This window comes from Pseudarthrobacter sp. CC4 (assembly GCF_048957775.1).
Classification (GTDB): Bacteria; Actinomycetota; Actinomycetes; order Actinomycetales; family Micrococcaceae; genus Arthrobacter.
This window is the reverse complement of the sequence record NZ_JARCCZ010000021.1, coordinates 57,672-101,818: the sequence shown is the minus strand read 5'-3', so window position 1 is coordinate 101,818 and position 44,147 is coordinate 57,672. Positions and strand designations below refer to the sequence as shown.

Annotated in this window: 41 protein-coding genes, 6 tRNA genes and 1 riboswitch (1 of these 48 only partly in view); of the genes, 19 read left to right on the top strand and 28 right to left on the bottom strand. The window is 67.3% G+C overall.

Features of this window, described 5'->3' with window-relative positions; translation table 11 throughout:
* Positions 1-129 precede the first annotated feature (129 nt).
* The 10 genes from PV768_RS15405 to hisI all read right to left on the bottom strand — a co-directional run bounded on the left by PV768_RS15405 (position 130) and on the right by hisI (position 13,873).
* Complete coding sequence (locus PV768_RS15405) at positions 130-1,587, bottom strand: glutamate synthase subunit beta (RefSeq protein WP_321215990.1); 1,458 nt, start codon at positions 1,585-1,587, stop codon at positions 130-132.
* Entirely contained in the window at positions 1,580-6,193 is a 4,614-nt protein-coding gene (gene gltB, locus PV768_RS15400; RefSeq protein ID WP_157238434.1) for a glutamate synthase large subunit, read from the bottom strand. Before gltB ends, PV768_RS15405 begins: the two co-directional genes overlap by 8 nt.
* Positions 6,194-6,457: 264 nt before the next feature.
* Complete coding sequence (lgt, locus tag PV768_RS15395; protein ID WP_421093451.1) at positions 6,458-7,612, bottom strand: prolipoprotein diacylglyceryl transferase; 1,155 nt, start codon at positions 7,610-7,612, stop codon at positions 6,458-6,460.
* A 3-nt stretch (positions 7,613-7,615) separates the two neighbouring features.
* Positions 7,616-8,440 (bottom strand): tryptophan synthase subunit alpha, encoded by an 825-nt coding sequence (trpA, locus tag PV768_RS15390; RefSeq protein WP_321215987.1) that lies wholly within the window; start codon positions 8,438-8,440, stop codon positions 7,616-7,618.
* Positions 8,437-9,765 (bottom strand): tryptophan synthase subunit beta, encoded by a 1,329-nt coding sequence (gene trpB / locus PV768_RS15385; RefSeq protein ID WP_321215986.1) that lies wholly within the window; start codon positions 9,763-9,765, stop codon positions 8,437-8,439. The genes trpA and trpB overlap by 4 nt, the downstream gene beginning before the upstream one ends.
* 118 nt (positions 9,766-9,883) lie before the next feature.
* Complete coding sequence (trpC, locus tag PV768_RS15380; protein ID WP_321215985.1) at positions 9,884-10,705, bottom strand: indole-3-glycerol phosphate synthase TrpC; 822 nt, start codon at positions 10,703-10,705, stop codon at positions 9,884-9,886.
* Positions 10,705-10,992: an HGxxPAAW family protein gene (locus PV768_RS15375; protein ID WP_157238438.1), complete on the bottom strand. Its 288-nt coding sequence runs from the start codon at positions 10,990-10,992 to the stop codon at positions 10,705-10,707. Before PV768_RS15375 ends, trpC begins: the two co-directional genes overlap by 1 nt.
* 104 nt (positions 10,993-11,096) lie before the next feature.
* Positions 11,097-11,732, bottom strand: coding sequence for a Trp biosynthesis-associated membrane protein (locus PV768_RS15370; RefSeq protein ID WP_323057345.1), 636 nt, complete (start codon positions 11,730-11,732; stop codon positions 11,097-11,099).
* On the bottom strand, positions 11,729-13,291 hold the full coding sequence (locus PV768_RS15365; RefSeq protein WP_321215983.1) for an anthranilate synthase component I: 1,563 nt from the start codon (positions 13,289-13,291) through the stop codon (positions 11,729-11,731). Before PV768_RS15365 ends, PV768_RS15370 begins: the two co-directional genes overlap by 4 nt.
* Positions 13,292-13,429: 138 nt before the next feature.
* On the bottom strand, positions 13,430-13,873 hold the full coding sequence (hisI, locus tag PV768_RS15360; protein WP_157238440.1) for a phosphoribosyl-AMP cyclohydrolase: 444 nt from the start codon (positions 13,871-13,873) through the stop codon (positions 13,430-13,432).
* 112 nt (positions 13,874-13,985) lie between these two features.
* On the opposite strand from hisI, the gene PV768_RS15355 reads away from it, so the two are divergent.
* Entirely contained in the window at positions 13,986-14,630 is a 645-nt protein-coding gene (locus PV768_RS15355) for a TIGR03085 family metal-binding protein (RefSeq protein ID WP_421093450.1), read from the top strand.
* A 73-nt stretch (positions 14,631-14,703) separates the two neighbouring features.
* Here PV768_RS15355 and hisF read toward each other — a convergent pair whose 3' ends face one another.
* From hisF to PV768_RS15285, 14 genes are all read right to left on the bottom strand, one after another.
* Entirely contained in the window at positions 14,704-15,480 is a 777-nt protein-coding gene (gene hisF / locus PV768_RS15350; protein ID WP_157238442.1) for an imidazole glycerol phosphate synthase subunit HisF, read from the bottom strand.
* Between the two features lie 16 nt (positions 15,481-15,496).
* Positions 15,497-16,357: an ATP phosphoribosyltransferase gene (gene hisG, locus PV768_RS15345; protein ID WP_157238443.1), complete on the bottom strand. Its 861-nt coding sequence runs from the start codon at positions 16,355-16,357 to the stop codon at positions 15,497-15,499.
* Positions 16,358-16,448: 91 nt separating this feature from the next.
* Complete coding sequence (locus PV768_RS15340; RefSeq protein WP_009358176.1) at positions 16,449-16,712, bottom strand: phosphoribosyl-ATP diphosphatase; 264 nt, start codon at positions 16,710-16,712, stop codon at positions 16,449-16,451.
* Between the two features lie 101 nt (positions 16,713-16,813).
* Complete coding sequence (ribH, locus tag PV768_RS15335; protein WP_157238444.1) at positions 16,814-17,302, bottom strand: 6,7-dimethyl-8-ribityllumazine synthase; 489 nt, start codon at positions 17,300-17,302, stop codon at positions 16,814-16,816.
* Positions 17,303-17,354: 52 nt separating this feature from the next.
* The gene (gene ribA, locus PV768_RS15330; protein ID WP_321215981.1) at positions 17,355-18,095 is read right to left on the bottom strand and encodes a GTP cyclohydrolase II; all 741 of its coding nucleotides are present in this window, start codon (positions 18,093-18,095) and stop codon (positions 17,355-17,357) included.
* Positions 18,092-18,844, bottom strand: coding sequence for a 3,4-dihydroxy-2-butanone-4-phosphate synthase (ribB, locus tag PV768_RS15325; protein ID WP_421093449.1), 753 nt, complete (start codon positions 18,842-18,844; stop codon positions 18,092-18,094). Before ribB ends, ribA begins: the two co-directional genes overlap by 4 nt.
* Positions 18,841-19,485, bottom strand: a complete 645-nt coding sequence (locus tag PV768_RS15320) for a riboflavin synthase (RefSeq protein WP_157238447.1) — start codon at positions 19,483-19,485, stop codon at positions 18,841-18,843. The genes ribB and PV768_RS15320 overlap by 4 nt, the downstream gene beginning before the upstream one ends.
* Positions 19,485-20,552, bottom strand: a complete 1,068-nt coding sequence (gene ribD / locus PV768_RS15315) for a bifunctional diaminohydroxyphosphoribosylaminopyrimidine deaminase/5-amino-6-(5-phosphoribosylamino)uracil reductase RibD (protein WP_323057415.1) — start codon at positions 20,550-20,552, stop codon at positions 19,485-19,487. Before ribD ends, PV768_RS15320 begins: the two co-directional genes overlap by 1 nt.
* 290 nt (positions 20,553-20,842) lie before the next feature.
* Positions 20,843-20,992: riboswitch (FMN riboswitch) on the bottom strand.
* A 39-nt stretch (positions 20,993-21,031) separates the two neighbouring features.
* Entirely contained in the window at positions 21,032-21,712 is a 681-nt protein-coding gene (gene rpe, locus PV768_RS15310) for a ribulose-phosphate 3-epimerase (protein WP_323057416.1), read from the bottom strand.
* An 18-nt stretch (positions 21,713-21,730) separates the two neighbouring features.
* Complete coding sequence (locus PV768_RS15305; RefSeq protein ID WP_421093448.1) at positions 21,731-23,305, bottom strand: RsmB/NOP family class I SAM-dependent RNA methyltransferase; 1,575 nt, start codon at positions 23,303-23,305, stop codon at positions 21,731-21,733.
* Positions 23,302-24,222 (bottom strand): methionyl-tRNA formyltransferase, encoded by a 921-nt coding sequence (fmt, locus tag PV768_RS15300; RefSeq protein WP_421093447.1) that lies wholly within the window; start codon positions 24,220-24,222, stop codon positions 23,302-23,304. Before fmt ends, PV768_RS15305 begins: the two co-directional genes overlap by 4 nt.
* Positions 24,219-24,830, bottom strand: coding sequence for a peptide deformylase (def, locus tag PV768_RS15295; protein WP_421093446.1), 612 nt, complete (start codon positions 24,828-24,830; stop codon positions 24,219-24,221). The genes fmt and def overlap by 4 nt, the downstream gene beginning before the upstream one ends.
* A 63-nt stretch (positions 24,831-24,893) precedes the next feature.
* Positions 24,894-25,754 (bottom strand): cytochrome, encoded by an 861-nt coding sequence (locus PV768_RS15290; protein ID WP_321215976.1) that lies wholly within the window; start codon positions 25,752-25,754, stop codon positions 24,894-24,896.
* A gap of 102 nt (positions 25,755-25,856) precedes the next feature.
* Positions 25,857-25,928: transfer RNA gene (locus PV768_RS15285), tRNA-Val, on the bottom strand.
* Between the two features lie 297 nt (positions 25,929-26,225).
* Here PV768_RS15285 and PV768_RS15280 point away from each other — a divergent pair.
* The 6 genes from PV768_RS15280 (at position 26,226) to PV768_RS15255 (ending at position 27,196) form a co-directional block, all read left to right on the top strand.
* Positions 26,226-26,298, top strand: a tRNA-Gly gene (locus tag PV768_RS15280).
* 47 nt (positions 26,299-26,345) lie between these two features.
* Positions 26,346-26,416, top strand: a tRNA-Cys gene (locus tag PV768_RS15275).
* Positions 26,417-26,455: 39 nt separating this feature from the next.
* Positions 26,456-26,530, top strand: a tRNA-Val gene (locus PV768_RS15270).
* Positions 26,531-26,588: 58 nt separating this feature from the next.
* Positions 26,589-26,661 (top strand) — tRNA-Gly (locus PV768_RS15265).
* Between the two features lie 40 nt (positions 26,662-26,701).
* Positions 26,702-26,773 (top strand) — tRNA-Val (locus PV768_RS15260).
* A gap of 159 nt (positions 26,774-26,932) precedes the next feature.
* Positions 26,933-27,196 carry an antitoxin gene (locus PV768_RS15255; RefSeq protein ID WP_321215975.1) on the top strand — a complete coding sequence of 88 codons (264 nt, stop codon included), beginning with the start codon at positions 26,933-26,935 and terminating at the stop codon, positions 27,194-27,196.
* Between the two features lie 136 nt (positions 27,197-27,332).
* Here the strand turns inward: PV768_RS15255 and zapE are convergent, their stop codons facing one another.
* The gene (gene zapE, locus PV768_RS15250; protein WP_157238452.1) at positions 27,333-28,370 is read right to left on the bottom strand and encodes a cell division protein ZapE; all 1,038 of its coding nucleotides are present in this window, start codon (positions 28,368-28,370) and stop codon (positions 27,333-27,335) included.
* A gap of 216 nt (positions 28,371-28,586) precedes the next feature.
* Between zapE and PV768_RS15245 the strand changes: the two genes are divergently transcribed.
* From PV768_RS15245 to ybaK, 3 genes are read left to right on the top strand one after another with little or no spacing between them, the layout of a single operon-like run.
* Positions 28,587-29,510: a sulfurtransferase gene (locus PV768_RS15245; protein ID WP_157238453.1), complete on the top strand. Its 924-nt coding sequence runs from the start codon at positions 28,587-28,589 to the stop codon at positions 29,508-29,510.
* Positions 29,511-29,548: 38 nt separating this feature from the next.
* Complete coding sequence (locus tag PV768_RS15240; RefSeq protein WP_421093445.1) at positions 29,549-30,007, top strand: SufE family protein; 459 nt, start codon at positions 29,549-29,551, stop codon at positions 30,005-30,007.
* 21 nt (positions 30,008-30,028) lie between these two features.
* Entirely contained in the window at positions 30,029-30,535 is a 507-nt protein-coding gene (ybaK, locus tag PV768_RS15235) for a Cys-tRNA(Pro) deacylase (RefSeq protein WP_157238455.1), read from the top strand.
* Here the strand turns inward: ybaK and PV768_RS15230 are convergent.
* Positions 30,512-31,792, bottom strand: coding sequence for an alpha/beta hydrolase family protein (locus tag PV768_RS15230; RefSeq protein ID WP_157238456.1), 1,281 nt, complete (start codon positions 31,790-31,792; stop codon positions 30,512-30,514). The genes ybaK and PV768_RS15230 overlap by 24 nt on opposite strands.
* Positions 31,793-31,916: 124 nt before the next feature.
* Between PV768_RS15230 and PV768_RS15225 the strand changes: the two genes are divergently transcribed.
* The 9 genes from PV768_RS15225 (at position 31,917) to PV768_RS15185 (ending at position 42,217) form a co-directional block, all read left to right on the top strand.
* The gene (locus PV768_RS15225) at positions 31,917-32,408 is read left to right on the top strand and encodes a hypothetical protein (protein ID WP_157238457.1); all 492 of its coding nucleotides are present in this window, start codon (positions 31,917-31,919) and stop codon (positions 32,406-32,408) included.
* A gap of 14 nt (positions 32,409-32,422) precedes the next feature.
* A complete protein-coding gene (gene msrB, locus PV768_RS15220) occupies positions 32,423-32,944 on the top strand; it encodes a peptide-methionine (R)-S-oxide reductase MsrB (RefSeq protein ID WP_421093444.1) in 522 nt (173 codons plus the stop codon).
* Between the two features lie 143 nt (positions 32,945-33,087).
* Positions 33,088-34,455 carry a DUF6421 family protein gene (locus PV768_RS15215; protein WP_321215973.1) on the top strand — a complete coding sequence of 456 codons (1,368 nt, stop codon included), beginning with the start codon at positions 33,088-33,090 and terminating at the stop codon, positions 34,453-34,455.
* Between the two features lie 8 nt (positions 34,456-34,463).
* Positions 34,464-35,228 (top strand): SDR family NAD(P)-dependent oxidoreductase, encoded by a 765-nt coding sequence (locus tag PV768_RS15210; RefSeq protein ID WP_421093453.1) that lies wholly within the window; start codon positions 34,464-34,466, stop codon positions 35,226-35,228.
* Positions 35,229-35,236: 8 nt separating this feature from the next.
* Positions 35,237-36,322, top strand: coding sequence for a threonine aldolase family protein (locus PV768_RS15205; protein WP_421093452.1), 1,086 nt, complete (start codon positions 35,237-35,239; stop codon positions 36,320-36,322).
* A 67-nt stretch (positions 36,323-36,389) separates the two neighbouring features.
* Positions 36,390-37,040, top strand: coding sequence for a DUF3000 domain-containing protein (locus tag PV768_RS15200; protein WP_323057353.1), 651 nt, complete (start codon positions 36,390-36,392; stop codon positions 37,038-37,040).
* Positions 37,041-37,162: 122 nt separating this feature from the next.
* Positions 37,163-38,506: an HRDC domain-containing protein gene (locus PV768_RS15195; protein WP_421093443.1), complete on the top strand. Its 1,344-nt coding sequence runs from the start codon at positions 37,163-37,165 to the stop codon at positions 38,504-38,506.
* A 265-nt stretch (positions 38,507-38,771) separates the two neighbouring features.
* On the top strand, positions 38,772-40,061 hold the full coding sequence (locus PV768_RS15190; protein WP_421093442.1) for a thiolase family protein: 1,290 nt from the start codon (positions 38,772-38,774) through the stop codon (positions 40,059-40,061).
* Positions 40,058-42,217 (top strand): 3-hydroxyacyl-CoA dehydrogenase NAD-binding domain-containing protein, encoded by a 2,160-nt coding sequence (locus tag PV768_RS15185; RefSeq protein ID WP_421093441.1) that lies wholly within the window; start codon positions 40,058-40,060, stop codon positions 42,215-42,217. Before PV768_RS15190 ends, PV768_RS15185 begins: the two co-directional genes overlap by 4 nt.
* A 13-nt stretch (positions 42,218-42,230) precedes the next feature.
* Here PV768_RS15185 and PV768_RS15180 read toward each other — a convergent pair whose 3' ends face one another.
* Positions 42,231-43,823, bottom strand: coding sequence for an ABC transporter ATP-binding protein (locus tag PV768_RS15180; protein WP_421093440.1), 1,593 nt, complete (start codon positions 43,821-43,823; stop codon positions 42,231-42,233).
* Between the two features lie 3 nt (positions 43,824-43,826).
* Positions 43,827-44,147 carry the 3' end of an energy-coupling factor transporter transmembrane component T gene (locus PV768_RS15175; protein WP_421093439.1) on the bottom strand. 423 nt of this gene lie beyond the right edge of the window, so only the last 321 of its 744 coding nucleotides appear in the window; the start codon falls outside the window, past its right edge; its stop codon occupies positions 43,827-43,829.

Below are 44,147 nucleotides of genomic sequence, written 5' to 3'. Positions count from 1 at the left end.
CGCGAGGGTGTTCTCGTAGCTGGCGATTGCCGGGCCGAACGTAGCCACAATTTTTGCGCGTCTCATATACCTACCCTATTGGTCTCTTGCATTGGTTAGTTGTCGTGGAGGTGAACCCCCGATGCATGCCTAGAGCACGGCGATGGCGCGGTCCGTGGGGGCCACGGGGGCGGGAAGGATGGTGCTCCCCATCAGGAACTTGTCCACTGCTGCAGCCGCGGCGCGGCCTTCGGCGATGGCCCACACAATGAGGGACTGTCCGCGGCCCGCGTCGCCGGCCACGAAGACGCCCTCGGTGTTGGTCATGTAGTAGCCGTCGCGGGACACATTGCCGCGGCCGTCGAACTCAGCCTTGACCTGTTCGGTGATCCCGGCGGGCTCGGCGCCGGTGAATCCCAGCGACAGGAACACCAGGTCCGCGGGGATGATCCGCTCGGTGCCGGCCTTGGGCAGGCGCTTGCCGTCCACGAATTCAGTCTCGGCAACCTTGACGCCGGTCAGCTTGCCGTTCTCGCCCACGAACTCGACGGTAGAGGCAAGGTACGTGCGCTCACCGCCTTCCTCGTGGGCGCTGGCTACCTCGAAGAGGTTGGGGAACGTGGGCCACGGCTGGTGGCTGGCACGCTCGGCCGGCGGCTGCTTGCCGATGGCGAGGGTGGTCACCGATGCCGCACCGTGGCGGTGCGCGGTGCCCAGGCAGTCCGCCCCGGTGTCACCGCCGCCGAGGATCACAACATGCTTGCCCTGGGCGTGGATCTGGTTTTCGATGTGCTCCCCCGCGACTGCGCGGTTTGCCGGGACCAGGTAGTCCATGGCGAAGTGCACGCCGTCAAGGTCCCGGCCCGGGATGGGCAGGTCGCGCGGCACGGTGGCGCCCGTGCAGACCACGACGGCGTCATAGCGCCGGCGCAGCTGCTCCCACGTCACGTCGGTGCCCACGGCGACGCCGGTCCGGAAGCGGGTGCCTTCCGCCTTCATCTGCTCGACGCGGCGGTCCACCTGCTCCTTTTCCATCTTGAAGTCGGGGATCCCGTAGCGCAGCAGGCCGCCGATCTTGTCGTCGCGTTCGTACACCGCGACGGTGTGGCCCACGCGCGTCAGCTGCTGGGCCACCGCCAGGCCGGCGGGTCCGGAGCCAACGACGGCCACCGTCTTGCCGGTCAACCGGGCGGGAGGCAGCGGCTCCACCCAGCCGTTGTCCCAGGCCTCGTCGATGATGGAGACTTCCACCTGCTTGATGGTGACGGCAGGCTGGTTGATCCCCAGGACGCAGGACGCCTCGCACGGAGCGGGGCACAGGCGACCGGTGAATTCCGGGAAGTTGTTCGTGGCGTGCAGGCGCTCGATAGCTTCCTCGCCCTTGTCCCGCCACATGAGGTCGTTCCACTCGGGAATCAGGTTGCCCAGCGGGCAGCCCTGGTGGCAGAACGGGACGCCGCAGTCCATGCAGCGGCCGGCCTGCGCCTTCAGCGTGCCCTTTTCCTGCGCCTCGTACACTTCCTTCCAGTCCATGATGCGGACGGAAACGGGACGGCGCGGCTGGGTTTCCCGCTGGCGTACTTTCAGAAATCCGCGTGGATCAGCCACCGGTCACCTCCAGGATTCGAGACCATACTTCTTCGCCGTCGGGGTCCAGGCCCTCTTCGATGGCGTCGAGACGGGTTTGCAGCACGGCCGCGTAGTCGCGCGGCAGCACCTTGGTAATGCGGGCTGCGGTGTCATCGAAATTCTCGAGGAGCCGCGCAGCCAGCTGGGAATCAGTTTCTTCAACGTGCTTGACCAGCAGGCCGTGCACGATGTCGCGGTCCTCGGCATCCAGCTCGCGGAGCTGGAGTTCGCCGGACTGCAGGGCTTCCTTGTTGACCCGGGCGGTGTCCAGGTCCAGGACGTAGGCGGTTCCACCGGACATGCCGGCGCCGAAGTTCCGGCCTGTGCGGCCGATGATCAGCGTCTGGCCGCCGGTCATGTACTCGCAGCCGTGGTCACCGATGCCTTCGACGACGGCGGTGGCACCCGAGTTGCGGACCAGGAAGCGTTCGCCCACCTGGCCGCGGAGGAACATCTCGCCGCTGGTGGCGCCGTAGCCAATCACGTTGCCCGCGATGACATTCGTCTCCGCCTTGAACACGTTGGTCCGGTCCGGGCGGACGATAATGCGGCCGCCGGAGAGGCCCTTGCCCACATAGTCGTTCGAGTCGCCGTACAGCCGCAGCGTGATGCCTGCGGGCAGGAAGGCGCCCAGCGACTGGCCGGCGGTGCCGCTGAGGGTGATGTCGATGGTGTCCGTCGCCAGGACATCCGTGCCGAACGTCTTGGTCACGACGTGGCCCAGCATGGTGCCCACCGAGCGGTCGGTGTTGATGACGTCGACGGCGATCTTCACCGGGCTGCGGTCGGTCAGCGCCTCCGTGGCCATGGTGATCAGGCGCTGGTCGAAGTGCTTGTCCAGCTCGTGGTTCTGGCCGGTCAGGTTCCGCAGCGGAGCGTCGTCGTCGAACTCCAGCCCGTGCAGGATGGGGTCCAGGTCCAGGCCGTCGGCCTTCCAGTGGTTGACGGCGTCCCGGGCGTCCAGCACCTCGGCGTGGCCGATTGCCTCCTCCAGGCTGCGGAAGCCCAGCTCCGCCAGGATCTCGCGGACTTCCTCGGCCAGGAACTCGAAGAAGTTGACCACGAACTCCGGCTTGCCGGTGAAGCGGGCTCGCAGCTCAGGATTCTGCGTCGCGACGCCCACCGGGCAGGTGTCCAGGTGGCAGACGCGCATCATGATGCAGCCTTCAACCACCAGCGGGGCGGTGGCGAAGCCGAACTCCTCGCCGCCCAGCAGCGCGGCGATCACAACGTCGCGTCCGGTCTTGAGCTGGCCGTCCACCTGCACCACCACGCGGTCGCGCAGGCCGTTGAGCATCAGGGTCTGCTGGGTCTCGGCCAGGCCGAGCTCCCACGGGACACCGGCATGCTTGAGCGAGTTCAGCGGCGAGGCGCCGGTTCCGCCGTCGTGGCCGGAGACCAGGACGACGTCGGCCTTCGCCTTGGTGACACCGGCGGCAACTGTGCCGATGCCCACCTCGGAGACGAGCTTGACGTGCACCCGGGCCGAGGGGTTGGCGCGCTTAGCGTCATAAATCAGCTGCGCGAGGTCCTCGATCGAGTAGATGTCGTGGTGCGGGGGCGGGGAAATGAGCCCGACGCCGGGGGTCGAGTGGCGGGTGCGGGCCACCCACGGGTAGACCTTCTGCGCCATCAGCTGGCCGCCCTCGCCGGGCTTGGCGCCCTGGGCCATCTTGATCTGGATGTCGTCGGCGTTGGTCAGGTACAGGCTGGTCACGCCGAAACGGCCGGACGCGATCTGCTTGACCGCGGAACGGCGCTTCGGGTCAAGCAGGCGGTCCACGTCCTCGCCGCCTTCGCCGGTGTTGGACTTGCCGCCCAGCTGGTTCATGGCGATGGCCAGCGTTTCGTGGGCCTCCTGGGAGATGGAGCCGTAGCTCATGGCACCCGTGGAGAACCGCTTGACGATGCTGGACACCGGCTCAACTTCCTCAAGCGGAACAGCGGGGCGCTCGTTCTTGAACTTGAGGAGGCCGCGGAGGGTCATCAGGTTCTGCGACTGGTCGTCCACGCCGCGGGTGTAGGCCTTGAAGATGTCGTAGCGGCGCTCACGGGTTGCGTGCTGCAGCCGGAAGACGGTCTCCGGGTTGAACAGGTGGGGCTCGCCGTCGCGGCGCCACTGGTATTCGCCGCCGCCCAGCAGCGGGCGGTGGGGCTGCTCGATGCCGCCCTCGGGGTAGGCCATCTGGTGGCGGGCCGAAACCTCCGCGGCGATGACGTCCAGGCCCACGCCGCCCAGCTGCGAGTGGGTGCCGGCGAAGAATTCGTCCACGAGGTCCTGTCCCAGGCCAAGCGCTTCGAATGTCTGGGCGCCGGTGTAGGAGGCCACCGTGGAGATGCCCATCTTGGACATGATCTTCAGGACGCCCTTGCCGAGGCCCTTGATCAGGTTATAGACGCCGTCCTGCGGGGTGACACCGGTGACGTCGCCGGCAGCAATGAGCTGCTCCACGGATTCCATCGCCAGGTACGGGTTGACGGCGGAGGCGCCGTAACCGATCAGGACAGCCACATGGTGCGTCTCGCGGACGTCGCCGGCCTCGACCACTAGTGCGGTCTTGGTGCGGTTGGCGCTGCGGAGCAGGTGGTGGTGCACGGCGCTGACAAGCAGCAGCGACGGGATGGGCGCCCACTGCGCGTTGGAGTCGCGGTCGGACAGCACCACGTACTGGACTCCGCGGTTGATGGCGCCGGAGACCTGCTCGCAGATCTCGGTGAGCCGGGCACGGAGCGCGTTCTCGCCGCCCTCCGGGCGGTAAAGCCCGCGGACCTTCATGGCCACCTTGTCGCCGTCGGCGTTCTCGATGTTGGCGATCTTGGCGAGCTGGTCGTTGTTGATGACCGGGAACGGAAGCTGGACCTGCGGCTGGCGCACCTGCTTGGTGTCCAGGAGGTTGCCGTTGGGGCCGATGGCACAGGTCAGCGATGTGACGAGTTCTTCGCGGATGGCATCCAGCGGCGGGTTGGTCACCTGCGCGAAGGACTGCACGAAGTAGTCGAAAAGCAGGCGCGGGCGCTTGGACAGCACGGCCACCGGGGTGTCCGAGCCCATGGCGCCCAGCGGCTCTGCGCCGGTGCGGGCCATCGGGCCGAGCAGGATCTTCAGTTCCTCGGTGGTGTAGCCGAAGGTGCGCTGGCGAATGTTCACCGACGCGGCGGTGTGGACCACGTGCTCGCGCTCGGGAAGATCGTTGAGGTCGATCAGGTTGTCCTTGACCCACTCCGCCCACGGGTTGGCGGCGGCGACTTCGGCCTTGACCTCTTCGTCGTCGATGATGCGGCCGGCGTCGGTGTCCACCAGGAACATCTTGCCCGGGGAGACGCGGCCCTTCTTGACCACCTTGGAGGGTTCGACGTCGATGACGCCCACTTCGGACGCGAAGACGATCAGGCCGTCCTCGGTGATCCAGAAGCGGCCAGGGCGCAGGCCGTTGCGGTCCAGGGTGGCGCCCACGAGGTTGCCGTCGGTGAAGGAGACGGCCGCCGGGCCGTCCCACGGTTCCATCAGGAGGGAGTGGTACTCGTAGAACGCGCGGCGGGCCGGATCCATGGTGGCGTGGTTTTCCCAGGCCTCGGGGATCATCATCATGATGGAGTGCGTGATGGGGCGGCCGGAGAGCCACAGCAGCTCGGCCACCTCGTCGAAGGACGCGGAGTCCGAGGCACCCGGGGTGCAGATCGGGTACAGCTCTTCCGGCGTATCGCCCAGCAGCGGGTTGGCGAGCTGGGACTGCCGGGCGCGCATCCAGTTCCGGTTGCCCTTGACGGTGTTGATTTCACCGTTGTGGGCGATGGTGCGGAACGGCTGGGCCAGGGGCCAGGAGGGGAACGTGTTGGTGGAGAAGCGCGAGTGGACGATCGCCAGCTTGGTCTTGAAGCGCTTGTCCGAAAGGTCCGGGTAGAACGGCTCAAGCTGTGCAGTGGTGAGCATGCCCTTGTAGACAATGGTGCGCGAGGACAGCGACGGGAAGTACACGCCGAACTTGTTCTGGGCGCGCTTGCGGATCCGCCAGGCGCGGGAGTCCAGTTCGTTGCGGTCAAGTTCCTCGCCGGTGGCGGAGGCCAGGAACGGCTGGGAGAAGTAGGGCATGCAGGCGCGTGCCATGGCACCCACCAGGTCGGCGACGATAGGCACTTCGCGCCAGCCGAGGACCTTCAGGCCCTCATCGGCGGCCAGGCCCTCGATACCTGCCTTGGCGGCGTCGGCCTCGCGCTGCTCGGCGGGAAGGAAAGCGGTGCCGGCCACGTACTGGCCGGGGGCGGGAAGTTCGAAGTCCGTAACTGCACGGAAGAATTCGTCCGGGATCTGCATGAGGAGGCCGGCGCCGTCACCGGTGCCCTCGTCCGCACCCACCGCACCGCGGTGCTCAAGGTTGCGCAGGGCGGTGAGGGCGGCGTCCACGATGTCATAGCCGGGCTCTCCGCGGAGGGTGGCGATGATCGCAAGACCGCAGGCGTCCTTCTCCTGCTCCGGGTTGTAGAGCCCGTGTGCCTCCGGAAGGGCCGCGAAGCGCTTGAACGGCGACATGGCAGTCTCAGGCTGATCTGGTTCAGACCAGCTGGGAGTGTGAAGAGTTTGGGTCATGGGAGACGTCCTTCCTCCTGATCGTGCGTATGGAAGGGACACCGTTGGCCCCACTCGTCGGGCGCCGCTCACATGGGCACAACAAAGTGTTATTTACTGGAAATTGTAGGTCAGCATGGCCTGCTGAACTAACAGTTACGCAGGCCCCTGCCCCGGGCAACACCTGACAGCATTTCCATGCTGTCCGGGGCGGCCCCGCTGCCACGACGCTGTGGTGATTGGGCGCTTCGAGCGGTGGCTCTGCTGCCCTGCCTGGCCCGCGCGCTACTTGGTAGTGCCGGCTTCCGGCGCGCTTCCTGTGGCTGTGCTGCCGGACTTTCCGGCAACTGTTGCGTCCGGTCCGGGCGTGGGGCCCGCCGGCGCAGCCGCGGCCTCTTCCGTTGGGACGGAAGCATGCCGGGAACCGCTTTGGTTATCAGGGAGATTATCACGCGATTCACTATCTGAGACAACAGGGTCCGGATCCCGGACCTCGTCGCCGCCCTCCACGGCCGCCGTCCGATCATCATCCCCGGCGGGCTCCCGGCCCGGAAGATAGGGGCTGTCCGGCTCTGTCCGCTTCTTCATGCCCAGCAGGATGAACGCCACGAGCGCGGCCAGGAACACGAAAATGCTGGTCCACACGTTCAGGCGGGTGGTGATGCCGAACAGGGAGATCTGCTCGGCGTCGTCGATGCGCATCGCCTCGATCCACACCCGGCCCAGGGTGTAGTACATGGCATAAAGCCAGAACAGCCGGCTGCGGCGGACGTTGAACTTCCGGTCCAGCGCGAGCAGGATGACGACGCCGGCCACGTTCCACAGTGATTCGTACAGGAACGTGGGGTGGAACAGGGTGTCCGCCGGGGTTCCGGCCGGAAAGTTCGGGTTGTCGGCGTCAATCTGCAGGCCCCACGGCAGGGTGGTGGGCCCGCCGAAGAGTTCCTGGTTGAAGTAGTTGCCCCAGCGGCCCACGGCCTGGGCCAGCAGCAGTCCGGGCGCCGCCGCGTCCAGGAAGGCGCTGAGCTTGACGCCGCTGCGGCGGCAGCCGATCCACGCGCCCACGACGCCGAGGACCACGGCACCCCAGATGCCGAGGCCGCCGCGCTGGATCTGCGGGATCAGGGTAAGGTCGCCTGTGCCGTCAAAACCGGGGCCGAAGTAGGCGTCCGGCGACGAGACCACATGGTACAGGCGGCCGCCGATGATGCCGAAGGGAATGGCCCAGACCACGATGTCCCAGACGCTTCCTTCAGGTGCTCCGCGCTTGGCCCAGCGGACGGAGGTGAGCCACAGGCCCGCCACAATGCCTGCCAGGATGCACAGGGCGTAGGCGTGGATGCGCAGCGTTCCCCACGGCAGGGGAATGTCGAAGCCGGACCAGTCCGGGCTCGGAATGCTGGCCGGCACCATTGCTGCTGCCTGGAGGAGGGTCTGCATGGCCTAGGCTTCTTCCCTGGTCAGTCCGGTGCGGCTCAGTCCGGTGCTGAGGTCCTTGGTGAGGGCGGCTACTGCGTCCACCCCGCCGTCGCGGATTGCGGCCACCAGGGCGGTGCCCACAATGACGCCTTCGGCGTAGGCGGCGATCTCGCGGACCTGGTCCGCAGTGGAGACGCCCAGTCCGACGCACACGCGTTCGGCGCCTGCGGCGTGTGCCGCCGCCACCACGTCCTTGGCTGCGGTGCTGACGGACGTCCGGGCGCCGGTGACGCCCATGATGGACACTGCGTAGACGAAGCCGCGGCTCGCGTCCACGGTGCGCTGCATGCGCTCGGCCGTGGACGACGGCGCCACGAGGAACACCCGGTCCAGCCCGTATTTATCCGATGCTTCCATCCACTCCGCTGCCTCATCGGGGATGAGGTCAGGGGTGATGAGCCCTGCTCCCCCGGCTTCGGACAGGCGGCGGGAGAACTCGTCCACGCCCATCCGGACCACGGGATTCCAGTAGGTCATCACCAGGACGGCGGCGTCCGTCTTGCTGGTGATGCCGGCAACCACATCAAAGACCTGGCGCACGGAGAAGCCCTTGGCAAGCGCCTCGGTGGTGGCGGCCTGGATGACCTGGCCGTCCATGACGGGGTCGGAGTAGGGAATACCGATCTCGATCAGGTCGGCACCATTCTCAGCCAGGGCAATGCCTGCGGCGATGGTCTCCTCCACGCTGGGGTAGCCGGCGGGCAGGTAGCCGATCAGCGCGGCGCGGCCTTCAGCACGGGCCTTGTCAATGGCCGCGGCTGACTTGCTGGTGGTCTGTGCGGTGCTCACAGCTGCTCCCCCTCTTTGCCGATTTCCGACTCGGCGGAATCCTTGTCCAACAGGTCGAACCATTCGGCTGCGGTGGCCACGTCCTTGTCGCCGCGCCCGGAAAGGTTCACGATGATGATTTTGTCCTCCGCGGAACCGCCGGCCTCGGCGGCTTCGGCAGCCAGCCGCTGCCCTACCTTGATGGCACCGGCCAGGGCGTGCGAGGACTCAATGGCGGGAATAATGCCCTCCGTGCGGCACAGCAGCCGGAAGGAATCCATGGCCTCGCTGTCCGTGATGGGCTCGTAGCTCACCCGGCCGATGTCGGCGAGGTAGGAGTGCTCCGGGCCCACGCCGGGGTAGTCAAGGCCGGCGGAGATCGAGTGGGACTCGATGGTCTGGCCGTCGTCGTCCTGCATGAGGTAGGAGCGCGCACCGTGGAGGACGCCGGGCTTGCCCAGCGTGATGGTGGCCGCGTGCCGTCCTGTGTCCACGCCGTCGCCGCCGGCTTCGAAGCCGTAGATCCTGACGGACGGATCGTCCAGGAAGCCGTGGAAAATGCCGATGGCGTTGGAGCCGCCGCCGATGCAGGCGCAGACGGCGTCGGGCAGCCGTCCGGCCTGTTCAAGGATCTGGGCGCGGGCTTCTTCGCCGATGACCTCATGGAAGTAGCGGACCATGGCCGGGAACGGGTGCGCGCCGGCGGCGGTGCCCAGGAGGTAGTGGGTGTTGTCCACGTTGGCCACCCAGTCGCGCAGGGCGTCGTTGATGGCGTCCTTGAGGGTCTGCGATCCGCTCGTGACGGGAATGACGGTCGCGCCCAGGAGTTCCATGCGGGCCACGTTGAGGGCCTGGCGGCGGCAGTCCTCTGCGCCCATGTAGACAACGCACTCAAGGCCCATCAGGGCGGCAGCGGTTGCGCTGGCCACGCCGTGCTGGCCGGCGCCGGTCTCGGCGATGACGCGGGTCTTGCCCATGCGCTTGGCGAGCAGCGCCTGGCCCAGCACGTTGTTGATCTTGTGCGAACCGGTGTGGTTCAGGTCCTCGCGCTTGAGGAAGACCCGGACGCCGCCGGCATGCTGGGAAAAGCGCTTTGCTTCGGTCAGCAGCGACGGCCGGCCGGAATAGTTCTTGTTGAGGTCCGCGATCTGCGCCCGGAATTCGGGGTCGTCCTTGGCCTTGTTGAACGTCTCCTCGAGTTCGTCCAGGGCGGCGATCAGGGATTCAGGCATCCAGCGTCCGCCATAGCTTCCGAAGTAGGGTCCCGGGGCGTGCTTGAGGGAGCCGCCCTGCAGGAATGCTTCTGCGGCGTTGTTGTCAGCGTTTCCTGAGGGTGCTTCAGCCATCAGTCCCGTCCTGTTCGAGTTGGTGGTGCAAAAGTGTGTCGTCCCGGCAGGGCAGCCTGCCGGGCGTGTTCGACGGGCGGGGATCCATCCCGCCCGCCTGTGCGCAGGTGCGTTGGCCTCAGCCCCGGGCTGCTATCGCGGCGGCGCCGGCTGCCTTGAACTCGGCGATCCGCTCCCGCGGCGTCGAGTGGCTGACCAGCGCCTCGCCCACAAGCACGGCGTTGGCGCCGCTGGCGGCGTAGTGGGTGACGTCGCCGGCGTCGCGGACGCCGGACTCGGCTACCACGACTGCGCCGGCCGGGATCCGCCCGGCCAGGGAAGCGAAAACTGAACGGTCGACGTCGAGCGTCTTCAGGTTCCGCACGTTGACGCCGATGATGCGCGCCTGCGCGGCCACTGCCCGCTCGATTTCCTCTTCCGTGTGCGTCTCCACAAGGACGTTCATGCCAAGTTCGTGGCTGAGGCCGCTGAATTCGGCGAGCTGGGCGTCCGAGAGTGCAGCAACGATGAGCAGGATCAGGTCCGCGCCGTGGGCGCGGGCCTCCCAGATCTGGTACTCGTCCAGCGTGAAGTCTTTCCGCAGCAGCGGCACGTCGACGGCGGCGCGCACCGCATCGAGGTCGGCCAGGGACCCGTTGAAGCGGCGCTGCTCGGTGAGGACGCTGATGACGGAGGCACCGCCGTCGGCATACTGCCGGGCGAGGGACGCGGGATCGCCGATGGCGGCGAGGTCTCCCTTGGAGGGGCTGCGGCGTTTGATTTCCGCGATGACCTTGAGCTCGTTCCGTGACGGGGAGGTTCCGCCAAGGGCTGCCCACGCGTCGCGGGCAGGTGCCGCCGCCTCCGCCAGGTCCTTCAGTTCGGCCAGCGAAACGAGCTGCTTCCGGGCCTCCATATCCTCCCTGACACCAGCATTGATGTCATCGAGAACAGTGGACATCAGTGGCCGGAGTTCTTCAGCTTGCTGCCTTCGACGCCGTAGCCTGCCTTGCGCATGACGTATCCGAGGATCAGGCCCAGCACCATGACGCCGGCGCCGGCGATGAAGATGGGCGTGCTGGCGATCACGAAGGCAATGGATGCGATGAGGGCGCCCACCAGCATGACGATGACGCAGGTCCAGGCTGCGGGGCTGTTGCCGTGGCCGAGTTCCTGGCTGTGGTCGATGGCGCCGGGGGCCACCGTTCGGGTGCCGGACTTGGAAACGGACGCAGGTGCTTTGCTCATGGAAATCTCCTCAGGGTGAATACTGCTTACATTCTGCCATTTTTTGGCCGGTGACCGGTTATCCGCCGGGACCCTGCCGGGAGCGGCGGTGCGTATCCGCCGGGTCAGGTGGGATCGTCGCCCCGTGACAGCCGGTCCCAGCTGTCGATTTCATCCACGGGACCGGAGGCGGCAACGCTGCCCGTGGCCGGCACGTCATATTTCGTCCGCGCCTTCCAGTGCCGCGCGGCGAAGGGAATAACCAGCGCGGCGAGGGCCAGCAGGCAGCCTGCGACGACGGCGAGGACGGGAAAGGCGGTGACGGCAACAAGCGCCTGGCTTCCGGTGATGCCGGTCGCTTCCGCAATGGAGCCCTGGGCGGCCGCCAGCGGGTTGGCCAGGACTGTTGCTGCTGCGGCAACAATTCCAGCGGAGGCAAGGACAATGATGGCGGTGATGATCCACCGCGCAATCCTGCCCGCTATGGCTGCCGCCAGGCCGCCGGCGAGGGCCACCAGCGCCAGCGCAGTGACGGTGGTGGCAGCCTTGCTTCCCTGGACCTCAAGCGCGTCCTGCGCGGCCCCGGCCTGGCCCACCTGGTTCGGATCGAGCGTGACGGTCATCCAGGTTTGGGTGGTGGTGCCGAAGACCGCCAGCGCCAGGACCGCAATAAGCAGCACCAGCGTGGACTTGCGTGCCCACGCCGGCGTGCGCCTGCCGGCAGTCCCCGTTTGCGCTGCCGCCGGTCCGCTGCCAGTCACCGGGAGTCCGCCCCGGGCAGCGAGTCCGCCGAAATGTTCTGCAGGGAACCGGCCGTGTGGACCGCCCGGAGCGGTGCCGCTGCCTTGTTGACCGTTTCCAGGGCCTCCGTCGGGTTGACCGAATCAGCAACGATCCCGCCTCCGGCCTGGACGTACGCACGCCCGTCCCGGATCAGCGCCGAACGGATGGCAATGGCCATGTCCATGTCGCCGGCGAAGTCCAGGTAGCCCACCACGCCGCCGTAGATACCCCGGCGATGCGGCTCGAGTTCGTCCAGGAGGCGCAGGGCGCGGGGTTTCGGGGCCCCGGACAGGGTGCCGGCCGGGAACGTGGCCTTGAGCACGTCATAGGCCTTGGCCTTGGGCGAGAGCCGGCCAACGACGGTGGACACCAGGTGCATGATGTGGCTGAAGCGTTCCACCTCCATGAACTGCGTGACGTCCACGGTTCCCGCTACGCAGACCTTGGAGAGATCGTTGCGTGAGAGGTCCACGAGCATCAGGTGTTCGGCGCGTTCCTTCTGGTCCGCCAGCAACTCGTCGGCGAGGGCTTTGTCCGCCTCCACCGTCTTGCCCCGCGGGCGCGAGCCGGCGATGGGGTGGGTGATGACTTCTTCACCGGTCACCGTGACGAGGGCCTCCGGCGAGGAACCCACAATCGAGTACTCCCGGCCGTCGGCGTCCTCGAGGCTGAAAATGTACATGTATGGGCTGGGGTTGGTGTTCCGCAGGACCCGGTAGACGTCCAAGGCGGACGCCTTGCATTCCATCTCGAAGCGGCGCGAGATGACCACCTGGAACACCTCACCGTCAACGATGGCTTCCTTGCCACGGTCCAGGGCCGCCAGGTACTCGGCTTCGTCCCAGCGTTCCTGGACGCTGGAGGCGAAGTCCAGTGCCGCCGGAGCGAGGACGGACACGGGCTGCGCAACGGGGCTGCTGACCTTGGCAAGGAGCGCCTTGACCCTGGCCACGGCATCGTGCCAGGCCTCATCCACCCGTTCGGAGCTGTTGTCGAAGTTGATGGCGTTGGCAATGAGCAGCACCGTGCCGTCAACGTTGTCGTGGACGGCCATGTCGGTCACCAGGTTCAGCGCCATTTCCGGCAGGTGCAGGTCGTCCTCCGGCGGGCTCACCAGGCGTTCCCAGTGCCGGACGGTCTCCCAGCCCAGGAATCCCACCAGGCCGGAGGTGAACGGCGGCAGCCCCTCGAACCTGTCGGTGCGGAGGGCTTCGATGGTGTCGCGGATGGCGTCGACGGGGCTGCCGTCCACGGGGACACCCGCCGGCGGTTCACCCAGCCAGTGCGCCTGGCCGTCCTTGGTGGTCAATGTTGCCCGGGATTTGGCGCCGATGAACGAGTAACGGGACCAGGCGCCGCCCACCGCAGCGGATTCCATCAGGAAGGTGCCAGGCTGCCCCTGCGCCAGCTTGCGGTAAAGGCCGATGGGCGTCTCGGCGTCCGCGAGCACCTTGAGCCGGACGGGGATGACGCGGCTGTGGCCGGCCAGTTCCCGGAACTCCTCAAGGCCGGGGCTGATGATTCCAAGGTCCTGCATGGCTATGCTGTTCCGCCTGTTCTGGTAGGGGCCGGTTCTGGAAGGGCCAGGTGCCTGGGGCCGGGAATCCCGGCGGTGGTTGTGCTTGGAGGGGGTGGCCCGGCCCCCTTCCGCAGCGGGCTGCGGTCAGAAAAAGGGTCAGCCTGCCTGGCCTGTGGCAACAGCCAGGTCCCGGCCGTCGAAGCACGTGCGTGTGCCGGTGTGGCACGCGGCCCCCACCTGGTCAACGCGCACAAGCAGCGCGTCGCCGTCGCAGTCCATCGCCACCGATTTGACCCACTGCACATGCCCGGAGGTGTCCCCCTTGCGCCAGTACTCCTGGCGGGAGCGCGAGTAGAAGGTAACGCGGCCGGTGGTCATGGTCCGGTGCAGGGCTTCGTCATCCATCCAGCCCAGCATCAGGACCTCGTTGGTGTCGTACTGCTGGACGACGGCGGCCACCAGGCCGGCGCTGTCACGCTTCAGCGCGGCTGCCAGCTCCGCGGGAAGCGGGCTCGCCAGCGGAGCCGGGGACTGGCCGGGCGAAGTGGCTGCGGGCGCGGCAATACCGGGGTTCAGGACGGGGGCGGGCTGCTCAGACATCAGGTCAAGTCTAGTGCCTCCACCCGGCCCCCGATTGTGTGTGAACGACGGCACGCCAGCAGGGGCGGACGTGCTGCCCAACCCTGCGCGTGTCGTGCTAGTTTCACAAGTGATGCATTTCGTCGAACCGTCCCGAGAAGTCCTTGCCGAGACCCTGCTTGCGGCGGGACCTGACGCGCCCACGCTCTGCAAGGGCTGGCGTACCAGAGACCTTGCCGCCCACCTTTACCTGCGCGAACGCAAGGCGGCCGTGGGGCTGGGCCTGATCATCAAGCGCCTCGCCAAGGCCTCGGACCAGGCGACTGCCAAACTCGCCGCGAAGCTCACCACGCCCGAGGAGTACGCGAAACTCGTCAACACGTTCCGCGCGGGGCCCCCGGCACTGTCGCCGATGAACATCAAGGCGCTGGACGAAAGCTCCAACCTCATCGAGTACTTCGTCCACACGGAGGATATCCGCCGGGCGGTTGACCGCTGGGCGCCCCGGGCACTGGACGAGGCCTACTCGGAAGCCCTGTGGGACGAACTCGTCAAACGCGCCGCGATCCTGTACCGCGGTGTGGACCTGGGCATCGTCCTGGTGCGCCCGTCCGGGCCGCGCCATGTGGCCAAGCGGGCCCCTGTTTCGGTGGCCATCGTGGGCGAGCCGGGCGAACTGCTGATGCATGCCCACGGCCGGACCCGCCATGCGCTGGTGACCTTCGAAGGCCAGCCGGACGCCGTCGCGCTTCTCCAGTCAGCGGAAGTCGGGCTCTAAAAGCAACGCGGGGTCACTTCCGGCTCAATAAACCAAGGTTTTTGGGCTGGAAGTGACCCCGCGTTGCTATTGGTCAGCGGACTTCGAAACCCGCGTCCCGGATGGCGTCCTTGACCTGCGACATCATGTTGTCCGGGCCCCAGTGGAAGATGGATGCTGCCAGGACGGCGTCAGCTCCGGCCGCGACGGCGGGCGGAAAGTGCGCAGGCTCGCCCGCGCCGCCGGAAGCGATGATGGGCACCTTGACGGCGGCCCGGACCAGCTTGATCAGTTCGAGGTCGAACCCGTCCTTGGTGCCGTCGGCATCAATGGAGTTCAGCAGGATCTCCCCCACGCCGCGGTCCGCGGCTTCCCTGGCCCATTCAATGGCGTCGATCCCGGTGCCTGTGCGTCCGCCGTGGGTAGTCACTTCAAATCCCGACGGCGTTGGCCGGGATCCCGGGCGGGTGCGGCGGGCGTCCACGGACAGGACGAGGACCTGGGAACCGAAGTGCCGGGTAATCTCGTTGATGACATCCGGCCGCGCCACCGCCGCTGTGTTGATGGACGCCTTGTCCGCGCCGTAGCGCAGCAGCTTGTCCACCTCCGCGACTCCCCGCACGCCGCCCCCAACGCACAGCGGGATGAAGACCTCTTCGGCCGTCCTGCGGACTACATCGAACGTGGTTTCGCGGTTGCCGGAGGACGCCGTCACGTCCAGGAAGGTCAGTTCATCCGCCCCGGCGTTGTCGTAGCGGTGGGCGAGCTCCACGGGGTCGCCGGCGTCGCGCAGGCCCTCGAAGTTGACGCCTTTGACGACGCGCCCGGCGTCCACGTCGAGGCAGGGAATGACTCGTACAGCTACAGCCATGGGATTCTCCTGGAAATCAGATGCGGCAGGCGTGGATGCTGCTGACCAGGATGGCGCGGGCGCCGAGATCGTACAGCTCGTCCATGATCCGGTTGGTTTCCTTCTTGGGCACCATGGACCGGACGGCAACCCAGTCCGAGTCGCGCAGCGGCGAGACCGTGGGCGATTCCAGGCCGGGCGTGAGGGCAGCGGCCTGTTCCACGAGCTCCTTGCGGATGTCGTAGTCCATCAGCACGTACTGGCGTGCCACCAGCACGCCCTGGAGCCGGCGGATCAGGACCTCGATCTCCTTGGCCGTGCCGTTCGCGGCACCGCCTTCGCCGGTCCGGCGGATCAGGACGGCTTCGGACTTCAGGATGGGTTCGCCGAAGATCTCCATCCCGGCGGCCTTGAGGGTGTTGCCGGTTTCGACGACATCCGCGATGGCGTCCGCGACGCCCAGCCGGACCGAGGACTCCACGGCGCCGTCCAGGCGGACCACCTTGGCCTTGATGCCGCGCCCGGCAAGGTAGCCGCGGAGGAGGCCGTCGTAGCTCGTGGCAAGCCGCTTCCCTTCCAGTTCCTCAACCTTGGCGAAGTCTCCCACGGGACCCGCAAAACGGAACGTGGAGGCAGCAAAACCAAGCGGAAGGAGCTCTTCAGCCTCCACCTCGGCGTCCAGGAGCAGGTCGCGGCCGGTGATGCCGACGTCGAGCGTTCCCTGGCCGACGTACACGGCGATGTCGCGGGGACGGAGGAAGAAGAACTCAATCTCGTTGTCCGGGTCCACCATCACCAGCTCGCGGGAATCACGGCGCTGGCGGTACCCCGCTTCGGACAGCATGGCGGATGCGGCTTCGGACAGGGAGCCCTTGTTGGGGACGGCTACTCGCAGCATGGAAGGTCTTTCTGGGTGGAGGGAGGTCTAGGTGTGCAGGCAATGCAGGCCACGGCGGGCACCGGCGGCGTGGGGCGCGCCGGGCCGGTGGCTACAGATGCTTGTAGACGTCTTCCAGGGTGAGGCCTTTGGCGAGCATCAGGACCTGCAGGTGGTACAGCAGCTGGGAGATTTCCTCGGCCGCGGCTTCATCGGATTCATATTCGGCAGCCATCCACACTTCGGCTGCTTCCTCAACGACTTTCTTGCCGATGCCGTGAACACCGGACTCCAATTCAGCGACGGTGCGGGAGCCTTCCGGGCGGGTGGCTGCCTTCTCGCTGAGCTCAGCGAACAGCGTCTCGAAATTCTTCACGCCCTACAGCCTACTTGCTGCGGCGCAAAGGGCGCTTCCCGGGCCGTTGCATGACGGGCGCGATGTGAGCGAATACACACGCGCCCGCCATGCGGGGCGTGCTACTTGCCGTACTGCTTGAGCACAACGGCAGTGGCGAGGGCCGCGGTGACGGCCTCGTGGCCTTTGTCTTCCTTGGAGCCCGGCAGGCCCGCACGGTCCAGGCCCTGCTGTTCCGTATCGCACGTCAGGACGCCGAAGCCCACCGGGACTCCGGTGCGCACGCTGACATCGGTGAGGCCCGACGTCGCGGCCTGGCACACATAGTCAAAGTGCGGGGTTCCGCCACGGATGACGACGCCGAGGGCAACCACGGCGTCAAAGTGCGGCGCCAGCCGCGCGGCAGCCACGGGAAGCTCAAAGCTGCCGGGGACGCGCAGGACAGTGGGCTCGGCAATCCCGGCGTCCTTGGCGGCCCGCAGGGCGCCGTCCAGGAGGCCATCCATGATCTGCGTGTGCCAGCTTGCTGCCACGATGGCCAGCCGCAGCTGCGAGGTTTCCGCGGGGTTGAGGGTGGTGAGGTCGATGTCGGGGGCGCCGTGTCCGCTCATAAGTCAGTTCTGTTCCGTTCAGTCTTGTGGTGTGGTCAGTCTTGTGTTGCGGTCAGTCTTGTTCGTGGTCAAAGGAATCAGCGGCGGCGGGGACGGCGGCCACGTGGGTATCGAGCGTCAGCCGGTGCTCCATGCGGTCCTTCTTGGTCTGCAGGTACCGGATGTTCTGGTCGCGGGAGGGCACCTCCGTGGGGACCATCTCCACCACCCTGACACCGGCCTTCGCCAGCCTGTTCTGCTTGTCCGGATTGTTGCTCAGGAGCCGCACCTCGTGCAGCCCCATTTCCGCGAGCACCTGGGCGGCAGCCTTGTAGCAGCGGGCATCCACCGGCAGGCCCAGCTGCTCGTTGGCCTCGACGGTGTCGAAGCCGGCCTCCTGCAGCGCGTAGGCCTTGATCTTGTTGGCGAGGCCGATGCCGCGGCCCTCCTGGCCGCGCAGGTACAGCAGGGTGCCGCCCTGCTCGCCGATCATCTCCAGGGCGTAGGCAAGCTGTTCCCCGCAGTCGCAGCGGTAGGAGCCGAAGACATCCCCGGTCAGGCACTCGGAGTGCAGCCGGACCAGGGGTGCTTTCCCGTCCTTGGGCGGGTTGGGGGAGCTGACGGCAAGGTGCTCGTGGCCGGTGACCAGGTCCGTCCACGCCTGGGCAATGAAGTCGCCGAAAGCCGTCGGCAGCTGCACGATGGGTCCGCCGCTGACGGGATGGGGCATCTGGCCGTTGCCCGCCTCCAGGTGGTGGCCGTTGCCCGACCCTGACAGGTGGTGGCCGTTGCCCGAAGCTCCGGAAGCCGTCATCGTATCTCCTCTTCTCCGCCCGCGCGTCCTGCCCGGGTATTGCTGCCAACCGATGTGCCCGCTGCCTCGAGGTAGGCCACCAGGTCTTCAATCGAGATCAGTGGGCACCCGTGTTCGGCAGCGAAGGCGCGAAGCCCGTCCAGCCGCATCATCTCACCGTCGTCGTAGACAACTTCGGCGATTACGCCCACAGCTTCCAGTCCGGCGAGCCGGCACAGGTCCACGGCCGCTTCGGTGTGGCCGGGGCGTTCCCGCACTCCCCCTTTAACGGCCCGCAGCGGGAAAATATGCCCCGGACGGGTCACGGCCTCCGGGCCTGCCTGCGGATCCGCGAGGACGCGGGCCGTCAGGGCCCGGTCAGTTGCGGAGATCCCGGTGCTCACACCCACGGCGGCATCACAGGACACCGTGTAGGCCGTACCTTTGGCGTCCTCGTTGACCGCCACCATCGGCGGCAGTGCCAGGGCGTCCGCCCGGTCCCCGGACAGCGGAACACAGATAACACCGGAGCTGTAGCGGATGGTCCACCCCATCAGGGCCGGGGTGGCATGCTGGGCGGCGAAGATGATGTCGCCCTCGTTCTCCCGGTCCTCGTTGTCCACCACCAGCACAGGCCTGCCGGCGGCGATGGCCCGTACGGCTTCTTCGATGGTGTCGAGTCCAAGGGCAGCCGCTGGCCCGCCGGTTCGGGCAGCAGGGGCGGCGGATCCGGCCGGCCCTGCCTGTTCCAGCTTTACTGCGGCGTTCATCGGGTCCCTCCCTCAACGGCGGCGGGCGACGGGGCATTGAACGCCAGCAGGCGTTCGGTGTACTTGGCCAGGACGTCCACTTCCAGGTTCACCCGGCTGCCGGTGCTCTTGGCGCCGAGGCCGGTTTCAGCCAGGGTTGTGGGAATGAGCCCCACCTCAAACCAGGGCGCCTGCTCACTGGCCTCACTGACTGCGGTCACCGTGAGCGAGACGCCGTCGATGGCGATGGAGCCCTTTTCCGCTATGTAGCGCGCCAGGTTGGCGGGCACGCCGAACCGAAGCCGCTCCCAGTTGCCGAGGGCCTCGCGTTCCAGCAGCACCCCGACGCCGTCCACGTGCCCCTGCACCACATGCCCGTCAAGCCGGCCGCCGGCCGGAACGCAGCGTTCAAGGTTGACCGAATCACCCGGCGCAAGTTCGCCAATGGTGCTGCGGACCAGGGTTTCCCCCATCACGTCAACGCTGAATTCCTTGCCGTTGATCTCCGTGGCCGTGAGGCACACCCCGTTGACGGCGATGGAGCCGCCGAGCGCGAGCCCTTCGGTGGTGCCGGGCGCGTGGAGCCGTACGGTGGCGCTGGCGTTCCCGTCCCGCTCCACGGACAGGACGTGCCCTTGTTCGGCAATAATTCCGGTAAACATCAGTAGCCTCCCTGGGCTGGCTCCGCGCTGTCGCGGGTTGGTTGAGGATCCAGTGCAACGGTCCGTTGCGGTCTAAGGTGAAGTCGCAGGTCCCGGCCCAGCTTTCGCACGGCACCGCCGTCGGACCCGTCCCAGTCCCATTGCTGGGCATCGGCGAGGGTGGTGATCCCCAGGCTCCCGAGGGCCGGCGTACCGGAGCCCAGCAGGGTGGGCGCCAAATACACGATGAGTTCATCGACCAGCCCGGCAGAGAGGAACGCGCTCAGGATGCGCGAGCCTCCCTCCACCATGACGTGGCGTGTCCCGGATCGGTACAGCATGGTCAGTGCCTCGCGCGGGTCCCGGGTGCGGAGATGCGCCACCAGTCCGTCTGTTCCGCGTACGGCGGCGCCGGCGGGGACGTCCCGCAGCCCCATAACGGCCCGCACCGGCTGGCTCGCTGCCAGTGCTCCCGATGCGTTCCGGGCGGTGAGCCGCGGATTGTCCACCAGGACGGTCTGGGTGCCCACCAGGATGGCATCGATCCGGCTGCGGATGGCATGGTTGTCGGCCAGGGATTCCGGGCTGGAAATCCACTGGCTGGTGCCGTCCTCGGCCGCGATGCGGCTGTCCAGCGTCTGGGCGATGTGGAGGGTGACGAAAGGCCGTTTCGCCGTCACAGCCTCAAACCATTGGCGGTTCAGGTCCAGGGACTCCGCGGCCCCGAGCCCGCTGCGAACGCGGACGCCCGCGGCGCGCAGCGTTGCAGCTCCGCCTGCTGCCGGGTCATGCGGATCATCCACCGCGTACACCACGTCCGTTATTCCGGCGGCAATGATGGCCTCGGCGCAAGGGCCTGTGCGTCCCACGTGGTTGCAGGGTTCCAGGGTAACCACCATGGTGCAGCCGGAGAGATCCAGGCCCGCGGCTGTTGCCTGGCTGATCGCATCCGCCTCTGCATGCGCGGTGCCGGCGCCGCGGTGGAAACCGGTGACGAGGTGGCGGCCTGCAGGATCCACGACGACGGCGCCCACCAACGGGTTCGCCCCCCGCGGACCCCGCAGGGCTGCTTCGAGGGCAGCCCCCATGGCTCCGGACTCGGCAGCACTGAAGGCGGTAACCACCCCGTCAGCGTGCCCCGGGGGGTGGCTCGGATGCGGCTCCGTGCTGATTGCGTCAGCCGTGGCCGGGTTGCCCGCCGTCATGAGGCGACCGGCGCGGCGGCTGCGCCCTCCGGTGAAGCGGCAGGGTGTTTGGCATCGAAGAGCCATCGCTTGGGGTTCATTCCGTGTCGTTCCTTCCCTCTCGAACCGCGATGGCTCCGGGGGTTTACGACAGCAGAAGGCTGCGGCGCCGGAATGGCCCCACAGATACAGCTGTACGTGCTTCTCTCATCCAGACTTTAACTGTCGGTACCGGAATTTCACCGGTTCAACCGTCCGCCGGGATTTCCTTGCGGAAACCACCGGCTCGCGGGTCGCGGACTGTCACCGCCGGTTCGGACTTACACCGACCCCGGAGCACGTATGTGTGTTGCTATTGTGCCATAACCGGCACCGGCTCCCGGCTATTCCCCCGTCACCGCGTGTAACGTCCTGCCTGCCTCCCGGCGCAGCCTCTCGATGGCCGCGGCGGGGTCTTCGGCGCCGTAGACAGCGGAGCCGGCAACGAATACGTTGGCGCCTGCTTCCGCGGCCCGGACGATTGTTTCTTCGGTGATGCCGCCGTCAACCTGGATGGCCACCCCGATCCCGGAGCCGTCAATGGCAGCCCTGGCCCGCCGGATCTTGGGCAGGGTGAGGTCCAGGAAGGCCTGACCGCCGAAGCCGGGCTCCACCGTCATGATGAGCAGCATATCCAGCTCGGACAGCATGTCCAGGTAGGGCTCCACGGGGGTAGCCGGCCGGATTGCCATGCCGGCTTTCGACCCCCTGCTGCGAAGTTCGCGCGCCAGCTTCACGGGCGCGATCGACGCCTCCGCGTGAAACGTGACGGACGCCAGGCCGGCGTCGGCGAAGCCCGGCGCCCAACGGTCCGCGTCAGCGATCATCAGGTGCGCGTCCAGGGGTATGGGGCTCACCTCCTGGATGCGCTGCACCACAGGAAGTCCGATGGTCAGGTTGGGGACGAAGTGGTTGTCCATGACGTCCACGTGCACGGCGTCAGCGGTGCTGATGCGCTGCAGCTCGGCCTCCAGGTTGACGAAGTCGGCGGAGAGGATGCTCGGATTGATGCAGCATTGCGTCACGGGGGAACCTTTCACGGGTCAGGGCTTCTTATGGATGAGCGCGAGGAACATGGCGTCTGTGCCGTGGACATGCGGCCAGAGCTGGGCCGTGGAGTCATGCCCGGCGTCCAGCTTTCCGGGGAGGCTGACGGCGTCCAGCGCCGCTCCGGCGTCAAGGAGTTCCAGGTCTTCGCGTTTGCGGAGGGCATCAGCCACGACGGCCGTCGTCTCCGCCGGATGCGGAGAACAGGTCACATAGGCCACCACTCCCCCCGGACGAACTGCTGCCAGGGCGGAGGCCAGCAGCTCGCGCTGCAGTGGGCCGAGGTCCGCGAGGTCCTTGGGTGAACGGCGCCACCTGGATTCCGGCCGGCGCCGCAATGCGCCGAGGCCGCTGCAGGGGACGTCCACGAGGACACGGTCGAATGATTCGGGCGCTTCGGATCCGACCTCGCGGCCGTCTCCGGTCCGGACCTGCCAGGTTTCCGGCGGCACGGCCGAGAGCGCCTGGCTGACGAGCTTGGCGCGGTGGAGAGCGGGTTCGTTGGCCAGCAGCGTTGCGCCCCGCTGCCTGGCCAGGGCGCCCAGCAGGGCTGCCTTTCCGCCGGGGCCGGCGCAGAGGTCCAGCCACGCCTCCGCCTTCGAATTGCCTGTCCCGCCTGCCGGCACGTCGAGTTGAACGGCGGCCATGGCGCGGGCCACCAGCTGCGAGCCAACGTCCTGGACCCGGGTGGTTCCTTCCCGGACGGAGGAGTACCGCCCCAGGTCACCGCCGCTGGAAAGGGCAGAACCCTGGACGAGCTCGCCCGGAATGGCACCGTTCTCCAGCACCTCGTCCAGGTTGCCCAGGCCTGGCAGGGCCACCAGGTTGACCACGGGGGCGGCGTTGTCCGCTTCCAGGAGGTCGTTCACTTCGCTGGCCTGCCGGCCATGCGCCACCAGGGACTGGCGCATGGCGCGGACGATCCATTCCGGGTGGGCGTAGCGGAGTGCAGCGATTTTTGTTTCGTCGGTCTCTCCGGCCACCAGCACGTCCAGCCACTCCTCAAGGGTGCGCGCAGCAACCTTGCGGAGGACAGCGTTAATGAGCGCTGAGGGCCCTGCTCCGATCACGGCACGCGCCAGGCCGACGGTCTGGTCGAGGGCGGCGTGTGCAGGGACGCGCATGGCCAGCAGCTGGTGGGTTCCGATTCGCAGCGCGTCCAGGACTGCCGGGTCAAGCTGGTCAAGCGGGCGGTCCACGCAGCGCGCCAAGATGGCGTCGTAGGTGCCTTGGCCCCGCAGGGCACCGTACGTAAGTTCGGTGGCGAAGCCGGCGTCGCGCTTGTCCAGCCCGTGGTGGCGGATCCGTGCCGGCAGCACGAGGTTGGCGTAGGCGTCCTCGGCAGCGACGGCGCGCAGGACTTCGAAGGCCACCAGCCGCGCGGGATCGGCCCGGCGGGTCCGTTGGGAGGGCGCGTTTTCCGTGAAGCTGCGCTGCGGACCGCGGTTGCGTTCACGGCCCTGGGCATTCCGCCGGCTGCTGTCCCGGGGTCCCCCCTTGCCGCGGCCGCCGCCCGCGGCGCCGCGCCCGGCGTTGCCGCCTCCGCCTGGATTGCCGCCGGACGCGCTCATTCGAACACCACACTTTCAAGGGAAGCCATGCCGCGTGCCCAGTCGGCAGCAGCCATCATTTTTTTGCCCGCAGGCTGGATGCGGGTCAGTTCCACGGCGTGCGATCCCGTGCCGACCAGCACGCTCTTGCCTTCGAGGAACAGGGTCCCGGGGGCAAGGCCGGTGACATCGGGCCGCAGCCGGACCGGTTCCAGCTTGACGCGCTGTCCGTCCAGGAAGGTCCACGCACCGGGTTCGGGGGTTACGCCCCGGGCCTGCCGCCCGATCGCCAGCGCCGGATGGTTCCACTGAAGGTGGCCATCTTCAAGGGTCAACTTCGGCGCGTGGGAAACCTCGCCCGCCTGGGGTTGCGGGAAGGCCTTCCCTGCCTCGATGGCGGACAATGTCTGGGCCAGGAGCACGGCGCCGCTGTGGGACAGCCGCTCAAGGAGCTCTCCCGCAGTGTCCTCCGGCCCCACTGATTCCGTGAGGGTGCCGAACACGGGTCCCGTATCCAGTCCTTCCTCCAGCTGGAAGGTCACCGCTCCGGTGACATCGTCCCCTGCCATGATGGCGCGCTGTACCGGGGCCGCGCCGCGCCAGGCCGGCAGCAGGGAAAAGTGCAGGTTGATCCAGCCGTGCCGCGGGATCGCGAGGGCGGCCGGCGGAACCAGTCCGCCGTAGGCCACGATGGCGGCGACGTCAGGGTTTACCCCGGAAATCCTGGCCGTTGCCTCCGCGTCCACGCGGGCGGCGTGGATGACCTCGATTCCCAGGTCAGCCGCGCGCGCAGCGACGGGGGACGGCGTGAGCACGCGCTTGCGGCCCACGGGGGCATCCGGGCGCGTCAGGACAGCAGCAACCTCGAAGCCGGCTTTTACGAGCGCATCCAGCGAAGGGACGGCGACGGCGGGGGTTCCCGCAAACAGGACCCTCACCCTGCGCCGCCGGCTGCCCCGGCGCCGAAGCTCGAGCCCCGCGGGTAGCCTTGGGCGGGGCCGCCGAAACTGGACCCGACAGTCCTGGCGCGTTTCGTCGTCGTACGTTCGGCGATGGAGTCGTAGTTGGCGTTGCGGATGGACCGCAGGGCGGTTTTCCGGTCCTCACCCTCGAGCCGGTCCGTGTAGAGGATGCCGTCCAGATGGTCGTTCTCGTGCTGGAAGCAGCGGGCCAGGAGCCCCTCCCCCTCCACCGTGACAGGGTTGCCGTGCATGTCGACGCCGGTGACGCGCGTGGCGCGGAAACGCCGCACCGGAAAGCTGAGGCCGGGGATGGACAGGCAGCCTTCCACATGGTCGGGCTGGTAGTCCTCGCTGTTTTCCAGCACAGGATTGATGATGTGGCCCTCGACGCCGTCGATGCGGTAGGTAAAAACGCGCTGGCTTACGCCCACCTGCGGCGCGGCCAGGCCTGCACCGTCCACGTCCTCCATGGTTTCGGTCATGTCCGCGACCAGCTTGGCCAGCTCCGGCCCGAATTCCGTCACGGGATCGGCAACTGTGCGCAGCACAGGGTCACCAATGATGCGGATATTCAGGATAGCCATGCGCTGTAGTTCCTCACGATTAACGGCAAAGGGGACCAATCCAGTTTAGGCGCAGAGAAACTGCTAGGCCGTTTGCACCTGCGCCAGCGGCGGCGGGGCGATGGGAAGCAGCGCCGCGCCGGCGCTGATGGTGTCCGCAGACAGCTCCCAGACCCGGCGCAGGGCGCAGAACTTCCACCAGTGATGCTTCAGGACTTCCGGGTTGGCGCGCACGGGACGGACCTCCGTCTCACCGATGGCCACCGCCAGCAGGACAGGGTTTTCGCCGTACTGCCAGGGCTCCCACGTCCCTGCCTCGGGGTCCACCAGGCTTTCTTCGGCCTTCATGCCGGCCACCAGCTGCATCACAACTTTGTCATCGAGCGGCTTGACCAGGCCGTCCCGCGTGGTGCCCTTGGTCTTGTAATCGATCAGGCAGACGCGGCCGTTGATGCGGGCCACCAGGTCCAGGGTGCCGGCGTACCCCACGGCGTTGTTCCAGACGGTGATTTCCGGGGCGATGGGTTCCACCCGGAACAGCTCCCACCATTCATCGAACCGGACAGCGAAGGCCTCTTCCCCGTTGGCGGCCAAGGCCTCGCGGGCCTCCTTCATGGCGTGGGGACGCCCCAACGCACGAAGCGCCACCTGCTCGCAATAGTTATGTACCCGGTCCCCGCGCTTCGCCGCGTCATCGCGGTAGTTTTCGGCAGCCTTGGCCGCACGGTTGACGGCCTGCTTAATTTTGGCCGGGCTCCCCAGGCAGTCCGCCAGCAGCGGATCCTTGGCCAGGCTGCTCGCTCCCATGTACCCGAACCAGCCGTCCAGTCCGTGCGGCTGCTGGCTGATGACCGTGGTGATGGAGGGAACCGAGAACTGCTCCGACGTGGAGCGGGCGTACATCCGGCCGTATTCGGTGGCATGGGCGAGGAGTGGAGCTGTCATAGAAAAACTCTTTCACAGGGGGCCGACAAAATCTGCAGGCAGGATCCGCAAACAAAAAGGCCCGTTTCCGCTGCGAACGAGCGGAAACGGACCTCTGTGCGGTGGGCGATACTGGGTTCGAACCAGTGACCTCTTCGGTGTGAACGAAGCGCGCTACCACTGCGCCAATCGCCCTGATGCATTTGAATGCTAGCCGACGTTTACGTAATTCAAAAATCGCCGGCCTCGACCCGCCCGGGCCGCCCTGCTGCGGCCCCGCAACAGGGCAAGGGGAGAGCCAAAAGGTCCCCGTCCGCCGTCGTGAATTACACCCCTGTAACTCACCTGCTTCCGCGCCAGCACTGGGAAGCACGGTCACGCCGCGCGCATCTGGCGGGGGCGATTTGGAGAATCCCTGAACCTCCTATATTGTTTTTACTCGTTGGAACGCGAGGAAATGCCGGGAACGGCAAGGAATCAACCCTCCAAAATGCGGACGTAGCTCAGCTGGTAGAGCACCACCTTGCCAAGGTGGATGTCGCGAGTTCGAATCTCGTCGTCCGCTCGCAGGACACTGTCACAGCAAAAGTTCTCCGGAACCGACGCTTACACGGTGGGTTGGCCGAGAGGCGAGGCAGCGGCCTGCAAAGCCGTATACACGGGTTCGAATCCCGTACCCACCTCGGTGAAAACCATGGTTTCCGGATTGAACCGGATGCAATGGGCGATTGGCGCAGCGGTAGCGCGCTTCCCTGACACGGAAGAGGTCACTGGTTCGATCCCAGTATCGCCCACCAAGCAAGGAAACTTGCTTCATGCAGTACGCACCGGCTCCGGCCGGAACGCACTTCATACGCGGACGTAGCTCAGCTGGTAGAGCACCACCTTGCCAAGGTGGATGTCGCGAGTTCGAATCTCGTCGTCCGCTCTCTTACTCTAAAATCCCATAAGACCGGGCTTCCGGTTCCGGGCGATTGGCGCAGCGGTAGCGCGCTTCCCTGACACGGAAGAGGTCACTGGTTCGATCCCAGTATCGCCCACATGCAGCAGCTCCCCGGAGCTGCTTTTTTCTTGCCCGGTAGCCGGCATCCGCTACGGGCGAACGGCCAAAGCCCCCGGTTTCCTTGTTGGGTGTTCCCCGCGGGGCTAGGATCGAACGCGGAGGAGCGACCTGGCTCCGCGATTGAAGGGAGGTGCTCGTGGGACTGATTGACGATCTAAAGGGCAAGGCTCAGGGTCTCATCCGCGGCAACGAGCAGGCCATCAAGAACGGCATCAACAAGGCCGGTGATTTCGTCGACACCAAGACCGGAGGCAAGTACTCGGGCCACGTCGACAAAGTCCAGAATGGCGCTTCCAAGCTCATTGACAAGAACGGAACCCCGGGCCAGGCACCTGCCGCTGAGCAGGTTCCGCCGGTCACTCCCGTCAACCCGGTTCCGCCGGCTGACAGGACTCCGTAACAAGGATTTGGCCAGGGTCTTGCCCTAGCACGTCAAGGGGGTGCAGGTCCCGCCGGGAGGCGGCACCTGCACCTTTGGCGTTTAAGGACTGCCGGCATTCAAGGACGACGGCGGGTGGCCGGCAGCCGCCAGAGGCCTAGGACGGCTCGTGGTTCTGGCCCTCGCGGGCCAGCGCGGTGAGGCGGGAGACAGCGCGGAAGTACTTCTTCATGTAGCCGCCGGTCATCATGTCCTCGGTGAAGAGCTGGTCGAACGGCACGCCGCTGGCAAGGATGGGAACGTCCTTGTCGTACAGCCTGTCGGCAAGCACCACGAACCTGAGCGCCACAGCCTGCTCCGTGATGGTGTGCACGTTGCGCCACACCACCCCGTCAATGCCGTCGATCAGCTGGCGGTAGCGGCTGGGGTGCACCCCGGCCAGGTGCGCAATCAGGGTGCTGAACTCGTCCTGCGCAACCGTCTTTCCGTCGAACTCCGCCTTCATGTGGGAGGACAGTTCGCTGTTCTTCAGCGGGGCCGGCGCCGCGGGCAGGCCCCGGTGGCGGAAGTCTTCCCCGTCAATCCGGATGACGTCGAACTGGTCCGCCAGCACCTGGATCTCGCGCTGGAAGTCCACCGCCGCGAACCTGCCGTCGCCCAGCGATCCTGGCAGCGTGTTGGAGGTGGCTGCCAGTTTCACCCCGGCGTCGGCCAGCTCGCGCATCAGCCGGGACATCAGGACAGTGTCGCCCGGATCGTCGAGCTCGAATTCATCGATGCAGACAAGTTTGTAGCTGCTGAGCGCCTCAACGGTCTTGCGAAAGGACAGTGCACCCACCAGGTTGGTGTACTCCACGAACGTGCCGAAGGCCTTCGGGCCGGGCGCCGCGTGCCATAACGAGGCCAGCAGGTGGGTCTTGCCGACGCCGAACCCGCCGTCAAGGTAGATGCCGGCGCGGGAACCGTCCTTCTTCGCGAACAGTTTCTTGAACAGCCCCCCACCGCCGTTGGAACCGACGCCGTCGGCAAAGCCCTCCAACGCCCGCACGGCGGCGGACTGGCTGGGCTGCTTGGGATCGGGGCGGTAGCTGGCAAAGGAAACCTGGCCGAATCGCGGTGACGGGTAAAACCCTTTAAGGAGTTCATCCACCGAAACTGCCGGAGTGCGGGCGGCAAGCTGTTCGATCTGTACCAAGGTGGTCCGTTCTGCTGGTGGGTGGTCCCCAGAAAGGATACCGGCATTGCGCCCGGGCTTTTAATGCCGCAGGTCCCCGTGGCGGCCGGCGTGATGAAGGCAACATTGCGCCCTGTTAACGGAATGCGGACATGGCCCGGGGCGCTGGCTAGGGTGGAACCAGGTCCCCTTCAGGTCCAGCAGGCCGCCCGTGTCCTCAATGAAAGGCCAGGAAAAATGCCCTATCCCGTTGAACAGAATGAGAAGTTCGCCGCCTACGCCCACCCGGAGCGGCTGGTTTCCACGGAGTGGCTTGCTGCCGCCCTGGAAAGTGGCGCTGCCGCCAACGGAGAGCTGGTGGTAGTGGAATCCGACGAGGACGTGCTCCTGTACGAAACCGGCCACATCCCCGGCGCCGTAAAGATCGACTGGCACACGGACCTCAATGACGAAGTGACCCGCGACTACGTGGACGGGGCCGCGTTCGCGGAACTGGCGGCGTCGAAGGGGATTTCCCGTGACAGCACCGTGGTCATCTACGGAGACAAGTCCAACTGGTGGGCCGCCTACGCCCTGTGGGTCTTCACCCTTTTCGGCCACGAGGATGTGCGGCTCCTCGACGGCGGCCGGGACAAGTGGATTGCCGAAGGACGCGAACTCACCACGGAGAAGCCGGCACCTGCCAGGGCCGACTACCCGGTTGTTGAGCGCAACGACGCTCCCATCCGCGCCTTCAAGGAAGACGTCCTTGCGCACTTCGGCAAGCCGCTCATCGATGTCCGCTCCCCCGAGGAATACACCGGCCAGCGCACCCACATGCCGGCGTACCCGGAAGAAGGCGCCCTGCGCGGCGGCCACATTCCCACTGCTGCGTCGATCCCGTGGGCACGCGCTGCCGCCGCGGACGGCACCTACCGCAGCCGGGAGGAACTTGAAGCCCTCTATCTTGGCGAAGCAGGCCTGAAGGCAGGCGACGACGTCGTGGCCTACTGCCGTATCGGCGAACGTTCCAGCCACACCTGGTTCGCCCTCAAATACCTCCTCGGCTTCGACACCGTCCGTAACTACGACGGCTCCTGGACCGAATGGGGCAACGCCGTGCGCGTACCGATCGCCAAGGGTGCGGAACGCGGTTCCGTCCCTGCCGCCGTCGGCGCCTGACGCGGCCCGCGGCGGCGTAATTGCGTAGACTTGGACTGATGACTACTCAAGCCTTGCCTTCCGCCCTGGCGGCAATCGTGGATGACTTCCAGGCCCTCACTGAACCCGAGCGGCTCCAGTTGCTGCTGGAATTCTCCCAGGGCCTCCCGGAACTGCCGGACCGGCTCAAGGACCACCCCGAACTGCTGGAACAGGTCGTGGAGTGCCAGTCGCCGCTCTTCCTGACCATCGAGACGGAGAATGAGGGCGGCCCCGGCGCCGCCGTGCGGCTGTTCTTCAAGGCCCCTGCGGAGGCGCCCACAACACGCGGCTTCGCCGGCGTGCTCCATGAGGGCCTGGACGGGCTGTCCGCCGAGGAGATCCTCTCGGTTCCGGACGACATGCCCGAGCTCCTGGGGCTCACCAGGGCCATCACGCCCCTGCGCATGCGGGGCATGACCGCGATGCTGGGGAGGATCAAGCGCAGGGTCGCTGCGGCTACTGCCGGACGTTCCTAGCACCCGCGGCGGAAAGCACCCATGGCACGCAAGAGCGCAGCACAGGGAACCCCGGCAACAGCGGCTCTGGCCGCGGCCGGGGTTCCCTTTGTGCTCCACCCGTATACCCACGATCCCGCAGCCGCTAGCTACGGTGCGGAAGCGGCCGAGGTCCTGGGCGTCGATCCATCGAGGGTCTTCAAGACCCTCATGGTGGAAGTGGAGGGGCGGCTGGCCGTGGGAATCGTACCGGTCAGCGGAACCCTTGACCTGAAGGCGTTCGCCGCAGCACTGGGAGCCAAGAAGGCGGCAATGGCAGATCCCGCGGCGGCCCAACGGCGCACCGGCTACGTGCTCGGCGGCATTTCACCGCTGGGCCAGCGGCTGCCGTCCCCCACTGTGCTGGACGCCAGCGCCCTGGCGCTGGACACCCTGCTGGTCTCCGGTGGCAGGCGCGGGCTGGACATCGAGCTGGCACCGGCGGACCTGGTCCGCCTCACGGACGCCGTCACGGCCTCCATCAGCTCACTCGCCCCCGGAAGCCATTGAGCTCAAGGCGCCCGGGTTGAGCCTGGGAGCCAGCTGCTGCCGCAGCCAGGCCTTGACCTGGCCTTCCCAGCGGTCGGGGTCGACATTCCATTCCTTGGTGTGCCGGGCCTGGTGGAAGGGCTCGAAGGTCACCATCTCCGGGTTTCGCTCCGCAAGCAGGGCCGAAGGCTCGTAGGGCACATATTCGTCGTCCACGCTGTGGAGGATCAGGGTGGGCGTCCGCAGCTCAACTGCGCGGGACACCCAGTCCATCACCTTCAGGTCCACGGGCGCGGACAGTCCGGTGAGCCGCCTGCCCAGGGGGTGCCCCAGCATAAGCTGGCCATACCGCCCCACCAGGGAGGGGATCCTGTTCAGCTGTGCGTGGTGGGCCAGCACATTGACCCAGTCGGTGACGGGCGCATCGAGCACCATGGCCCGGATCAGGTGCCGGTAGCGGGACAGGTCGGCGGTCTGCAGGCAGATGGCGCCTCCCATCGACCAGCCGAACAGCACGATTTCTTCCGCCCCGTTGGCCAGCGCGTACTCGATGGCAGCTTCAATGTCACGCCATTCCGTGGAGCCCAGGCCGTAGCGGCCGTCGTCGGCGGATGGCGCCAGGCCGTCATTCCGGTAGGAAACCAGGAGGCTGGTGAGCCCCAGCTCCAGCGCGGGACCGACCGCGCGCAGCGCCTCCTGCCGGGTGGCGCCGCGTCCATGCACCATCACCGCCCAGGTTCGGGCCGTGCCGCCGGCGCGGACCAGCCAGGCGGGAGCCTGCCCGCGCTCTACGTCGATGCTGACATCCTCATAGGGAATTCCGGCGGCGGCAGGGTCCGGATAGACGGCCCCGCTCCACCAGCCGCGGCGCGCCGCGGAAAGATCGCCGGCGTATACCGCCTCAACCTCGCGCAGCACGGTCCTGTCGGCGGGCGAGTAGGAGACGATGCGGCCGATCCGTGCGTGCCCCTTGCCGCCGTCGAAGAAGAATCCGTAGACGCCGTCAACCGTGGTGTCGTCAGTCGCGGCAAAGATGGCCCGCTGCCCCTGGCCGTCCCTGATGACGGCAAGCATCTCCTGGTCCGACGTCCGCTGCCGGGCGGGAGTAATGACCCGGCGTGCGAAGTACACCGCCAGCGCCGACGAACCGGCGCCCAGGAGTCCGGCCAGGCCGCCCCCGCCGATCGCTCCCCCGATTGCCCATTTTGCCCGCAACGACATTCCACCGGTTTCGGGGCCATGAACGGGGGCGGGGCGGGTTCGCTGGAAAGGTGCCATGGAACTATTCTTACCGCCCGGGCACCGAAGCCCGCATTTCGCCGCGGACCGTCAGGCCTGCCCCTGCCCGTCGCCGGTGCGGCGCCCCCTGCGCATGGACCGGCTCCGGGACTAGGCTAGGGCCATGAGTGAACCGATCGTCATCCTGACCGAAGAACCCCTGGGGGCGGACGACCGCCTGAACATCGAGCGCCTGGTGGACGGGGCGGAAACGCGCCTGGTGGTGCTCGTGCCCGCAAACACCGAGCGGCACCTGCTGGTGGACTTCCTTGAAAACCTTTCGATGCTGGACATTGCCAAGGCATTCAGGGAGCTCACTGCCCACACCCCCGATCCCACGCAGGAGCGGGCACAGGCAGCGGAGACCCTGGCCGTATCCCTGGCCGCCCTGGAGGGACTGGGCACAGGCGTCACCGGGGAAATAGTGGATGGCGGGGCCGTCAACGGGCTGGTCGCCAAGGTCCGTGAAACCGGCGCCGGGCAGGCCGTGGTGATCACCCGGCCGCATGCCGTCGCTGACACCTTCCATACGGACTGGGCCAACAAGGCACAGGACCAACTGGGCGTGCCGGTACTCCACCTGTATGCAGGCTCGGGATTTATCGGCGACTCGTAAGCGTTGACAAGTCTATGAACATCTTCGGAAACAGCATCTTCGGAAACAAAGCCACGGAACCGCCGGCCACGGAGGCGCGTCCGGCCGGGGCCGGCGTCCCGGGCAACGGCGTGGAAAAAACCGACGCGCAATGGCGCGAGGAGCTCACGCCGGAGGAATACCACGTGCTCCGCCAGGCGGGAACCGAGCGTCCGTACACGGGCGAATACTGGGACACCCACACTGCCGGCGTGTACCAGTGCCGCGCCTGCGGAGCGGAACTGTTCACCAGCAACGAAAAGTTTGATTCCCACTGCGGCTGGCCGTCCTTCTGGGCCCCGCTTGCCGAAGGAAACGTCCGCTACATCCACGACCGCACGCTGGGAATGGACCGGGTAGAGGTCCGCTGCGCCACGTGCGACTCCCATCTGGGGCACGTGTTTGAAGGCGAGGGCTACGGGACCCCCACCGACCAGCGCTACTGCATCAACTCCATCTCCATCCGGCTGGTTCCCGCCGAGGAACCGCAGGTCAAAGGCCCGGAACAGGAGTCCTGATCCCGCAGGGAAAGACCTGCTCCGGGCACTGGAAACGGCTCTGAGCCAAAGTAATTCTTATGTTTGGCTACTTTTTCAATTAGCTCTGCTGGTTGCTTGCTACGCTCGCCATAGATAGCAAGCAACCAGAAAGGCAGCCGACGATGACCGAAACCCTGACCACCGCCGTCACCGGGATTTCAGCCGAAAACAATGACTGGCTCCGGCTCAAGGCAGCCGCCACCGCCATCCAGGCCTTCCAGGTCCAGGACGGCTCCATTCCGGATCCCGCACACCACGCAGCAGCTGCTGCCCTGGTAAATGAGATCATCGATGCGCTTCGTGCCCTCAGCCCCGCCTTCCCGCATGATGCGGCGTACCTGGAAGCTGCCTGCACCGACTTCTCGCGGTGGGCCCAGGCCGGGTTCGCCACCCCCGACTTCCTTTCCTCCCTCCTGGCATTCCAGCCCCAAAAGCAGCGCCGGGACGGCCTGCAGCACCTGGTTGTCTTCCCCATGTACACCCAAAACGGCAGCAGCAACCGTCTGGTGGAGGCAGTCCTGGTCGAAGTGATCTGGCCGGAGTTCATTGCCGGCCTTGAGGCGGGAGACTACTCGAACAAGCTGTTCGTTCCCATCCGCTTCGTGGACTTCACCGCCGGCTATGACACCAATTCCGCCGTGCTGTTCCCTGAGACCGTCGCTGTCAGCAAGACCCCCACCTTCACCTGGGGGGCCATCTTCGCAGACCGGGAGGCGGCCAGGTTCCGCCGCGTCCTCAAGGCCGCAGCCGAGACCACCTGCCTGGAACTGCCGGAAGGGGCAGCGGAGATGCTCGCCGACCAGGACCTGACCGAGGCCACGTTTGTCATGTGGGACCTGATCCACGACCGGACGCACATGCGCGGCGACCTGCCGTTCGATCCGTTCATGATCAAGCAGCGGATGCCCTTCTTCCTGTACTCCCTTGAAGAACTGCGCTGCGACCTGACCGCGTTCCGCGAATCCGTGCGGATAGAAAAAGACGAGGATGCCGATCCTGAAGCCCGGCGCCACGCCAAACTGGTGCAGTACGCCATCATCTTTGACCGCATCTTCCGGTTCGCGATCACCGGCAGCCGCGTGCGGAACTACGACGGCCTGGGCGGCCAGCTGCTGTTCGCGTGGCTGCACCAGCAGCGCGTCCTGCACTGGACGGACACCCGGCTGACCATCGACTGGGATGAAGTAGCCAATGCTGTCATCGCCCTCGGCGCCCGCATCGACGACCTGTACTGGCGCTCCATCGACCGCCCCAAAACCGCCCACTGGCTGGCTGCATACCAGCTGATCTCCGCCACCGTCACGCCCCACCCGGCATCTGTTTGGGCCAAGGGGCCGGAAGCGCTGCCCTTGGCGGGGCCGCCGCGCGGCCTCACCGACCAGGTGCTCGATGACGAATTCCCGCTGTCCATGTTCTACGAAGCACTGGAAAAGAAGATGCGCCCGGTCATTGAATCCACTGCCGGCATCACTGGAGCATCCGCGCTGTGACAGCTGCTATGGAGTCGGCAAAACCGCCGCTGAACGTCCTGGTTTCGGGCGGCAGCGGCGCGTCCGGCGTCGCCGTGGCCCGGGCACTGCGCGAGGCCGGGCACCGCGTGTTCACCGTGGGCTCGGACCCGGAGCGGATCAGGTCCGCGGCAGGACGGGCGGGCGACGGCGTTGCCCCCTTCGTGTGCGACCTCGCACGCCTGGAGGAGGTGCGGCAGCTGCGGGCTGATGTCACCGCCGCTGCCGGGCCGATGGATGCTGTGATCCACCTGGTGGGCGGCTGGCGGGGCGCACAGGGGATCGCGGACCAGACCGACGAGGACTGGGACTTCCTTGAGCGCGGAGCAATTACCACGCTCCGCAACGTCTCACGGGTTTTCTACGACGACGTCGCCGCCTCCGCGTGCGGGCGGTTCGCCATGGTGTCCTCCACCACCGCCGCCGAGCCCACCGCGGCAACAGCCAGTTACGCCGCCGCGAAGGCAGCGGCCGAAGCCTGGACCCTTGCCATCGCTGATGGCTTCAGGCGCGCCGCCGGCAGGAACGGCGGCAGCGCGCCAGCCGCCGTCGTGCTGGTGGTCAAGGCGCTGGTCGATGAGGAACTGCGCCGCCGCCACCCCGAACGGTCCTTCGCGGGCGCCACCGACGTCGAGGACCTGGCGCGCGCCGTCGTCGGACTCTTTGATGCCCCGGCCGCCGAACTGAACGGCCGGCGGCTGCAGCTGGCGGCGTCACTGTCCCCGGCCCGGACTTTACCTACACTGAAAGCGTGAGCAAAGCCATGACAACAACCGCTGAAACCGCCGCCGGTCTCCGCCTCCATGATCCGAACGTGCGGGGTTTCGCCTCGGACAACTACTCTGGCGTCCATCCCGAGGTGCTGGCGGCACTGGCGGCCGCCAACGACGGCCACCAGGTCTCCTACGGCGAGGACGACTACACCGCCAGGCTGCAGCAACTGATGGAGCGCCACTTCGGTTCCGGCATCGAGTGCTTTCCGGTCTTCAACGGCACCGGCGCGAACGTCCTTTCACTGCAGTCGCTGCTCCCCCGCTGGGGCGCGGTGGTCTGCGCCTCCACCGCCCACATCAACATGGACGAGAACGGCGCGCCGGAACGCGTCGGCGGCATCAAGCTGCTGCACGTCCCCACGCCGGACGGCAAGCTCACGCCCGAACTGATTGACCGGGAGGCCTGGGGCTGGGGGGACGAGCACCGCGCCCAGCCGCTGGCCGTGTCCATCACCCAGACAACGGAACTTGGCACCTGCTACACGCCGGAGGAAGTCCGGGCCATTGCCGGGCATGCCCATGCCAAGGGGATGAAGCTGCACATGGACGGTGCCCGGCTGGCCAACGCCGCAGCCCACCTCCAGGTTCCGCTGCGGGACTTCACGCGCGACGCCGGGGTGGACATCCTGTCCTTTGGCGGCACCAAGAACGGCCTGCTGTTCGGCGAAGTGGTGGTGGCACTGAATCCGGAAGCAGCCCACGGGCTCCTCTACCTGCGCAAGATGGACATGCAGCTGGCCTCCAAGATGCGCTTCCTGTCGGCGCAGTTCATCGCGCTCCTGGAAGGTGACCTGTGGTTGCGGTCCGCCGCCCGCGCCAACGCCATGGCCGCCCGGCTCCGCGCCGCCGTCGACACCATCGACGGCGTCCGGCCCACCCAGGAGACCGAATCCAACGGCGTCTTTGCCGTCCTCCCCGAAGGCGTGGCCGACAGGCTGCGCGCGTCGTTCCGCTTCTATGACTGGAATGAAGCCACGCGCGAGGTGCGCTGGATGTGTTCCTTCGATACCACCGAAGAGGATGTGGATGCCTTCGTTGCCGCACTCCGCCGGGAACTGCACAATGGCGGGAACTGACGGTCCGCGCCGGAAGCCGGCGGCGAGCCTAACCGCCCTGCCCCGCCCAGTTGCGTAACCTGCGAAGGTGAACGCACTTGACCAGGTTCCCCCCGAGTTTCTCCACGCTTTGGGAACCCTCAGGAAAGCCCAGTGCCGCCGGGAACTGCGCCTGGCGGAGATCCCGGCGCCGGCCCGGCTGGCGCCCTTTGCCGTGGCCCTGGGCGCAGAAGTTTTTGCCCCCGGCTCCGGTGCTCCCGGCACCCCGCTTCACGGCCCCGCCGCCATGGCACTCGCTGCGGCGTCCGGAACGGAAGACGAGGACGGGCTGGAACTGGCGACGGGGCGGTTCATCCTCCTCCACGACCCCCAAGGCTCCGAGGTCTGGGACGGGGAATTCCGCATTGTCACCTATATCCGTGCGGAGCTGGAACCCGAGATGGGCAACGACGAAATGCTCGGAACAGTCGCCTGGACCTGGCTGGTGGAGGCACTGGAGAACCACAAGGCGGCGTACCGGGCCGCCGGCGGCACTGCCACCAGGGTCCTCTCGGAGAGTTTCGGCACCCTGTCCGAAAGGCCCGGATCCATCGACATCGAACTGCGCGCGTCCTGGACACCCGCCACGTCCGACGTCCAGGCCCATCTTGAGGCCTGGTCCGACATGGTCTGCACCTTCGCCGGCCTGCCGCCCCTGCCGGACGGCGTGACGCCGCTGACGCTGCGCCGCCGGAACTGAGACCGTTTGTCAGTGGCGGACCGAAGGCGGACCGATGGCGCAGGGCCGCGGACGGGATGGCCGGGCAAGGCACCGGCCCGGCAGGCAGGCGTTTACCGGCCGGCCGGTAAACTGGAGGCATCATGACCCCTAACATTCCGGAAAACACCACGGCCGGCGTCCCGGCCGCTGATGCCGCACCCCACATCACGGTGGAAGGCTTTGACAGCCCCGTCCCCGAAATCGTTGAGCTGGCTGCTCCCCGGGAGGGCGTTCCGCTGGTCATCCAGACGCAGTCCGGCCTGGAGCGCTGCGCTGCGGCCATCGCCGCCGGAACCGGACCGGCAGGGGTGGACGCCGAGAGGGCTTCCGGCTTCCGTTACGGGCAGCGCGCTTTCCTGGTCCAGATCCGGCGCGAGGGCGCCGGGACCTGGCTGATCGACCCCGAACCCTTCGAGAACCTGGACATCATCAACGGTGCCCTCCGCGGCGTCGAATGGATCCTGCACGCCGCCAGCCAGGACCTGCCCTGCCTCTCAGAGCTGGGCATGTGGCCGGACAAGCTCTTCGACACTGAACTTGCCGCCCGGCTGGCCGGGCTGCCCCGCGTGGGCCTGGCCGCCGTCATCGAACAGCTGCTCGGCTTCGGACTCGCCAAGGAGCACTCGGCAGCGGACTGGTCCACCCGGCCCCTGCCTGAACCCTGGCTGCGGTATGCCGCACTGGACGTCGAAGTCCTCACGGAACTGCGGGAGGAACTCATCGAGCTCCTCCAGGCCGACGGAAAGCTGGAGTACGCCGAGCAGGAATTTGCGGCGATCCTGGCCGCCGGATTGCCTCCAGCCCGCGTGGACCCGTGGCGGAAGACCTCCGGCCTACACCAGATCAGGGACCGCCGGCAGCTGGCAGCAGTACGTGAGCTGTGGCTGGAGCGCGACTCCCTGGCACAGAAACGGGACGTGGCACCGGGACGGCTGATTCCCGACTCCGCCCTGGTGGCGGCTGCCAAAGCCATGCCGACCACCGTGCCGCAGCTGCTGGGCACCAAGGGCTTCCACGGCCGGGCGGCGCAACGTGAAGCGCCCCGCTGGCTGCGCTGCATCGCAGCTGCCCGGGATCTCGAAGAACTCCCGCCGCTGCACCTGCCCACCAACGCGCCGCCTCCGCCCCGTGTCTGGGTGGACCGGGACCCGGAGGCGGCCGCCCGCCTGGCCACCGCCCGGCCGCTGCTGCAGGCGAAGGCAGAGTCGCTGAGCCTCCCGCTGGAGAACCTGCTCACCCCGGATTACCTGCGGCGCGTGGCCTGGCGGCCGCCGGCGGAGATCACCGAAGCAGCAGTCGCCACCGAACTCCGCGCCCTGGGCGCACGTGAGTGGCAGGTGGAATTGGCAGCGCCCCTCATCGTTGAAGCGTTCCTGCACCCGCAGCCGCTGCCCGCCAAGGAAGCCAAGGAAGCCAAGGCGGACGCCACCGCAGCGGGCAAGTAGGCGCAGCCGTCTGCACCGCCACCGGCTCCCAAACCGAATCCCCAGACGCTCTCTCACTTGATGCGTGAAAACCGCCGACGCTCTCTCACTTTCTTGAAGAAAGTGAGAGAGCGTCGGCCAAAAATGGGCATTAAGTGAGAGAGGGTCCATTCAATCCGGGGACCTTGCGGGCTAAGTTACTCACGAGTAACATCGAACGTATTGCCGCCGGGCCATTGCCAGCAAAGGCATGCACCGGCGCCTACGTCTCGATGAGGAGTTATACGTGAGCCACCAGGGAAGCGGCGCATCCATGCGCACTGTCCGGGACGTCGTCTTTGTGGACGGCCTCCGCACACCATTCGGCAGGGCCGGGGACAAGGGCATCTACGCCGGCACCCGGGCTGACGACCTGATAGTTAAGTGCATCCGCGAGCTGCTGCGGCGGAATCCGTCCCTGCCGCCCGCGCGGATCGATGAAGTGGCCATTGCGGCAACCACCCAGACCGGAGACCAGGGCCTCACCCTTGGCCGGACGGCTGCCCTGCTTGCCGGACTGCCCAGGACGGTTCCCGGCTTTGCCGTTGACCGCATGTGCGCCGGAGCCATGACCGCGGTGACCGCCGTGGCCGGAGGGATCAGCTTCGGCGCGTACGACGTTGTGGTGGCCGGGGGCGTGGAACACATGGGCAACCACCCCATGGGCTCAGGCGCCGACCCGAATCCGCGGTTCATGTCAGAGCGGCTGGTGGACCCGGCCGCGCTCAACATGGGGAACACGGCCGAGAACCTGCACGACCGCTTCCCGGCGATCACCAAGGAACGAACAGATGCCTACGCCGTCGCCTCGCAGGCCAAGTTCGAGAATGCCCGCCGCAACGGCCGCATCCAGCCGGACCTGGTTCCCGTTGCGGCCCTGAAGCCCGGCCAGGGCTGGACGCTGAACACCGCGGATGAACCGCCACGTCCAGGCACCTCCCTGGCCGACCTCGCCGGCCTCCGCACCCCGTTCCGGGCCCACGGCCGCGTCACCGCCGGAAACGCCGCAGGCCTGAACGACGGCGCCACCGCAGCGGTCCTGGCGTCTGCCGAGGCTGCCGCAGAGCTGGGACTGGCGGTCAAAATGCGGCTGGTCAGCTACGCGTACGCGGGTGTTGAACCAGAAGTCATGGGCATCGGGCCCGTGCCGGCCACCGAGAAGGCGCTGAAGAATGCGGGGCTCACCATCGCGGACATCGGCCTCTTTGAAATCAACGAAGCTTTTGCCGTGCAGGTGCTCAGCTTCCTGGACCATTTCGGCATTCCCGACGACGACCCCCGGGTCAACCGCTACGGCGGCGCCATCGCCGTGGGCCACCCCCTGGCCTCGTCCGGTGTTCGGCTGATAATCCAGCTCGCCCGGCAGTTCGAGGAGGACCACTCCGTCCGGTACGGCATCACCACCATGTGCGTCGGCCTCGGCATGGGAGCCACCGTGATCTGGGAAAACCCGCATCACCAGGAATACACAGACAACAGCGGAGCCCGGCCCGGGGGCTCCGCCGCCACCGAAACCGCTTCCGAAGGAGCCGCATGAGCGCCGCAGATTTCACCAAGCTTGCAGAAATGTTCCCGAACGAGACCGTCACGCACTCCTACGTCCAGGACATCGAACTGCCCGCTCCGGCGGGGAAACCCAGCCCCGGCACGTTCGCGCTCATCACCCTGGACAACGGCCTGGACCACGCCAAGCCCACCACGCTGGGACCCAACACCCTGGTGGAGCTCGGCACGGTGCTGGAGGGCCTTCGCGAGCGCGCCGGCCGCGGTGAGATCGTCGGCGTCGGAGTAACGGGCAAGCCCTACTACCTCGTGGCCGGCGCCGACCTTTCCGCCGTCAAGAACCTCGAAAAACGCGAGCACGGGCTGTGGATGGCGCAACTGGGCCACGACGTTTACGCAACTCTGGCCAACCTGGGCGTTCCCAGCTTCGCCTTCATCAACGGCGCAGCCCTGGGCGGCGGCCTCGAAATCGCGCTGCAGTCCACCTACCGCACGGTGTCCACCGGAGCCGGGGCACTGGCATTGCCGGAAGCCTTCCTGGGACTAGTCCCGGGCTGGGGCGGTGTCTACATCCTGCCCCGTCTCATCGGGCCGGAAAACGCCGTGAAGGTGATGATCGAAAACCCGCTCAGCAACAACCGGACGCTGACCGGACCCCAGGCATTCAGCCTCGGCGTGGCCGACGCCATCTTCGAACCGGCCGATTTCCTGGAGCAGTCCCTGGCCTGGGCGGCGGGCGTCATCTCCGGCGACGTCATCCCGGAACGAGCCAACGCCGTCGACCCTTCCGAACCCAAAACTGCCGCCAGGTGGGCCGGTGCGGTCGCGGCCGGGCGGGCCTTCGTGGAGGCCAAGACCTCCAATGCAGCGCCCGCCCCGGGAAAGGTCCTGGACCTCCTCGAGGCGAACCGCACCATGACCCAGGCCGAATCCGCCGCGCTTGAATGCGAAACGCTGGCCGGACTCATGCAGACCGACGAATTCCGCGCCACCGTCTACGCGTTCCTTGACCTCGTCCAGAAGCGCTCCAAGCGGCCGGCCGGGGCCCCGGACCGCAAGCTGGCCCGCCCGGTCACCAAGGTGGGCGTTGTTGGCGCCGGACTGATGGCCAGCCAGCTGGCCCTGCTGTTCGCCCGCCAGCTCAAGGTCCCCGTGGTGATGACGGACATCGACCAGGCCAGGGTGGAACAGGGCGTGGATTATGTCCACGCTGAGGTGGACAAGCTGCTGGCAAAGGCACGCATCAGCCAGGACGCCGCCAACCGGACGAAGGCGCTGGTCACGGGCTCGGCGTCCAAGGAGGTTTTCGCCGACGCCGACTTTGTGATCGAAGCGGTCTTCGAAGAACTCAACGTCAAGAAACAGGTCTTTGCGGAACTGGAGGAGATCGTTACTCCGGACTGCATCCTGGCCACCAACACCTCTTCCTTGTCGGTCACGGCCATGGCGGAGGATCTGAAGCACCCGGAGCGCGTGGTGGGCTTCCATTTCTTCAACCCCGTGGCCGTCATGCCGCTGCTGGAAATCGTCCGTGCCCCGCGGACCGACGACGCCGTCCTCGCCACCGCGTTTGAGCTGGCCAAGGGCCTCAAAAAGACTGCCGTGCTGGTCAAGGATGCCGCCGCGTTCGTGGTCAACCGGATCCTGCTGCGGCTGATGGGTGAAGTGACGGCCGCCTTTGACGAAGGCACCCCGGCTGAAGTGGCCGACAACGCCCTGCGGCCCATGGGCCTGCCGATGACGCCCTTCACACTGGGCGCCATGGTGGGGCTTCCCGTGGCCCAGCACGTGCAGGAATCGCTCCACGCCGCCTTCGGCGAACGCTTCACGGTATCCGCCAACCTGCAAAAGCTCATCGACAACGGCGTGAAGGGCCTCTGGGCGGCCGGCCCGGACGGCTCGAAGGAGATCCCGCAGTCCACGCTGGCGCTGATGTCCTTCGGCACCTCCCCTTCCACGGCGGAGCAGGTGCTGCGGCGCACCCAGGACGCCCTCGCGGAGGAAATCGGCCTCATGCTCGCAGAAGGCGTGGTTGCAGGGCCGGAGGACATTGACCTCTGCATGATCCTGGGCGCCGGATGGCCCATGTTCCTCGGCGGCATCACCCCGTACCTTGACCGGGTGGGTGCCTCCGAACGCGTCAACGGCAGGCGCTTCCTGCCGCCGGGAGCGGCGTCCCGCCCGGCCTGATCAACCGGCCGGATCACCCGGCCAGCAGGCCGCCGTCGAGCTCCACACCGCGGTGTGCCATTGACCGGGCATAGGCGAGGTCATGCGTGACCAGCACGACGGCGGCGCCCTCCCCTGCCGCGGAACGCACCGCAGCGTCCAGCAGGGCCAGGCCGTCGCCGTCGAGCGCCACGGTGGGTTCGTCCAGGGCCAGGACCGCGGGTTTGCGGGCAAGGACCGTGGCCAGGGCAAGGAGGCGCTGGCTGGACGCGGGCAGTTCGGCGGGGTGCTCACCGGCAGCCCCTGCCAGGCCGACGGCGGCCAGCGCCTCGAGGGCCCGGCCCGGCGCCTCACCGGGGTGGAAGAGGCTGTCCAGGCCGAAGCGCACCTCCCGGAGTACGGTCCGCTCGAACAGCTGGTCCCGGGGTTGCTGGAACAGCAGGCCCACTGATCGGGCCACCACGCCGGCCGGCGTCCCGGCTATGTCCGAGCCACGGACGAGGACCTGCCCGGAGGCGGGCCGCAGCAGTCCGTTGAGGTGGCGCAGCAGCGTTGATTTCCCTGCACCATTGGGGCCGGTAACTGCCACGATCTCCCCGGGGTTGACCGCCAGGTTGACGTCCCGCAGCACCCGCGGTTGCCTGGCGGGGCCGGGACCGCCTCCCGGCCGCGTGCGGCGAGGGGTCTTCCTCCCGCCATCCGGGTAGTCGAAGGAGACGCCGCGGAGTTCCAGCACCGGGACGGTTGGTGCCGTGCCAGGCGGCACACTGGCTGGCACGGCCGGGCGCGCTGCTCCGCGGGGCCGTGCCGCATCCTTTCCCTCCGGCAGGCTGCCGGGGCGCCGGATGCCCGACGGCAGCAGGCCGGAGCCCGGATGCAGTTCGGCAGGGGTGCCGCTGGCCGTTACCCTGCCGTCCACCACAACATGCCACGTCCCGGCGTCAAGGAGCGGCGTATCGACCACCTGGCTGAGGATCACGACGGCGGTGCCCCGCTTGACGAGGTCCCGCACCAGCTGTGCCAGTCCGGCGGTGCCTGCGCTGTCCAGCGAAGCGAAGGGCTCGTCCATGATCAGCACCCGAGGTTCCGTGACGATGGCGCAGCCAATGGCAAGCCGGCGCAGCTGGCCGCCGGAAAGCCGGGAGGGGTGATGGTCCAGGAGGTCCGTGAGTCCCAGGAGCGCGGCGGTACGTTCCACCGTGGACTTCATGGCGGTGCGCTCCACCGCCCTGTTCTCGAGGCCGAACGCGAGTTCTTCGGCCACCGTGGCCCGCACCGTGGACAGGACGGCGGCTGGATCCTGGGGAACAAACCCGACCTGGCGTCCCCATTCCGCGGGATTGATGCGTGGATCCCCGCTGCCGCCGAACTGCAGGCGGGTACCCGCGAGCTCCAGGAAGCCATGGAGGGTTCCCCCGCTTCCGGGCGGAAGCCAGCCGGCCAGCACCCGGCCCAGGGTGGATTTCCCGCTTCCCGACGGTCCAAGCACAGCGGTGAACGTTCCGGGGACGAAGGCGAGCTCCACCCCGTGCAGGACCGGGGCGGCGTCGTCATGGAAAGTGAAGGTCCTGATGCCGGCCGAGAGTATCGGTCCGGCGGTTTCAAGGGCGTTCCGGCCGCCAGCCATGTCCTAGGTCCCCTCCGCGGCAAGCCAGAGCCGGGCACCGACAGCCGCAGCGGAGGCCACCAGCAGGACAACCCGGAACACGCGCTGGAGTCGGGAATCCGGTACAACGCGGTAGCTGGTCCGGGGTCCCGGGTTGCTGAAGCCGCGGGACTCCAGCGCCGCTGCACGGGTTCCGGCGTCCTCGACCAGGGACAGGACCAGCGGGACCGCCTGGCGGCGGAAGGCCGCCACGCGGTGCAGGAGTCCGCGCCGGATCACCAGGCCGCGGGATTCCTGGGCCTGCCGGATCCCCTCCGCCCTGGAGGTGATGGCCGGCAGCAGGGT

Coding starts and splice junctions, on each gene's coding strand:
- ribB (WP_421093449.1), bottom strand. CDS start 18,844: ATGAACGCCGCAGTAAAGCTGGAACAGGCAGGGCCGGCCGGATCCGCC.
- PV768_RS15375 (WP_157238438.1), bottom strand. CDS start 10,992: ATGAGCAAAGCACCTGCGTCCGTTTCCAAGTCCGGCACCCGAACGGTG.
- def (WP_421093446.1), bottom strand. CDS start 24,830: ATGGCTATCCTGAATATCCGCATCATTGGTGACCCTGTGCTGCGCACA.
- hisF (WP_157238442.1), bottom strand. CDS start 15,480: ATGGCTGTAGCTGTACGAGTCATTCCCTGCCTCGACGTGGACGCCGGG.
- PV768_RS15240 (WP_421093445.1), top strand. CDS start 29,549: ATGACTACTCAAGCCTTGCCTTCCGCCCTGGCGGCAATCGTGGATGAC.
- PV768_RS15195 (WP_421093443.1), top strand. CDS start 37,163: ATGACCCCTAACATTCCGGAAAACACCACGGCCGGCGTCCCGGCCGCT.
- trpB (WP_321215986.1), bottom strand. CDS start 9,765: ATGGCTGAAGCACCCTCAGGAAACGCTGACAACAACGCCGCAGAAGCA.
- gltB (WP_157238434.1), bottom strand. CDS start 6,193: ATGACCCAAACTCTTCACACTCCCAGCTGGTCTGAACCAGATCAGCCT.
- ribD (WP_323057415.1), bottom strand. CDS start 20,552: ATGGGGGCTGCCCTCGAAGCAGCCCTGCGGGGTCCGCGGGGGGCGAAC.
- PV768_RS15205 (WP_421093452.1), top strand. CDS start 35,237: ATGACAACAACCGCTGAAACCGCCGCCGGTCTCCGCCTCCATGATCCG.
- PV768_RS15365 (WP_321215983.1), bottom strand. CDS start 13,291: ATGCAGGACCTTGGAATCATCAGCCCCGGCCTTGAGGAGTTCCGGGAA.
- ribH (WP_157238444.1), bottom strand. CDS start 17,302: ATGAGCGGACACGGCGCCCCCGACATCGACCTCACCACCCTCAACCCC.
- PV768_RS15225 (WP_157238457.1), top strand. CDS start 31,917: ATGAGTGAACCGATCGTCATCCTGACCGAAGAACCCCTGGGGGCGGAC.
- PV768_RS15210 (WP_421093453.1), top strand. CDS start 34,464: ATGGAGTCGGCAAAACCGCCGCTGAACGTCCTGGTTTCGGGCGGCAGC.
- PV768_RS15185 (WP_421093441.1), top strand. CDS start 40,058: ATGAGCGCCGCAGATTTCACCAAGCTTGCAGAAATGTTCCCGAACGAG.
- PV768_RS15245 (WP_157238453.1), top strand. CDS start 28,587: ATGCCCTATCCCGTTGAACAGAATGAGAAGTTCGCCGCCTACGCCCAC.
- ybaK (WP_157238455.1), top strand. CDS start 30,029: ATGGCACGCAAGAGCGCAGCACAGGGAACCCCGGCAACAGCGGCTCTG.
- PV768_RS15355 (WP_421093450.1), top strand. CDS start 13,986: ATGCATTTCGTCGAACCGTCCCGAGAAGTCCTTGCCGAGACCCTGCTT.
- lgt (WP_421093451.1), bottom strand. CDS start 7,612: ATGCAGACCCTCCTCCAGGCAGCAGCAATGGTGCCGGCCAGCATTCCG.
- hisG (WP_157238443.1), bottom strand. CDS start 16,357: ATGCTGCGAGTAGCCGTCCCCAACAAGGGCTCCCTGTCCGAAGCCGCA.
- PV768_RS15215 (WP_321215973.1), top strand. CDS start 33,088: ATGACCGAAACCCTGACCACCGCCGTCACCGGGATTTCAGCCGAAAAC.
- trpC (WP_321215985.1), bottom strand. CDS start 10,705: ATGTCCACTGTTCTCGATGACATCAATGCTGGTGTCAGGGAGGATATG.
- PV768_RS15230 (WP_157238456.1), bottom strand. CDS start 31,792: ATGGCACCTTTCCAGCGAACCCGCCCCGCCCCCGTTCATGGCCCCGAA.
- PV768_RS15290 (WP_321215976.1), bottom strand. CDS start 25,754: ATGACAGCTCCACTCCTCGCCCATGCCACCGAATACGGCCGGATGTAC.
- hisI (WP_157238440.1), bottom strand. CDS start 13,873: ATGTCTGAGCAGCCCGCCCCCGTCCTGAACCCCGGTATTGCCGCGCCC.
- msrB (WP_421093444.1), top strand. CDS start 32,423: ATGAACATCTTCGGAAACAGCATCTTCGGAAACAAAGCCACGGAACCG.
- PV768_RS15180 (WP_421093440.1), bottom strand. CDS start 43,823: ATGGCTGGCGGCCGGAACGCCCTTGAAACCGCCGGACCGATACTCTCG.
- ribA (WP_321215981.1), bottom strand. CDS start 18,095: ATGACGGCTTCCGGAGCTTCGGGCAACGGCCACCACCTGTCAGGGTCG.
- PV768_RS15320 (WP_157238447.1), bottom strand. CDS start 19,485: ATGTTTACCGGAATTATTGCCGAACAAGGGCACGTCCTGTCCGTGGAG.
- PV768_RS15305 (WP_421093448.1), bottom strand. CDS start 23,305: ATGAGCGCGTCCGGCGGCAATCCAGGCGGAGGCGGCAACGCCGGGCGC.